Genomic DNA, 57,671 nt, shown 5'->3' on the forward strand with positions numbered 1-57,671 from the left:
TGGCGGATAAGGGATGACAAAACTTGCCGATACAACATCGCGTCCAGCACGCATTTGCGACTGTAACTTGCCATTATCGAAGCGTAAGTACTCAGTATTCTCTTCATCGTAACTCAGAAAGTAAGCACAACGAATATCACCCTGGGGCGTATCAGGATTCGGCCGGAAGGCGTCGTGGAAACGACTGAAGTCAGGTAGTGGCGGCAAATCATGATTCAGCGAATGCACCTGATTCTCGATGATTTTGCGCTCAGGGCGGCTACTGTCTTCCAAGCGATATTCGAACTCTTTCGCCAACTTGATCAGCACATCCAACAAGTAGGCAATAGAGCCCCGTGTCGTGCCGATATTGGTCATAAACAGTACGGTGTTGCGGGATGTCTTGTTGATCTGAACCCCGTACTTATTCATCAGGTATTCATTTTTAAAGGTATCGCCGTCAACGCCCGTGTTACCGATGGCAATCGTGACACGGGTAGGGTCAACAACAAACTCGTCTCGCGCCCAGGCTTCCTCCATCTTATTCCACCCAGTCACCGGATCGTAATAGGACTCTACACCCGACTCGCGGTAGGCTTCAGGCACCATGTCGCTATTTTTTAATACGCGGAAATATTTCTGCAGTAATGGGTGGGTGTAGAGCTGTTCGCGAAGCGAAAGCGCTGTCTCTACCTGGGCATGTACCAGTTCGAAACCTTCCATTTCCGCCTGCATCCTTCCCACATCCAGCGATGCCACAATCTGATAGTTGGGCGAGGTAGAGGTGTGAGTCATGTAGGCTTCATGGAAAGAAGCCTCCACTTTCTGGCGAAAATCCTGATCCCACACGTGAATCATTGAGCCTTGGCGTAACGAGGTCAGCGTTTTGTGGGTTGAATGGGTTGCATAGGTGCGAATGCGCACCTCGTCTGGGTCGGGCATCAGTCGCTGGTCAAGCCATGTAGCGTCATCTTCTGGATCAAGCTTATCGAACTCGGCTTTCCAAGCCGCATACTCTTCCCGATAACTCTCACTGCGGTAACGATCCCGCAACGTACGTGCCGTATTCATAGCGGTACGTGGCCGATACGTCGGGTTAAAACCAGCGAAGGCAAACCATGCTTCATCCCAAAGAAAAACCAGATCTGGTTTAATCGCCAAACACTCTTCCATCACCCGGCGCACGTTATAGACGATGCCATCGAAGGTGCAGTTGGTCAGCAACAACATCTTAACTTTGTGCAATTGTCCGGAACGCTTGTAGGACAGCAGCGTTTTCTTGATTTCATGCAGCGGCACCGCACCGTACATGGAATAATCGTCAAGCGGATAGGAGTCTAAATAACTGACATGTGCACCGGCTAGCACCATGCCGTAATGATGCGACTTGTGACAGTCACGATCGATCAGCACAATGTCTCGCGGCTTAATCAGCGCCTGCACCACAATCTTATTGGCAGTGGACGTACCATTAGTCACAAAGAAGCTACGACGAGCTCCAAAGGCGCGGGCAGCGTACTCTTGTGCCTTTTTGATTGGCCCAAACGGTTGCAACAGCGAGTCTAGTCCCCCCGATGTTGCGGATGTTTCGGCCAGAAAAATATTAATGCCGTAGAAGTCGATCATGTGCCCTGCCCAGTGGGATCGAGTCACCGACTTGCCCCTGGAAATGGGCATGGCATGAAACACCCCTGTGGGCTTCCTACTATATTCACGCAGAGCATCAAAAAACGGTGTGCGATAGCGATTATCAATGGCGCGTAGAATCGTATGATGCTGCTCGATGTAATCCGTTTCGCGGTAGAAGATACGGTTGAAGTGCTTAATATCTCGACTTGCCGTAGCTTCAACATCACCGCTCGTCACCAGAAATTGATCAATTTCTGGGCGTAATTCATGAATCATCGAACTCAGCAGGATACTGCGATCAGCTTCGCTATGGTGCTCCAGCTCATTTTCTGAGAGACCTTCCAGATAATTACGCAAAGCACTGAGGTTATACTTGGACTTATACGGAAACTCGTAGCGAATCAGACAGGCTTGTATATTAGGATTCACCAATATGGCAATCAACGCATCTTCAAAGCTTTTTACCGTTACAACATCGTAAACAAAGCGATCTTCAGGTCGGCGCATGTTATGAAATGCTTCACGCACCACATCTTCTTCCTGGTTAGAAAGATTATCTACGATCAGCAGTTCAAAGTAAGGTTGCGCCGAGCTATTGGAAGCCGGGTGTCCGCGGCGAAGTTGATTAAGGGCGTCCAAAGCCTCCATGTCTTCAGCACCCGCATCCGTCTCAGAAAGATCTACATGCCGTCGACGATAGGACTCACTGATCAACGCCCTTACCAAACGCTTAACGACTTTATCCAACAGCGCATATTCACCGCGATTAAATAGCGTCCAAAGGTGGCGAAAATCCTCTTTAGATGGAAATGCGTGGTAGTCCTCAATGATCTCTAAGCGTGTCAACTTGATGTCGATAGCTTTAATCAAGTTTTTGGCGCGATCCTCTTCTTTAAGGCGCGTCAAAATACCCAAATCACGTTTAAGCTCATTCCAGGTATCAGCACGAAGTTGGGAAATTTTGTGATAAAAACCCAGGGCGGTGTAGGAAGTTTCGGTTGGATTATTCTCTTGCATGACGACACCCATCCTTTTTAGGTATTTATCTGGACAAGACACTTGCCTCAGCAACAGTACTAAATCAGCCGGACAGCCCGCGGGAGCCATAGCGCACGGTAATTTGCTCTTCAGGAAACACATCGAAGCTCAAATCTAATACTCTACCGGGCCAGCGAAACTGGGTAAGCCTTTCCTTAGTGCGATATACCGCGGTATACACTGTGCCCAGGCCACGCCGATAGTCATGGCGAAACAAAGGGGGAGCGGAAAAAGCCGAAATTAGTCGCTCTTCAGTGGTGGCGTCATCGTCCACCAGAATCGAGAGCTGACGCTCGCGAATCAAGGTTTCAGAGGCCAGCGCATGGGCATACCATTCGATTTTCTTTTGATGATTGGTAGCCACCGCCACCCGCCGAATGCTGGCGCGGCGATCCGGTGCAATCATCGCCGTGACATAACGCCCTGAAGCATCTGCCACGGTAATGTTGTAGGCCATATGGGTAGGCACTCTCGCAAGTACCGCAGCAGCTTCGGGCACGGTATCGCAGAATTCGAGAATGTAGCGAAGAATAACCGGCGCACCAAAGCCATCCCCCACCACCTTGCGCCCACCAAAGGCCAGAGAAACAGCAAGCCCAGAATCGTTCATCCCGTCTAGCACGCCCCACAGGCAATCAGACATGGCGATAACACGCCGTTGATTCCAGCGGGTGTAGAGAATGGAGCCCTCGCACAACTCCGGTGGGTAATCATAGTTGCGTGCCAGCACAGTTGACGTCGGCCTTGCTAGTACCGCCTGTGAGCAACCGGTAATATACGGCGGCGGACGATACAAGCTCAGTAGCCGTGACGAAAGATCCCCGCCACCGGCTACTTCACACAGCGTGCGGTAAGTCGCCAGCAATTCGGGCATGTGCTTGCGTAAGGCGTTATGACACTCCAGATAAGAGGGACGCTCACGCTCACCTTCGGCCAGATACCAGGGCTCATAGGCAGGCCAGTGGTAATGGAACAACGACTGCCATTTTGGCCCCGCCACCTCTTCATGCACGGTGCGAAACGTCAAGGCTTTGTCCAGCTCCACACCAGGCGCTCGGCCTGCAACAAAGTTGCTGTCCATGGTTAAAGAATTTTGAAGTTGCCACCGCCGATAGCATGGCTGACGGCAACTTCCTCCACCACTGGGTCTTGCAACGCCTGTCCGGTGTACTGACCACGGATGCCGTCTATCCAAGCCTTGGCACGCTCATTCAGTTGGAAGTCATCATCCATTAACCGCCCCCGGGTGATCAAAATACCCAGGTCGGCCCCTTCATAGCGGAAGTCTCCTGCGCCACTAATGCGCAGAAAAAAGGCTTCATGCTCGTTCTCTGCCGCGTGGGGGTGATAGCTATAATGATCATAAGCAATTTCGCCCTGAGCATTCATGCGCCATACGCCGGTAGTAGGCGCTTCCGTTAACAGGTCAACGCTTTCATCGGTATGCTTGATAACCAGCTGGCTCCAGCTGTCGACACTTTCAGGGTGCGCCCAACGCTCATTGATATCATTGATGTCCAGGTCAAAATCGACATCCGAAAATTCAAGCAGGTGAAACAGGAACAGTGGAATATCAGAATGAGCAAAAGCCGCCACATTCGTCAGAGAGCTTGCTCCTGTCACACGGGGGTTAAGTTCACCCAGATACACTTCATGGGTATCCATATCAATCAGGAAATCGAGTTCAAAATAGCCTCGATAACCCTCTTCGCGCAGTGCCTCACCAAACTTAAAGGTGTACTCGCGCGCTAAATCACGCACTTCCTGACTAAAGGCGCCGGCGAACATTTCGTTGCCACACCAACCGCCCTTATAAGGAGTCAAGGACTTGAAGCCTACAAGCTCTGTCATCAACGGGCCAACGACCGTACCGCAACGCGTGGCACAAGCTTCTATCGCCGAGCCGCGACAGTTGATGCGCTTCATGATCTTGACCTCGGGTTCGGCTTCGATCTCTTCAGCATGCTTGTAATAGTCTTCTTCACTGGCAATAAAGAAGGTGGTATGACCAGAATCGCCAAACGCGGTCTGTACCACTAAATCGTTACCGAGCGACTCGCTGACCTCTAGAAGCTCCTGATAACTGCCTACCCTGGCCAACACGTTGGGCACGCTGGGCACACCCGCTTTATTGCCAATACGCACCGTCTCAATTTTATTATCCATCCGCTTGCGCAGTTCGGCGGGAGGGAAGGCAACCCGCAGGCCCAACTGCTCACAAATTTCTTCGGTGTGCTCATCGAACATTAAAAACGATGCTACCCCAGCGCTTTCGCCATTGGCTCGTGATTGAATGAAATCAATGACTTCTTTGTGCTCAAGCAGATAGTTATTAATATCTTCAATGCTCTCGAAGTCGCGGGGAAACTTCTGTTTAGGCACGAAGACATTACGCTGCTTGCCTTCAAAGCAGTCAATATAGTTAATGTGACGGAAGCTACCTACCCAATCACCGATACCCAGAAGATTGAAGTTCGTCGCAGAAATAAAGTAAACCGGCTCTTTATTGTTTAGAAAATATCTACGGACATCTGCAATGGACGTTATTTTATTCATTGTTTTCGCTCCTTGTATGACACGTACTGAAGGCCGTGTTGAACTAGTGCTGCCTAGGAGTTTCGCTAAATATCGCGATATTCGCCTAAATTGATCATCCAGCTTGGCGCGAAATCCATTCTTCTTGTGATGATGGGTCAAGCCAAATAGGCTCCTAAAAAATGTCTTGGTCGGTACGTACTGGTTTAGCAAGTGGTCCTAAGGTGTCAAGGAAAGGGGAAGATCCGTTTTCGCTACGGTATAGCGAAAAATCGACTTCACGGTCACGGAAACTTTTCAGTGGCTGGCCCAAACCGCGCAACCCTGTTTCGCGCTCGCGGCGGACGCGGTTGAGGTCAATTTCGATGGGTATGACTTCTTCACCAATACCCGCTTGATGGATCACGTCGCCAGAGGGGCCAACGACGATAGAGCGGCCATTCCCCAACGCGCCAGCGCCATTGATATCGAAGAAGTAACACTGGTTGATCGCCGCATTGGTGCGGGCAATTGACAGCTCAATATCTCGGTCAATGGTATCCGTCATCGTGGGGTGGAGAATGACTTCGGCCCCCATTGAAGCCAGGGTACGAGTTGTTTCGGGAAACCACATGTCATAACAAATAGAAACGCCAAAGCGGCCTATCGTTGGCACATCGAAGACCACAAATTCACTGCCGCCCTCGACGCCAGCTTCGTAAGGTCGGAACGGAAACATCTTACGATAACGCGTTACAACTTGGCCCAGAGGGTTAATCACTACCAAGGTATTGTAAGTATGCTCGCCGACTTGCTCGAACATTGAGCCCGGAATTAACCAGATGCGATGCTGCGCAGCCAGTTGGCAAAAAAATGCTTCGGTATCGCTGGGCAACGTTTGAGCGTGGAGCGGTGAAGCTCCCATCGGCATTAATTCGCTGAACAGCACCATTTGAACCTGAGGAAAACGATTCATTAGCGCATCGATCCGATGGCGCATAGCCTCGGTATTGTCGCCATGGTGCAGGGCATGCATTTGAACACCGGCAATGGTGAAATATGACATTAGCTTCTCTCTGCGTCAGGCGATCTGACTGTTTCCGCTTAGTAAATTAACTTCTATGGATGTCTTTTACTAAGCTAGTGGTGAGTGGCATTAATTTTCATGTTAAGCCAACAAAACGCTGAAATAGCGTTGATCAAATATCTGGATAAATTGTTAAATTCGATTTGGATAGATCGTTTTACACAGACCAGCATTACAAAAAGTCCTTTGACCCAATACCTGGTTCGGTCCGTTTGACCGATTTGGTCACGATATAGGTGAAATAACGCTCTATTCCCACGTCCGAGACTAACCAACTATCGATCAAGCGTTGATAGCTGTCGATGGAAAACACTTCAAACTTCACCAGATAATCCACACCGCCACCTACCGCCACGCACTCTGTGGCGTCTGGCGTTTGCATGACTAATGCTTCAAAGCGGGAAAAGCTTTCAGCATTGTGCTGTTTGAGCTCGATCTGCACCCATACGGCGTTGCGCGGCACTAATACATCGGCATTAATGCGCGCGGTATATCCTTCGATAACGCCCGCATTTTCCAGACGTTTAACTCGCTCCCAGCAGGGACTCACCGAGAGGTTGATGGCTTCCGCCAGCTTCGACTTAGTGATTCGTCCATCCCGAGAGAGAATATCGAGAATTTTTAAATCATAACGGTCCAATTTCATCATGCGGGTTGTCACGCCTCCAGGCGTTCAACAACATCGGCAATCACCGCCAGGGTGTCCCCCATATTGATTAACGATGGCGCACGGCGAGCCATTAAGATGCCGTCACGTTCCGCTTTGTAAGCCACAGGAGCGGTACCGCTGCGGGTCATATCGTAAACATAGGCAATGGTTTGGCCTTTTTTCACCTCATCACCCAACGCCACTAGCAGCTCTAACACCCCAGAATGCTGGCTTTGCACGTAACAGCTGGCATCTGGCATATCGAGGTACATTTGCCCACCCTCGGGCATTTCTACTGTGCCTTGCACCAAACCGTAATGGATCAAAAAATTGCGCACACCGCGCTCAGCAATCGCAATGCTTTGCGGCGTGGACGTACCGCCGCCGCCAAGCTCAGTGGCCACAAACACTTTGCCCTGGCGCTCACAGGCCGTATCGAACAGTTTTTCTGCATCTAGCTCAAACATCACCATCGCATAGGGAGCGCCGAACGCTTTAGCGCCTTCCAACGCCGCCTGCTGTTGGGACTTATCGTCTAAAACGTGAGAAGCGCCGAACGGCAAAATATCCAGCGTACGGCCACCAGAGTGCAAATCGAGCACTACATCGCTAATAGGAACCAGCGCGCGGGTAAAATAATCAGCGATTTGCGACGTTACGGTGCCGTTTGGGTCCCCTGGAAAACTACGATTCAAGTTGCCTTTATCCATCGGCGACGTGCGCTTTCCAGCCATGACTGCTGGCGTGTTCATACACGGTACGATAATGACTCGCCCGCTCACCTCTTCCGCTTTCAACGTGGAAGAAAGCTTCAACAACGACGTTATGCCTTCGTATTCATCGCCATGATTCCCACCCGTTAATAACGCCGTGGGGCCTTCGCCATTTTTAACCACGGTAATAGGTATCATTACCGCGCCCCAGGCAGACTCATCGGTGGAAATCGGCAGTTTTAAAAAGCCGTGCTGTACGCCATCGGCGTCGAAATCAACGGTGGCGGAAATAGGGCTAGGCCGCAGTTGGTTCGGTTGAAGCGTCATTGTATGTCCCTTGTATTGTATAGACAGCTACTTAACAAACAGCTGGCGCGGAAAATTGGCCAGGGTTTCACAGCCATTTTCAGTAATCAGAATGCTTTCGGTAATTTCCAGTCCCCAGTCTTCTACCCAGAGGCCAGGCATGAAGTGAAATGTCATTCCGGGCTGAAGAATAGTTTCGTCAGAGGGGCGCAAGCTCATCGTGCGCTCGCCCCAGTCCGGCGGGTACGAGATACCAATCGGATAACCACAGCGCGCGCCGCCACGGTCAAAACCGTATTTATCCATCGCTGCACCCAGCGCCATGGCAATATCCGCCGTACGATTGCCCGGCTTAGCTACGGCCAACCCACTCTCAATGCCTTCCAACAAAGCAGATTCAGCACGAATAAAGTCGGTTGGCGGCGTACCTAAAAATACGGTGCGCGACATCGGCGCGTGGTAGCGCTTGAAGACACCAGCAATTTCGAAGAACGTGCCTTCACCTTTACGAAATGGCGTGTCGTCCCAGGTAAGGTGCGGCGCAGCAGCGTCTTTACCGGTTGGCAACATCGGCACAATGGCGGGGTAATCGCCGCCAAACACTTTGCCATTCTCGTCAATAAATCCTTCGATGCCGACGCGGTAAATTTCCGACACCAGCTTACTTTTGGGCAGCCCGGGCTCAATAACCTCCAAAATACGCGTGTGCATCCCTTCAACAATTTTTGCCGCCACACGCATATAAGCTATTTCTTGCGGCGACTTAATCGCTCGGCACCAATTCACAAGTGCGTTGGCATCCATAAAGCGCGCATGGGGAAGCTCACGCAAAAGGCTTTGATAGGCTTTAGCAGAGAAGTAGTAATTATCCATCTCCATGCCCACCACACCGGTATGCCAACCACGGTCAGGCATGATCGATTGGGCAAGATACTCCATTGGATGCATATCCGGATTTTGAACATAGTAATCCGGATAGTAGGTAATATTATCGGGGTCTATCCAGCAGGTGCGCAGCGCGCCGTTGGCATCCATACGGCGGCCAAACCATACAGGTTCGCCTTCAAGGCCCACCAATACGCATTGATGAACATAAAATGACCAGCCGTCGTAGCCAGTCAACCACGCCATATTGGAAGGATCACTGACGATCAGAACGTCAATACCACGGCCCGCCATCTCAGCGCGCACTTTCCAAAGCCGATTAGCGTACTCTTCACGTGTGAAGGGCAGGGAAACCTCAGTCATCGGGCAACTCGCCATCAAAGATCACTAAGAACCAGCGCTATCTATTGTAAGTTAGGCGCGCTGGGCCACAGGATCGACCTGGCCACCCCCGCAGTAGGCCTGCCAATGTCGTCTTAGGGCGATACTAGCACCGACCCTTGGTTGCCGGTCAAAGCCTTTATGACAAAAATTGTGGTAAGCCGTGGTAGCGTAACCATAGTTAACATGTAGTCAGGAGGAAAAATGAAAGTAGTCATCCATATTGATGATTCAGCCCAATGGCAAGCCGCTCTAGAAAAAGCGTTGCCCCAGGCCACTGTATTGACAAGTGACGCACCTGAAGATGAACGCAAAAACGCCGACTACCTTGCCGTTTGGAAAGCTCCAGAGCATTTACTGCAGGAACAAGACCAGCTCAAAGGCATTATCAACCTGGGAGCAGGTGTTGATTACTTACTGAAAACACCCGGCCTTCCAAGCGATGTTCCTATCGTGAAATTACGTGATGCTGGCATGGGCGAACTCATGGCAGATTACGTGCTATATGGCGTACTGCACTTCTACCGCAGCATGGATCGCTACGCCACTCAACAGCAGAGCGCTACCTGGAAGCCCCAAGCCGTGCCTGAAAAAACACAGTGGCCAGTTGGCGTATTAGGCCTTGGCGCAATCGGCAGTTACGTAGCCACTCACTTGTCGCAAGCAGGGTTCCCCGTACTTGGCTGGAGCCGCTCAGCTAAACAGATTAGCGGCGTACGCTGCCTGCATGGCGATGAAGGGCTTGATGAACTGCTTGGCCAAGTGCAGAGCTTAGTCACTATTTTGCCAGATACCGCGGCTACGGAAGGTATTCTTAACGCCGAACGGCTAGCAAAATTACCCGAAGGTGCCAGTGTTATTAACCCCGGTCGCGGCAGCCTAATCGATGAACAGGCGTTGCTCGATGCGCTCGGTGAAACGAATAAGCCAGGACATCTGCGTGGTGCCCTGCTAGACGTTTTCTGTGAAGAGCCTCTTCCAACCAACCACCCCCTTTGGCAGCATCCAAGCGTGGTAGTAACGCCTCATATGGCAGCGCCTACACCACTTAATGACGCCATTGATCAAGTCATTGCGTATATTAAGGCATTTGAAGCGGGTGAATCGTTAGCAACGATTAGCCCAGCAGCAGGCTACTGACGCTTAGCCATACGCACGCTATACTGCACGGGGAACCAAGCGCTAGCTAAAGGCTCTTAGGAAAACACTCGAGAAGGAGGAAGGGCCTTTGCGTTATGTTACAAGAGGCATCAGACACCCTAAGTCTGCGAGCGCAATGTTGGGCGCTTGCCTGTTTTCCCTGTGCGGCTTAGCAACAGCAGATACTCCACAAGGTGAGCAAACTCTGCAAGCCCCACACCCCTTCCAGGCCCAATACCGTTTAGAAATACGCGGCTGGCCCGGCGCAACCATTACCCATACGCTCAGCAATGAGGGGCTCCACTGGTTAAGCAATATGAATTTTGCTGTCGCGATTGCCCGAGGTGAGGAGCGTAGTCGCTTTTCGATAGACGATACCTCGACTCGCTCTTTGCTCTATAACAGCAGTTATTCGCTACTGGGTGTCGGCGACAGTTACCAGCTCAACGAAAGTGATATTAGCTCGCTTGATCGCCAGGCCGCTCTATTCGACCTTTCCCGACGAGCAGGTCATGAAGGCTGCATGGTAAGCACTCCCTGTGATATCGAGTTTGTTGATCACCGCGGACGCGACGAACACTTCCAGTACTATGTCGATCAACAGAATATCAACGAGCCCAACACCATTTCCGTTCCCGCCGGTGAGTTCGAAACCACGCGCGTCACGCTGATTGATAAAGAAAAGCCCGACCGATATCTACACATTAATTTCCACCCAGGTTGGCCAGGACTAATCCTCTCGGCAGAATATCGAAAAGAGGGGCGTCGGCAGACGTATCTCACCATGACTCAATTCAACCCCGCTGGGGGTAACGCACCTTAAATGCTTTCTGGATTACTGATTGTTTTATTGCCTCTCTTGTTAGGCTACTTAGTACGCGTTCGTTCTACCCGCTTACTGAACCTCATCAACCGAGCCGTTAATGGCTCGGTTTATTTGATTCTATTATTGATGGGGGTAAGTCTTGCGGGCCTTGAAAACCTGGGCAGCCAGCTTTCAAGGTTAGGCGGTAACGCGCTGCTGCTGTTTAGCATTACTACCGTGCTCAACTTGGGTGCACTGTGGTGGCTATCACGCCAAGTGGCTTTGAAAGCCGGTAATTCACCAGTGGTGAAGAACGCTCCTACTAGCAAACTGGCGGCTATGCAGGGTTCACTCATGTTGGTAGGTGTGGTGGCCGCTGGCGTGGCATTTGGTTTGCTGATTGGCCCGATGATTGGGGAAACGCTGTTTACCACCGCCGACTGGCTGGCAGAATGGGTGCTATACGCACTATTGATGCTGGTTGGCTGCCAGCTACGCAATTCCGGCATGCCACTTAAACAAATTTTGCTGAATCGCCTGGGACTTGCCATCGCGGTTACCCTTGCGCTGAGCTCGCTACTCGCTGGCTTGTTAGCCGCCCCGCTTCTCTCGCTTAGTTGGAATGAAGGCTTAGCCATGGCATCTGGCTTTGGCTGGTATTCGCTTTCGGCTATTTTGATTGGCGACCAACTTGGTCCGTTAATGGGCGGCGTGGCGTTTTTCAACGACCTTACGCGCGAACTGCTGGCCTTTATTCTGATTCCTCTCGTTATCCACCGCCACACCGCGCTAGCCATTGGCTATGGCGGCGCAACGTCGATGGACTTCACCCTGCCGGTGATCCAGCAGCACGGCGGAGTGGCCTGTGTCCCTATTGCCGTGGTCAGCGGATTTATCCTGTCACTACTCTCTCCACCACTGATTCTGTTTTTTCTTTCGCTTTCGGGTTAGCGATTGCAGGCAATCATTGGGTAGGATAAGCAGCGTTATAAACATACAACTGCCTCACTGCCCAGGATGCCTGCCCACCATGCTAAACGGAATTTGGTTAAGCTTTTTCATTGCTGCGTTTGCAGCCTCGTTGTGGCAGTGGTTAGTCGGTGGCGATAGCGAGGTTTTTGCTCGCTTAGTGCAGTCGCTGTTCGATATGGCAAGCGTCAGCGTGGATATTATTTTAGTGCTACTAGGCACGATGACGCTTTGGTTGGGCTTTCTTTCGATTGCCGAAAAGGCCGGCATGATTCGCTTACTAGGCCGCGTGCTTGACCCACTGTTTTCCCGCCTAATGCCAGAAGTGCCCCGGGGCCACCCTGCCATGGGGCTAATTAGCATGAACTTTGCGGCTAACATTCTAGGCTTAGATAACGCTGCCACACCGATTGGCATTAAAGCCATGCAATCGCTGCAGAGTCTCAATCCGAGCCGCGATACCGCCAGCAACGCACAAATTCTGTTTTTAGTGCTCAACACATCATCACTGACGCTGCTACCTGTCACGATCTTCATTTATCGTGCTCAGCAAGGCGCGGCTGAGCCCACCCTGGTCTTTCTGCCGATTCTGCTGGCTACCAGCGCCTCCAGCCTGGCAGGGCTACTCGCGGTTGCACTCGTACAGCGCTTAAAACTTTGGCAACCCGTGGTGCTGGCTTATTTGGTCGCTGCAGCGCTTGCCTTGGGGTTATTAATTACCACGCTGGCGGGCATGTCGGCCCAAGCATTGGCGGCTGCTTCAACACTGGTGGGTAACCTAACGTTATTCACTATTGTCATGATGTTTTTAGTGGTTGGCGCACTGCGTGGTGTCAGGGTGTATGACGCCTTTATTGAAGGGGCAAAGGAAGGTGTCAGCTTTACCGTCACCCTGCTGCCGTATCTTATTGCCATGCTGGTGGCGGTTGGCGTACTGCGTGCCAGCGGCGTTCTGGACGCAGGACTAAGTGGCATCCGTTGGTTAGTGGAAGGGGTTGGCTGGGACACTCGCTTTGTCGATGCGCTGCCTACCGCCTTTGTAAAGCCCCTTTCTGGTAGCGGCTCGCGGGCCATGATGATCGAGACGATGAACACCTTTGGTGTCGACAGCTTTCCTGGCCTGCTAGCCGCTACCCTGCAAGGCAGCACCGAAACGACCTTCTACGTGCTAGCGGTCTATTTTGGCGCGGTCGGCGTTACCCGTATTCGCCATGGCCTGGGCTGCGCGCTCATCGCCGACGCCGCGGGCATCATCACTGCCATTGCCGTCTGCTACTGGTTCTTTGGCTAACGCCGCTTGGCAACTAGGTTAGCCATCAAGCTGGCTATTCGTAACAACATTCGCCACAACGCTCTTAACAACACTCTTTACAACACTCTTTACAACACTCGTAACAACAATAGATCAGGTAATTTGTTTCATGCATGCTCAACACACGGCATTACATAACGAGCTTCACGCGCGGCCTCCCATCTATTTTGAGGGGCCTGCTTGCCTTCATCACTACGCTTTTACGCTTGAAGGCGATGACGTTACTAGGTTGCTTAATCGCCTAGCAGAACTGACAGAGGTCACTGTCACGCCCGATCAGGTGCAACAAATAGTCAGTTGCCAGGGTTGCTTAGTAAAGTGGGAGCGGCACACCGAATTTTTTACGCTGACCATTAAGCACGACAACAACAGCAACCCTCGCATATGGCCAACACCACCTACGTTTTTAGCCCGTTTACTCGCGGATGTTGCCGATAAAATAATCAGTGCCAGCGTCTTGCGCGTGGAAACGGCCAATCGATGGGCAGGTAGCGTGGAGGCCTATGGATTAGATCAGCCAGCGGGCTCAAAGGTAGGCGGCGGAGATGCCACGGTTTGGAGCGACTTCAACCTGGATGATCAGCAAAGAAACCGATTGCTAATGGTTAACGATAATCTGGATAGCTATCGACTGGGCAGGATGGCGAGACGCTTATTTGATATTGAGACTTACCGCATAATGGCGATGCTGGCGCTACCGGAAGCCAAAGCACTCAGCCGTGAGCTACAACACTATGAAACGGAGCTGTCTGCACTCTCTCATCAACACGCCGAACAGCACACCTCCCCTGCCGAGCCGTTGCTCAACGCCTTGACACTGCTCTCGGCAAAACTCGAACGCTGCGGTGTACAAACACGCCAACGCTTTAGCGCGACCGATGCCTATGCCAACATCGTGTTGGCACGCATCAATGAACTGCGCGAGGAGCGTATCGGTAATTATCCTCGGCTTGGCATGTTTATTTTGCGACGATTTGAACCGGCCGTGCGTTACTGCGATGCCATGAACCGTCGCGTTGAGACGCTGGCCACCAGCGCCACACGCTTAAACGACTTGTTGCGTACCCGCACCCAGGTCGAAATCGAGAGGCAAAACTACAAAATTTTGCAGAGCTTAGATGCCCGCGCAAGCAGCCAGCTAAAAATCCAAAAGGCCGTTGAAGGCCTCTCGATCATCGTCATCAGCTACTACATTTTCAGCTTAATGAAACTGGGGCTGGAAAGCTTAAGAGCGCTAGGTGTCGATATCGAACCCAATGTTGCCGCTTCCGTCATAGCGCCACTGAGTGCGCTTATTATCGCGATCTTAACGTGGCGAATTTGGAAGGTTAAAAAGCACTAGAGGGTAAGATGTTAGCTACACTCGCCTCGTAGTGAGCCGCTAAGTGCCCTGCGCAGTGCAGGGCCGCTCATTCCACGACCTAGCAGCACCGTAAGCTTTGCAACGGCGGCTTCTAGGGTGATATCACCTCCTGCAATCACACCGGCTTGGTTCAGCGCCGCGCCGGTGGCGTAGGCTCCCTGTACGACTTCCCCTTGGGCGCACTGAGTCACGTTAAGCAGTGCGACCCCTCGTTCACTTGCAGCCGTTAACGCCGTTAACAGCTCGCCTTCAAAACTAGGCGGGTTACCGACGCCGTAGCTATGCAGAATCAAGCCTTTTAAGCGTTCATCGGCCAGCAGCGCCTTAGCGCGGCGCAGCGACATACCAGGATAGAGTGGCAATATCGCAACCGTCTCATCATCTACCTCAATGGGGGCAAAGTCAGGCCGTCCGCTCAGCAACGCAGAAGGCTGCGGGTAAGATATGGCAATGCCAAGCTCGGCAAGCCAGGGGAAATTGGGAGAGTCAAAGGCATCTAAGCCCTGAGTGCGTACCTTGCGCGCACGATTACCGCGCAGAAGTCGATCGTGAAAGACCAGACTCACTTCACAAGGTGTCGCGGAGTGATCCACCAGTTGCAATGCACTGACGAGATTATTCAGTGCATCGCTACGGGGCTCCCCCAAAGGAATTTGAGCGCCGGTGAAGATCACCGGCTTGTTGAGCGCGCCGAGCATAAACGACAACGCAGCGGCGCAATACGCCATGGTGTCGGTACCGTGTAGCACCACAAACCCATCGTATGCTTGCCAGTGGCTTTCTAACTGTGCCACTAAACGGTTCCAGGCGTCTGGCATTAGCTCAGCGCTATCAATCAGCGGCTGCATTTCTAGCACATCAAACGACGGCAACCTGTCGGCGGCCAGCGCCAAGTGTGCGGCTAAACGATCGGCCAGCCCCGCGCAAGGCACATACCCGTGTGGCGATGGTTGCATACCGATGGTACCGCCGGTGTAGAGCATGAGTACGCGGGACATAGTCTCTCCTAATCGAATAGCGTTAGTGCCTGTGAGGGCTTACTTAGCAGGCGCACTTGCCAGGCGCTGTTTTAGCGCTTCGGCCTCTTCAGGCTCCAGTTCCCACGCCTTGGGGTCTAGCTCAAGATCCGGGTGCTGGTTGGCATCGAAGATCGGCTGTTTAATGCCCTGGCGGCGCTGGCTATCGTAATCGTTCAGAATGCGTAGGCCACACTTGAACAACAGAATCAGCGCCACGAGGTTGACCACTGCCAATAGCCCCATGGTGACATCGGCAAAGCCGAACACAGTGCCAAGATCTGTGGTCGCGCCCCAGCACACCAGCAACACAATGGCGACCCGGAAAGCGTTAAACAGGTTCTGGTTGTCGCGGCTAAAGAAGTTGAGGCTGTTCTCGCCGAGGTAGTAGTTGTACAAAATAGTACTGAACGCAAACAGCAGCAGCGCGAGGCTAACAAAGGTGCGACCCCATTCGCCTACATGGTCGGCTAGCGCCGCCTGGGTCAGGGCGATCCCTTCAACGCCAGCGCCAGCTGTCGGGTCGTACACACCGCTGAGCAGAATCAAAAATGCCGTGGCCGAGCAGATAATCACGGTATCGATAAACACCGAAAACGCCTGCACAATACCTTGGTTGGCCGGGTGCGGTACGTAAGCAACCGCTGCCACATTAGGCGCACTGCCCAGACCCGCTTCGTTAGAAAACAGACCACGCTTCAAACCCATCATAATGGCCGCACCAATACCGCCACCAATCAGCGGTTCAAGGCCGAAAGCACTTTTTACGATTAGCATGATAACGCCGGGAATTTCACCAATGTTCATGGCGATGACCAGCAGCGCAATAGCGATATAGCTGACCGCCATAAAAGGCACCAGAAACTCTGAGATGCGCGCAATACGTTTGATACCACCAAAAATAATCAGCCCTACCAGCATGGCCAGGGCAATGCCACTGTAAAGCACCGGCACACCAAAGGCGTCGCCAAACGAGGTCGCTACCGCATAAGATTGCAGTGCGGTAAAGGCAAAACCAAAGGTTAACAGCAATAGCACCGAGTAAAACGCTGCCAGCCAACGCCACTGTTTACCTAACCCTTTAACAATGTAGTACGCCGGACCACCGCGATAAGTGCCATCGCCTTCCGCTTCTTTGTAGGTCTGCGCGAGGGTACATTCTAAAAAGCTAGTTGCCATCCCCATCAGGCCCACCAGCCACATCCAGAAAATAGCCCCTGGGCCACCTAGCGTAATCGCGACCGCCACGCCGGCAATATTACCGCCACCCACGCGCCCTGCCACTGACAGGACAAGTGCCTGAAACGAACTTAAGTGGCCGTGTTTATTACGCTTAAAGGCCTGACCCGACCCCAGGATGCGAAACATTTGGCCGAAATAACGAAACTGCACAAAGCGGGAAGCAACGGTAAAACCGATGCCAACGCCTACTAGCAGCACTAGCAGTACCTTTCCCCAGAGGAGCTCATTGAGCATATCAAGCATGTGATTTTCTCCGCGTTCTTGTATTAGCGTTATGTTGGAATTCGCGTCGTTTTATTTCGCGCTTCTTAAAACCGCGCCGCGGAGAACGTTTTACCAAGCATGGGGAAGAATTAAATTTGGCGCAGCGGTGCAGTTGTGCGCACTCACTGCATCATCGGGTGCACCAGAGTGCATCAGGCAAGCCGTCAGACTTTCTCGGCAATGCGGTGGGCTAATTTATGCATAAAGGGGCCACAGATAAATGCAATGATCCCAGCAGCTGGCCAAGCAAGCAGCCAAGCGTGCATCCAGATGCCAACAAAATCAGCATGAGTTCCGATATTCACGTACGTTACCCAGGCAGACATAATCAGCGATAGCGTAAACGACATGAGAATAGCGAAGATAATTCTGTGTTTCATGGCAGTACCTGAGAGTGATGTTTGAGTGCGGACAGATTAACAAACACCTATAACGGTAATATATGCCAATATATGAGAATCAATTTTACAGAATTGCAAAATGCGAAAACCCTCTCTTGATGACCTAAACATCTTTATCGTGGCCGCCAACCAACGCAGCCTCACAGCTACGGCGGCAACGCTGAAGATGACCATTGCCACCGTGTCGCGGCGCATAAGCGCACTGGAAGCCACACTAGGCGTAGAGTTGCTCCACCGCTCAACCAAGGGGTTAACGTTGACGCCTCAGGGTGAGTCCTACTTCCGCGAGTGTGAGGAGCTAGTACTCGCACTGGATCAGCGAATTTCAGACCTGGATCAAACACTGTATAGCCTAAGCGGGCCATTGAAGGTTATGGCACCTGTCAACCTGGGCAGCGGGCCACTGGATGCGTTTTGGCGTCACTTTATTGATCGCTACCCTGAGATTGCGCTGACGATCGAACTCGATAACAACGTGGTTGATATTCGCGACCACCAGGCTGATATTGCGCTTCGCTCTGGACCACAAAAAGACTCGACGTTGATCCAAAAACACCTGGGCTATATAGAGCCGATTTTGGTGGCATCACCGACGATGAAACACCCTATTCCCAGCACGATAGAAGAGCTACAAGCATGCCCCAGCGTGGCAGCAAAAATGTTTAGCGATTGGTTGCTGTTCCATCAAGACGGTAGTCAGCACGCTTGTCACAAGAGCCATTTCCATATCAGTAACGATATGAATATTGTGCTGAACCTCACAACGTCGGGAGCAGGCGTCTCGTTGATGCCCGCCAGTATGGTGGCGAACAGCTTACAAGCGGGAGAGTTAATACAAGTGCTCCCTGAGTGGCGGGGACGCCACCGTGAGATCTTCTTGGTATGGCCCTACCGGCGCAGCCTTTCAGCAAGGGCCAAGCTGTTTCGCCACGAGTTAATCGAATTCCTCAGCCGCCAATCTTGGTTCCACTCTGCTGATTAGACCGTCTGTTCGGGCAAAGTGGCGACCTGTTCTGCTGGCGCCGTAACACCAGCAAAACAGTTAACTAGCAGCGCGTTTGGAGAATGCTTAAATGCCCGCTTTCGCCGCCCGTGCCGCATGAAGCTTCTTATAGCTTTCGATCAAGCGCTGGTGGCGCTCCAGGCCTTCTAACTGCATGTTAGTCGGCGTTAGGCCGTGGAAGCGTACTTCGCCACTTACCGACCCCACGACAGCCGCCATGGTCGCTTCGCCGAACATGCGCTGGAAGTTATGCAGATAGTCTTCAAGCTCCAGTTCATCATCCAGCACAATTTCCAGCACCGCGTTTACCGCCTGATAGAACAGACCGCGCTCAACGGTATTATCGTTGTACTGCAGGAACATCTGCACACAGTCCAGCGCTTCTTCATGGCGTTGCAGCGCGAGGTAAACCAGCAGCTTGAGCTCTAGAATCGTTAGCTGCCCCCACACAGTGTTCTCATCAAACTCGATACCGATCAGCGTGATGATATCGGCGTGGTCATCCATCTGGCTCTCTTCCAACCGCTCGACCAGATCGGTGAGCTGAGCGTCATCCAAGCGGTGCAGATTGAGAATATCTTCGCGGTAGTCCAACGCTTTATTGGTGTTATCCCAGATTAAATCTTCAATGGGGTACACCTCGGAGTAACCCGGCACCAGAATGCGACAGACTGGTGCGCCTAGGTCTTCGTGGACCGCCATGTACACTTCAGCGCCCAGCTCCTCAAAAATGCCAAACAGCGTCGCGGCCTCTTCCTCATTGCTGCCAGAGAAATCCCATTCACTGAATTCAAAATCGGGCTTGGCACTAAAGAAGCGCCAGGAAACCACGCCAAAAGAGTCAATAAAGTGCTCAACAAAATTGTTGGGTTCAGAAACGGTTTGCGAGTTAAACGTCGGCAGTGGCAGATCGTTTAATCCTTCGAAACTGCGCCCCTGCAGAAGCTCAGTTAGGCTGCGCTCCAGCGCCACTTCAAAGCTCGGGTGCGCGCCAAATGAAGCAAATACGCCGCCGGTACGCGGGTTCATTAAGGTGACGCACATTACTGGGAACTGCCCGCCCATGGAGGCATCTTTGACCAACACCGGGAACCCTTGGGCTTCCAGGGCGTTAATGCCTTCTACGATACTTGGATACTTGGCTAGCACGTCCTGCGGTACATCCGGCAGAGCTAACTCCTGTTCGAGGATTTCGCGCTTCACCGCCCGTTCGAAAATTTCCGACAGGCACTGCACCTGGGCTTCTACCAGGGTATTGCCCGCGCTCATACCGTTACTGAGGAACAGGTTTTCGATCAGATTGGAGGGGAAGTAGACCGTTTCGCCGTCGGACTGGCGCACAAAGGGCAACGAGACGATACCGCGGTCTTCACGTCCCGAGTTAGTATCGATCAGATGTGAGCCACGCAACTCGCCTTCTGGGTTGTAAATGTCGCGGCAGTGTTCGTCGAGGATTTCAGCGGGGAGCTCATCGTTCGGCCCCGGCTGAAACCACTTTTCATTGGGATAGTGAACAAAATCGCTGTTGGCAATCTCTTCGCCAAAGTACTGATCGTTATAGAAAAAGTTACAGCTTAAGCGCTCAATAAACTCGCCCAGCGCCGAACACAGGGCGCTCTCTTTGGTAGCCCCTTTGCCATTGGTGAAACACATCGGTGAAGCCGCATCGCGAATATGCAGTGACCAGACGTGGGGCACGATATTGCGCCAGGAGGCGATCTCGATCTTCATGCCCAGGTCAGCCAGCATCGCGCTCATATTGGCGATGGTTTGTTCTAATGGCAGGTCTTTGCCTGGAATATAAGTAGCACTGCCCTCCGGCGCTCCCATCAGCAGTGCCTGGGCGTCCTCGTCGATGTTTTCTACCGTCTCGATCTGGAAATCAGGGCCGGTTTGAACCACCTTCTTAACCGTGCAGCGATCGATGGAACGCAGAATGCCCTGGCGATCTTTTTCAGAAATATCTTCCGGCAACTCGACCTGGATTTTGAAGATCTGCTTATAGCGGTCTTCCGGGTCGACGATGTTGTTCTGTGACAGGCGAATATTTTCGGTAGGAATATCGCGGGCGTTGCAGTAAACCTTTACAAAGTAGGCCGCACACATGGCAGACGACGCCAGAAAGTAGTCAAACGGCCCAGGTGCCGAGCCGTCGCCTTTGTAGCGAATCGGCTGGTCGGAGATAACCGTAAAATCGTCGAACTTGGCCTCTAAGCGGAGGTTGTCGAGATAGTTAACTTTGATTTCCATGAGCGGGCATCCGGATAGATAAATGTGCTGAAGGTCTTGGGGCCATAGGCTGATGGCGGCCATTATCCAGTTTTTTACCCGCTTCGTCTTGGGCAGTCTGCCGAATCACTCATTCAACGTCGCGTAAGAGCGGTAACGCTCCAACAACACATCGAGACTCTCTTCAGTAGATGGCCGAACTACTGTGCTTGCATCATACGCTCCACCTCAGCTTCGCTGACCCCGAGCATCAGTAAAATCTGGCGTTGTGTGGCTAACAACACCTGCTTTCGTTCCACCTCCCCCGGCAAACTTTTGGCAATCGCGACGGCCCCTACCAGAGAGGCCAATATGACCCGGGACTTATCAGCAATCGCTTTGCGGTCATTGGCAAAGGGAAGTTGTTTCAGCTTACTCAGCGCGATCAAGCGCGTTTCAAGCATCTTTTTCATACTCATATAGGACGCTTCAAACATAGTGCGAATTTCTGCTTTTTCACTGCCTATTTCATTGAACAGTACCGCTTCAGGCCCCGGCCTATGCTTAGCTTCCAGCTCTTGGAGATTGCAGTAGTTAGCGACTAACTCGGTTAAGTGCTGCAACGAAAGCGGGCCTTTTACCAGCCTAGCCGCCCGACTGTTATCAATGGTCAGGCGAACAGACTCATTGTATAGGGCCTCTTTTGAAGCAAAATGCGCATAAAAGGCGCCATGCGTCATCTTGGCTAGCTTCATGATCTGGCCAATCGAGACCTTTTGAAACCCATTGCGACTGAATAGCTCCGTCGCCGAAGCCAAAATGCGCTCTTTGGTTTTCGATTTATGGCTCTTGGGATAAGGCATAGCTACCTCGTCAGCTAAATATTATCTTGATCATATACTGCCCATTGCTAGGGTGACCCTATCAATAAATTAGGAGTCACTATGCACTCACCTATCGTGATTACCGGCATGGGTATGGTCAGCCCGCTAGGCAACAGCGTCAACACAAGTTGGCAGCGACTGGTTAACGGCCAGTCTGGCATCAGCACCATTGACCGCTTTGACACAAGTCATATCCCGATCAAAATTGCCGGGGTGGTGCCGAGTATTGACCGAGACCCCACCGGCGGTATTGACCTGAATGAGATAGCCGATCCCAAAGAGCAGCGCAAAATGGACTTGTTCAGCCTCTACGCATTGGCGGCAGCCAAAGAGGCGCTATCACAGGCCAACTGGTTTCCCGTTGAGCAAGCCCAAAAACGCAGAACGGCCACCATTATTGGCTCTGGCATTGGCGGCTTCCCGACTATTACACAAGCTCAAAAAACCCTTGCTGAGCGCGGCTATCGCAAACTCTCCCCCTTCACGGTGCCCGCCTTTCTAGCCAATTTGGCTGCTGGTAACCTGTCCATTCATTATGGCTTTCAAGGCCCTCTCGGTTGCCCGGTGACGGCTTGCGCGGCTGGCCTACAGGCGATTGGCGACGGTATGCGCATAATACGCAACGGAGAAGCTGATGTTGCCCTCGTCGGCGGCGCCGAGGCGTGTATTGATCCGCTTTCACTCGCCAGCTTTAACGCCCTAAAGGCCGTTTCCACAGAAGCCGACAACCCTGAGCGCGCGTCCAGGCCCTTTGATAAAGCCCGTAACGGATTTGTGATGGGAGAAGGCGCTGGCGTTATGGTGATCGAAACGCTTGAGCATGCGGTCGCGCGGGGCGCAACGCCGTTAGCGATCATTAGCGGCTACGGCACCAGCGCGGATGCCTACCACCTGACGGCAGGCCCGAAGGATGGGGCCGGCGCTGCAGCTGCGATTCAAGCGGCGCTAGGCATGGCGAACCTTACCACGGATGCTATTGATCATATCAATGCCCACGCCACCTCGACGCCCGTTGGCGACCGGGCTGAAGTTGCCTCATTGCGTAACGTATTCGGTGAGCGTTTGCCGGCCATCCCTATTTCTGCAACAAAAGCCGCCACAGGACACCTATTAGGCGCAGCAGGGGGCATTGAGAGTATTTTTTCTGTATTGGCAGTCAATAATCAGCAGCTTCCGCCCACCATTAATCTTGAGCACTGCGATGATGATATGCAGGATTTAACCTTCGTCACGGCGACTCATCAGAAGCACGTCACGAAGCATGTATTGTGCAACGGATTCGGTTTCGGTGGCGTCAATGCAGCGCTGATTATCAGCACTGTCTAGACGGTTTTAAGAGCCATTGTTAAGGCCGAGCGAAGCTTCATATTTAAGCTTTCGCCGATGTGGGAGCGGCGCTGCGGGTATCCATCATCTGGCCTCGCAAGATTCTAATTAAAATCAGGCCTGATTGACGCAACGGCTCTGTTACGTGGCTATTGCACTATGAAGAGCGAAGCGTCACATTAGCCGCACCGTCGCCGACTGAGAACGCTGAAACCGCTCCCATGCATGATGATTTTGTGGCCAATTTACGCCTGCTATGCAGCTACTACCCGTCTATTGCGGACGTTTGCCGCCGCTTATCCATTAACCGTGCTCAATTCAACCGCTACCTCAGCGGTCGCTATTACCCAAGCCACGCCGCGCTGCAGCGTATTTGCCACTTTTTTGGGGTAACCCCAGAAGATATTGCGCTGCCTCACCACGACTTCCGTGCGCTGGTGCAAACCGGACAGCTCAACGCAGATAGCTCACCGAACACACTACCCTGGCCTAATGCGTTGATTCAGCGGGGTAGCGAAGGCATGGAGCGTTATCTAGGTCGCTACTTCGAGCTTTACCACTCAATGTCCCGCCCTGGGCATTTGATGCGCACGTTGGTGTGCTTAGAAGCCAGAGAAGGAGGTGTGGTGTACCAGCGTACCGAACGTATGCAAGTCGCTCTGGGAAAGCGGCCCTGTCATAACCGGTACGTAGGAACTGCCGTTAAACTTGCAGACCGGCTATTTTTGGTTGACCACGAAACCCTCAATGGCCATGAAATCACCCAAACTATTCTGTTTCCCAGCTACCAAAGCCAAGTCACACGCTTAACCGGATTAAAAATGGGGGTGGCTGATAACAGTGAGCGTATGCCCTGTTGTGTGCGAGTGGTCTATCAGCGCTTAGATGAACAGATAAGTTTGCGCTCTGCGTTGGCTCAGTGCGGACTGCTGTCATTGGACGACCCGTCGCTAGATGAGTCGCTGCTGGCAGCCGTGTGTAATGATGTGGCTAGCGGAGAGCACCATTTTCGCGCACGTCACTAGCGGCTTGCTTCGCAGGACGCTGATGGCGCCAGCACATGGGCAAATAAAATCGACTCAAAGTGCTCCATAGGAGCGACTGACTTAAGCGTTTTAGCGCGCAATATAGCGCCTTCCCAGCCCGACAATATAAAACTAGCCAGGGCTTCTGGAACAATTGTTTTATCGATATCATCTTGATTTTGCGCTTCTTTCAGGCAAGCGGCTAAACGCTTCTCCCAGCGCTGGAACACCAAGTTAAGTGCATCACGGAAGGTGTCACTCTGGCCCGAAAGCTCCTGCCCCAGGTTACCAATCAAGCAGCCAGTGGTGTGGTCGCAGTCCAACATATGCTCACGCCCTGTGGCGAAGTAACGCCGTATGCGCTCTAACGGCGGCAACGAAACATCTTCAAACAGTGTTGCCAAGCGTTCATCATACTGACTGGCGAAGCGCTCGATCACCGCCAGCCCAAAATCTTCTTTGCTGGAAAAGTAGTGGTAAAACGATCCTTTAGGCACACCACAGGTTTTTAAGACGGCATTAATACCCGTCGCATTGTAGCCCTGCTGGGCAATCAGCTCGGCACCGGTTTCAATTAACTTATCGCGAGTGGCGGTGTTTTTCATGACGTCACATTAACCAGTGAATTTAGTGCTTTGCAAAATAATAATGACAGGTATTGTGAGGCCCGTCAGCGGTTAAACCGCACGATGCAGCGATGCTTAATGGGTTGCACGCTATTTGCACATTGCTTACCTAATCATTGCTTGCGTATCGGTGATGCTAGCATGATACGCCATTTTCTCTGGAATTTTCGCCCTCAGCCAACGGATGCCGCGCGGTAATGACCTCCTCTCACTTTCACGCACCTTCTCAACAAGGCCGTATCGGTTTCGGAGCCTTGGCAGCACTACTGGTTTTCGTTGGCGGCTTAACCTTGGCTTGGTGGATTATCAGCCAGCCGCCTCGCGTTGAACGCCGCCCGCCACCGCCCGCCGCACCACCCTTAGTGGATATCATGACGACTGAAGAGCGCCTGCAAGCGCCTATGCTTAACGGTTTTGGTCGAGTAGAAGCAGAGAAATCCACCATGTTAGCCAGTCGGGTGGCTGGTCAGCTAGAACGCTTTGGCGAAGGCGTTCTTCCAGGCCAGGTCGTCGAACAAGGAGCGCCAGTTGCTTATATCGATCAGGCCGATTTACGTCTGGTTCTCGAAGATGCCGAAGCGCAGTTGGCCAACGCGCAGGCGCAGTTAGCACTAGAACAAGCGGAGCAACAGCGCGCCCGAAGTGAGTATGAATCTTTTGGCCGCCAACTCAGTGCTGAGCGCCGTGCATTGGTGCTCCGTGAACCACAGCTACGCCAAGCTCAAGCGCAATTAACGCAAGCACGCGTGGTGCGAGACCAAGCGGCGCTTAATCTTGAGCGTGCCACGTTAGCTGCCCCTTGGCGAGCCATGGTGCAAGACCGCTTGGTTGGCGCAGGGACCCTGTTAAGCCAGGGTACTGAAGTACTCAGTTTGGTTGGTGTCGAACAGTTTTGGGTTCGCGCTTCGTTGCCAGGGGATATTTTGGGTTGGCTAACGCCGGGCAGCCGCGTCACACTTACCAGCCAAGGCTGGCCGGAAGGAGCAAGCAGAGAAGGTAACTTAATTTCTATTCTGCCAAACCTGGAAGAGAACGGCTTACAGGCGCAGCTTTTGATCGCCGTGAATGACCCGCTGTCGCTAGAGCAAGATGGCCCTGCGCTGCGTCTTGGCGATGTGCTGCGTGTTGCCTTTCATAGCACAACCCAGGAGCCGCTCATCGCCTTGCCTTCTGCAGCATTGCGTCCCGGCGAGCAGGTATGGTGGGTGGATGATGAAGATCGCCTACACAGCACCCATGTCACCCTGGCCTATCGCGGGCAGGAAACGGCGCTAATACGCAGCGGTTTAGTACCCGGACAGCGGGTGGTTATTGCCGGCTTGGCTCAGCCTCGTGAAGGCCAACAAGTCCGTATTCGCCAGCGGGGAGACACCCCAGCAAGTGATGAGGAAAGCCCATGATTCGCCGTGGCCCACTCGCCTGGATGGTCGACCATGGCGTTGCCCCTAACCTGATGATGGTGCTATTTATCGTCGGCGGTTTAATGGCATCCCTGGCCATCAAGAAAGAGGTTTTCCCGGAATTTGAAACGGAAATCATCCAAGTTAGCATCAGCTATCCTGGTGCCACGCCGGAAGATGTTGAGCAAAGTTTGCTGCTACCAGTTGAAGCTGCCATTGCCGACGTGGAAGGCATCGATGAATTAACCGCCAGCGCTGGCGAAGGTAGCGGCGTAGTCAGCGCCACGCTGATCGATGGTGTTGATGTGATGCGGGCCTATCAGGATATCCAGCAAGCCGTGAATGCCATCACCACCTTGCCTAACGCTGCGGATCCACCGCGCTTTACCCTAGCTGGGCGTTCTCGCAGCGTGGTGAGCCTACAAGTATATGGCTCAGTTAGCTTAGCCGCCCTCCATGACGCCGCGGAGGATGTACGCGCAGAACTACAGGCTACTAGCGGTATTTCCCGAGCAGAACTCTCCGGCAACCGGGAACGTGAAATCCAGGTGCTTTTGGATGAAGAAGCCATTGAGCGCTTTGGGTTAGACCATCAACAGCTTGCCAGCCGAATTGCTGAAGAAGCGCTCGATCTCGCCAGTGGCCAGCTCACTACCGCCGAAGGCGAGTGGTTGATTCGCTATCAGGGACGCCGCAACAGTGCGGACGAGTTTGCCGCGCTCCCTATTCTCACCACTGCCCAAGGTTCTCCTGTTGTGTTGGGTGATATTGCTCGCGTAAGAGAAGGGTTTGCTGAAACCGACCGTGAGGAGTTCTACAACGGCGAGCAGGGCTTATCAGTGGATATCTATCAGATTGGTGATCAAACCCCGACCAGTATCTCACAAGCCGTCTATGGTGAGTTGGAGCGGCTGCGCGCCAACCTGCCCAACGGGGTACGCCTGGATGTTTCCAGAGACAGCTCAGAAATCTATGAAGACCGCCTGAATCTGCTGCTAAAAAACGCTTGGATGGGCTTGGCACTGGTGCTAATTCTTATGGCACTGTTTCTTGAGGCACGATTGGCCTTCTGGGTAACGCTGGGCATACCCACCGCTTTCTTGGGCGCAATGCTATTTCTGCCTTGGATTGGCGTCTCACTCAATATGATGTCGATGTTCGCCTTTATTATCGCCCTTGGCATCGTCGTGGACGATGCCATTATGGTCGGTGAGAATATTTACAGCTACCGAGAACAGGGCTATTCCCTTCGTGATGCCGCGGTGAAAGGTGCTCAAGAAATCGCCACACCGCTTACCTTTGCGATTCTGTCTAATATTGTTGCGTTCCTGCCACTACTGTTTTTACCCGGCTTTTTAGGGCTTATTTTTGCTACCGTGCCAGTGGTTGTTATCACGGTATTTATTATTTCCCTGGTGGAAGCTCTGTTTATACTGCCTGCCCACCTCGCCCACGCCAGCAAACCCCGCAAAACACCCGTATGGCAGCGCCCTATAGAAGCTGTTCGACTGCGTATGCAAAAGGGCTTGCATCACTTTACTTACCAGCAGTTTGAACCGTTTTTACAGCGCGCGCTTACCCAACGCCTGCTAACAGTATCCCTAGGCGTCGCCTTACTATGTGTCGCGCTTGCCTGGGCCATGAGCGGCCGGCTTGGCTTTTCACTCATGCCCAGAGTGGAATCGGACCAAGTTCAAGCCAGCGTTACCCTACCAATTGGCAGCAACATTAGCGTTAGCCGCGAACTGAGCCAGCAATTGCTCAACGCCGCCGAACAACTTAGCGAACGCGAAGCAACACTTAGCTTTAGCAGCACCCGCAGCCGTTTGGATGGTGAAAGCCTGCAAGTACGTCTTGATATCGCCAGAGAAAGTTTAGATGCCTGGCCTCCATCTCGAATTGCCCAGGAGTGGCGCGACTTAACGGGCGACTTAGTCGGCGCGCAATCAGTTCGCTTTGAGTCAGACTTCGGAGGCCCCGGTAGTGGTGCAGCGCTGAGCCTGCGTTTATCCCACCCAAACACCCAAGTGTTAGAGGCGGCCGCTGCGCAGTTGGCTGAACAACTGGCTGAATATGGGTTAACCGATATCGACAGCGGACTGGGAGACGGCAAACCGCAGCTTGAAATGCGCCTATCTGCCGAAGGGCGCGCGTTAGGGCTAACGGGGAGCGACCTAGCCCAGGCGCTACGCGGCCCGCTACAGGGTGCCACAGCCATAGAACAATTTATTGGCCGCCGAGAAGTCAGCGTTGAAGTACGCCTGCCAGAACAAGATCGCGATAGCCTCAATGAGCTTTATCGGCTGCCGATCCAGACGCCCGACGGTCTAAGCGTCCCGTTGTCACGCGTTGCAGATATTACGTTAAGCCAAGCCTCTAGCAGTCTTCAACGTATCGATGGTCGGCGAATCATTACAGTGACCGCTGACTCAGAAGGAGATCAAGCGATTAACCAAGTGTTAGCCACGCTGCAAGAGGATGTTTTCCCCACCCTTAGCAATACCTGGGCAGGGCTTGAAGTGAGCATGGGTGGGCGGCAGCAAGATACCGCCGACAATTTAGCCACGTTGCGCAACGCCATGTGGCTAATGCTGGCCGCGCTATATGCATTGTTGGCCATTCCTTTCCGGAGTTACTTTCAGCCACTGCTGGTACTGGCCGCTATTCCGTTTGGTATTGTCGGGGCCGTCGCAGGCCATATGCTAATGGGGTTCGGACTATCGATTATCAGCCTACTTGGTATGCTGGCACTTTCGGGCGTGGTAATTAACGATGCCCTGGTACTGATTGATTATGCTAACCGTAAGCGTCGTGAGGGCATGGATGCCCGTGAAGCGATCGTCGCCGCGGCGACTCGCCGCCTACGGCCAATTATGATGACCACACTCACCACGTTTTTAGGCTTGGCACCAATGATTCTAGAAACCTCTCGCCAAGCGCGCTTTATGATACCCATGGCCATTTCGCTAGGGTTTGGAATGCTATTCGCCACGGTTATCTTGTTACTGGTTGTGCCCTGCCTCTACCTGGGTTTAGAAAACCTGCGCGAACGACTCAGCAAACCACCCCAACCAAGCCATGAGGGAGTCAGCTAATGAAATTGCTCGCTTCGCTACGCCAGTGGCGCCCCTCTCGACTGGGCCTAAAGCTTTTTGTGGCTATTTTAAGTGTCAACGTAGCCATTGCAGCAAGCGTGTTTCTAGCAGTGACTTACAGCATCGATCGCGGCTTTTTAGAATATCTAAATCAAGCCCAAGAGCGGCGCGCTAAACTTCTGGCTGATGGGCTAATTACTCGCTGGGAAACCCAGGGTAGTTGGGAGTGGTTGGAGCAATCGCCAGCACGATGGCCCTATATTGTGCGCTTTGAGCTTGGTCAGGAACACCGTGACCGCCCTTCCCCCTTGGGCGAAGCTCAGGACTTCGCTTTACGCAATAGCGATGGCCGCTTCGTCGTCCCGCCTGTTGAGAGCGCACGCGGCTCAAACGGTTGGCGGTGGCTCACCCTGTATAGCGACGTGACCTCAAGTGGAAACAATGAAGCGATTGGAGAACTGGGGTTTCGTCCTCCGCAAGATATGATGGAGCGCATGGAAAGTCGCTTTCTAGAGCGCCAGCAGCGCAATTTGGTGCTTATTGTTGTTTCTCTTGGATTAGCATCGCTGTTACTGGCAGGGGGGCTTTCCTGGTGGCTAGGCCGACGCACCCGAGCATTGGCGGGCGCAACATTGCGCTTAACCGAAGGTGATTATCACACTCGGTTACCAGAACGCGGCCGAGATGAACTTTCCAGTTTGGCACGCGATTTCAACGTCCTGGCGGCCACCTTAGAAGCTAGCCGTGACGCCAGAGCACGATGGGTATCAGACACAGCGCACGAGCTACGTACCCCGTTGGCAGTGCTCCGCGGTGAAATCGAAGCGATGCAGGATGGGATTCGTCCGCTAAACCAGGAAAATCTTAGCTCACTGGCTCAAGAAGTGGCTCAACTGGAACGGTTAGTCACTGACTTGAGGCTGCTTTCGCAAAGTGATGCAGGCGCATTAGATATTCAGCTAGCGCCGATGAACCTTAGCGAAAGCTTGAAAGGCCGTTTATCCGATGCCGACCGCTGGCTAGAAGAGAGCGGCCTGACCCTGTCAAGCCAGCTTACCCCCGATATCATGATACAAGGGGATGCCCAACGCTTACGCCAGCTCTGGAATAACCTGCTGGATAACAGCTGCGCCTATACACAACCACCAGGAGAGTTACGGGTTTCATTAACCTGCGAAGCTAGCCATGCTGTGATTACTTGGGAAGACAGTTCCCCAGGCGTGCCTGAAAGCGAGCTTTCACGCTTAACTGAACGCCTATACCGCGTGGAAGGCTCACGTAACCGCGCAAGTGGCGGCAGCGGGCTGGGGCTCTCTATTGCTAGCGCGTTAGTCAATGCCCATGGCGGAACACTTTCGCCTGGTGCTTCTGAGTTAGGCGGCCTGAAATGGACGCTGCGCTTTCCGCTATTTATTGCCTCTTAATCTAAGCGAGCTGACTATGTCTGAGAATATTTCACCCCAAGACGCCTCACTGCTCATTGTTGAAGACGAGCCTAAAATTGCCCGCTTAATGGCGGACTATCTGGAAAACAATAATTTTGCTCCGACAATAATTGCCAACGGCAACGACGTTATGCCCTGGCTAACCCAGCACGTCCCTGCATTAGTACTGCTAGATGTGATGCTTCCTGGTAAAGATGGACTAACGCTGTGTCGAGAAATCCGTCAACACTGGCCCAACTTACCCATTATTATGGTGACCGCGAAAGTCGAGGAAGTTGATCGTTTACTGGGCTTGGAGCTAGGGGCAGACGACTATGTTTGCAAACCCTTTAGCCCCCGCGAAGTGGTTGCCCGCGTAAAAGCCGTATTACGCCGCAGCCAAGCCGCGGCGCAAGTCGATGACGCCTCCGACACCACCCCACAAGCACCAGTGACACTCGATGAAGAGGGCTGGCAGGCGCTTGCTAATGGGCACGACCTTGGCCTCACTGCCGTAGAATTCCAACTATTGCGCGTCATGATGCAGTCCCCAGGACGTATCTTCAGTCGCGAGCAGCTAATGGATCACATGTATAGGGATAACCGCATTGTCTCCGAGCGTACCGTGGACAGCCACATTAAGAAGCTACGCAAAAAAATCCATGAAGCACTACCCGAGCTAGAGATTATTCGCTCCGTTTACGGGGTTGGATATAAATATCAGCCTGAGGGCTAAACCCGTCTATTTGCTCTCTACTATCGGTGGCTGAACTTGGCGGTTTAAAAAGGCGATTCCCGCGTCAATAGCGCTCCCACGCAGCAGAAAGCTGGCAAAATGCCCATAGCCACGCTGTAAGTAAAGCTCGCTTTCAGTGCCCTGGGCCTGGAGTGCTTGATAGAAGTCAGTTGCGTGATCAACGGGCACTAGTTGATCCCAACTGCCATGAAACAGAAAAAACGGTGGCGCCTGAGGAGTGATTTGCCGCGCAGGTGAAGCCAGTGCATAGGCCTCTGTTTTTTCGGCGCGGGTGCCGCCAATAAAGTCGACCACCAAACGGCCGTCATCAAACTTCAACAGGTCACTGGGTAGACCGCCGACCAACACCGCTGCTAGCTTTGTGTGCTCGCCACCATAAGGATCGCCAAGCGGGCCTTCATCGTCAGCCAAGGCAAGCAGGCTTATCAAATGTGCGCCAGAAGAAAAGCCAACGCCCACGATACGGTCAGTATCCACTTGCCAACGCTCAGCGTTACTGTGAATCCAGCTCATCGCCTGTTGCAAATCATGTAGCTGTTCAGGGAATCGGTACTCGGGAGCAAAGCGGTGCTCAATATTCACTGTCACATATCCCTGCTCTGCTAACTGCTCCGCAATCGCCTCCATGTCGTCAGGTCCACGGTTGCGCCAGCCACCGCCATGCACAATGAGTGCAGCTGGTCGACGCTCTGCGTCTGATGCGTTCGGCAATAGTACCTGGGCGCTCAATGTTTGCGCCCAATCATCTGGTGTATAACGTTGGGCGGGTAGTCGAGTAAAGGTCTGCGGAGTGTTCAGCATCCCCTGCTCAATGGCAGGTAGGCCCTGGCTGGCTTGATGCGTTGCACCGCAGCCACTCATCAAGAGAGTCAGCGCGCTTACGCCCAGGTATCGACGCATAATACGTAAATCCAGCATGTGAAATTCCTCAATACGCCCCCTCAATACAGTTTTTAATCACAGGTCTTAAATCCAGGTCTTAAATCCAGGTCTTAAATCCAGTTCTTTTAAGTCCAGTTGTTAAATCCAGTGAGCCCCACCCAAGTGATTGTGACCGTGTAAGCTAAAATAAGGTCACGGTTGTTGCACACTTTGTGCAAGCGTTTTACACCAAGCCCCTAGATACTGACATCGATAAACTGCCACTTTTTAAAACGTTTCGAGGTCTGTTATGAACATGTCACTTCGCCAACTATTTGCTCCTGCACTACTTGCCGTTGCCCTTATGCCTTTAGCCTTCAGTGCCAATGCCGGCCACCACAACAGTACAGGTATTGACCGCGAAGCAATGCAGGAACGCATGGAAGAGTACCGCCAAGAAGCTTATCAACGCGCCGGTTTAAGTGAAGAGCAGCAAACTGCCTTAAACGAAGCACACGCTGAACACCGAGATGCCATGCTGTCGCTACGCGAAGAGCACCAGTCCCAGGTGGCTGAGATCCTAACCGAAGAAGAGCAACAAGCGCTGCGCGATGCCATGCGCGAGATGCATGCTGAGAAACATGGCGAGCATCGCCAGGGTGAAAGAGCTCATGGCAAGCGTGATCATGAGCGTCGTGGACACCACAGCGAACCTGCAGAGGAAAGTGCGGCAGAGTAAGCGTTTATTAAACGTCAAACCCTGTTCTAACGCCCGGCCTAGCCGGGCATTTTTGTTTCTATACTCCTGAAAAGCGCTTTATCCGAGGGTCTGAAAGCTTCCCGTCGACTTGAAGTGAGTACTTAAACCGCGTATTTTATTTGAACGTTCATTCAAAAATAACGCTATTTTTAATTCTTGTCTTAACAACAGGAGTCCGCCTCCATGGCGAAAGACAACCCAAACCTCCCCTCACGCGACCGCCTCAATCCCGTGGTTTTCCACGGGAGTGTGGCGGGCATTCTTATTTTCTTGGTTCTTACCATGCTGTTCACCGAACAGGCCGGCGCTTTCTTCGATGCAGGGCTTGCCTGGGTAAGTAAAACATTCGGCTGGTACTACATGCTGGCGATTGTGGCTTATCTGGTATTTGTGGTGATTATTGGTATGTCGCGCTTTGGTAGCATTCGCCTTGGCCCAGATCACTCACGGCCTGAGTTTTCGCTGCTATCGTGGTCAGCTATGCTGTTTGCCGCAGGTATCGGTATTGACCTGCTGTTTTTCAGCGTTGCTGAACCGGTCGCCCACTATCTGGCACCCCCTGATCTAGCGCCTGAAAGCCAAGAGGCCATGCGTCAGGCCGTCGTTCAAACCTATCTGCACTGGGGGCTTTCCGGCTGGGGGCTGTACGTGCTGATGGGTATGGCGCTGGCCTACTTTAGTTACCGCCATCGCTTGCCACTGGCGATTCGTAGCGCGCTCTACCCAATTTTGGGCAAGCGTATCCACGGTCCGATTGGTAACGCAGTGGACATCACCGCCGTAATCTCCACCGTGTTCGGTATCGCCACTAGTCTGGGTATTGGGGTAATGCAGCTCAATTACGGCCTTACCTATATGTTCGGCGTGCCTGAAACCCTCACCGTGCAGGTGATTTTGATTGTCCTGGTCGTGGTATTGGCAACCATTTCCGTGGTGACTGGCGTCGAGAAAGGCATTCGCCGCCTTTCTGAGTTCAACATGCTGCTCGCGCTAGCCCTGATGCTATTTGTACTCTTTTCAGGCGACACCCTGGTCCTACTGGATAAAGTGGTCAATAACGCCGGTGACTACCTTTCTGGGTTTGTGGGTGCTAGTTTTGATACCTACGCGTTTGCCGATGAAGGCGCCCAAGAGTGGAAAATGTGGTGGACGATCTTCTTCTGGGGCTGGTGGATTGCCTGGACACCGTTTGTCGGCCTTTTCTTGGCACGTATTTCACGTGGCCGTACTATCCGCGAATTTGTCGCTGGAGCGTTGTTTATTCCGCTGGCCTTTATGATGGTCTGGATGTCGGTGTTCGGTAACAGCGGCATTGAGCTGGTGGCCAACCAAGGTGTGGTCGAGCTGGGTGAGCAGGCACTCAACACTCCGCAAACCACGCTTTATACACTGCTTGAGTACTACCCTTACGCAGGCCTTACTGCAGCCGTAGTAACGGTACTAGGGATTGTGTTCTTTATTACCTCTGCGGACTCCGGTGCGCTGGTACTGGCCAACTTCACTTCTATTTTGAGTGACGTTAACCACGATGCTCCGATCCGTCTGCGTATTTTCTGGTCGGCAGTGATTGGCTTGATCACCATCGCCCTGTTAATGGCTGGCGGCTTAAACGCTCTGCAAAGTGCCGTGGTGATTACCGCCCTGCCTTTCTCATTGGTGATTTTCGCAGTCATGGTGGGAATGTATAAAGCCCTGAAACTGGAAGGCAGCAAGGCCGACGCACGTCGCATGATTGCCGGTGGCGCACCCGGCGGCGACTGGCGCGAGCGTTTGGATCGTGCGCTGGATACCTCTAACCGTGCGGGTGCCGCAGCAACCATTCAGCACTCTATTCGCCCAGCGATGACGCAATTTGCCCAAGAACTTGAAAGCCGCGGCCAAACCGCCAACGTTACCGAAGAGCATCTTGATGGCGAGTCGCTTCCCAATCTGACGCTGCAGGTTGACCTGGGCGATGCCACTAGTTTTGTCTACCAGGTATGTCCGCACCGTATGCGTACCCCCAGCTTTATACCTGCGGATGACGACTTCTATGTCCGTTTGGACGTGTACTTAGCTGAAGGCGGTCAAGATAAAGACCTGAACGGCTATACCCGTGGTCAAGTGATTGGTGATCTCGTGGCAGAGTACGAACGCCACCTACACTTCCTTACTCTGGCAGGCCAACAGATGGGCCATGTGCAGGCAATGCCAGGCACCATCGGCGAACCGCCGGAAGACTCCCAGATGTAACGGCGTCAGTCTTCAAGTGAAAAGAGAAATCCCAGCCTACGTGCTGGGGTTTTTTTATGCCCGAAAAACGCCCTGATGACGCTTCTCACAACTAACGCCATATTGTGAGAATCACTGAGCAGGCGTAACGTAAAACCTTGTTTTCCCACTTGCTTGTTTTTCAACTTTATTAGGAGACTTGCCTGATGGCCCGCGCTCATCGACCTTCGGGGTACGCCTTTCCAGTGCCGGGCAGTGCACTACTCAGCGCTTGGCGCGAGGGGTACACGCTTGCCAAATTGAAGCGTGATGTCATGGCGGGGCTGACGATTGGTGTGGTAGCCGTCCCACTTTCTATGGCGTTGGCGATTGCCACTGGCGTGCCACCCCAACACGGGCTTTATACTGCGATTGTCGCGGGTGCAGTGATCGCTTTGACGGGTGGCTCGCGTTTTAACATTTCCGGCCCCACTGCCGCCTTTGTGGTAATTCTATTTCCTATTGTCGCCAACCATGGCCTGGGCGGACTGCTGATCGCCACACTGATGGCGGGCGCTATTTTGGTCGCACTGGGGCTTTCTCGCTTAGGCAGCCTGATTCAGTACGTGCCCTACCCGGTTATCCTCGGCTTTACGGCGGGCATCGGGGTAGTCATTGCGCTCCTACAACTACCTGACTTTCTTGGCTTGGCCGGAGTAGAGCTAGGCGATAGCACCCTGCATAACCTAGTGCTGATTGGCCAAGCGCTACCCACTCTTTCCCCCGCAGAAATCAGCGTGGGAGTTGTTACCTTGGCAACGCTGTTAATCTGGCCCAGATTGAATACCCCGATACCTGCGCCACTAGTTGGCTTGGCGGTAGGTACCCTAGCTGCCGCACTACTAGTAATGAGTGGCGTTGAGGTCGACACGATCGCCTCACGGTTTAGCTGGGAGTTCCAAGGTGAAAGCGGTAGCGGCATTCCACCCTTTGCACCTAGCGTGGCTGCACCCTGGCACTTTCCTGGCGCTGACGGCGCACCGCTTGAGATTAACTTCGCGCTAATTCAAGCGCTGCTTGGCCCAGCGCTAGCCATCGCGTTACTGGCGGCCATTGAATCACTGCTCTGCGCCGTCGTGGCAGATGGCCTAACCCGCACTCGACATGATCCTAATGCTGAACTGATTGGTCAGGGGCTGGGCAACTTAATCGTGCCCTTCTTTGGCGGCATTACCGCCACAGCAGCGCTTGCCCGCACGGCGACCAACATCAAAAGCGGCGCCTTCTCACCTATCGCCGCAGTAGTTCATTCGCTGGTAGTGCTACTCGCGGTAGTCGCGCTGGCAGGCGTTCTGGGACATGTGCCTATGGCGGCCCTGGCTGCGCTACTATTTATCATCGCCTGGAATATGAGCGAGGCACGACACTTTGTGCATACACTGAAAAGTGCCCCCGCTAGCGATGTGTGGGTGCTGGTGATCTGCTTTGGGCTAACGGTACTTTTTGACATGGTGATTGCGGTGGCTGTCGGTATTGGCTTGGCCGCCGCGTTGTTTATTCGCCGCATGGCACAGTTGACCCACACTCAACGCTTAGACACACCCGATAAAGACGCGCACTTCCCACCGGAAGTCGCCCTTTACAAAATTCACGGCCCACTATTTTTCGGTGCCGCTGAAAAGGCGATTGCCACGCTACGAGTGATTGATCACAGCGTACGAATTATCGTTCTGGATATGCGCGAAGTTCCCAGTCTGGATACCACGGCCATGGTGGCGTTAGATACGTTGCGCCGTGAGCTGAGCGAACAAGGCGTAGGAGTGATGTTTGTTGGGCTGCAGCCGCGCCTGGCACTCAAAATTAAACGCGCGGGCATTAAGCGTGAAGTGGGCAAATTAGCGGTCGTGAGCAATCTTGCCCACGCCGAGCGTATGGCACAACGCTGGTTAGAAAAGAAAGATTCAGTGGGTATTGAATAGACGGCAGGGAATAAAAGGGGGGAGCTATCGTCTCCCCCACTTGCTCGTTCAGCTCGCCATATCCAGCACAATACGGCCTTCTATCTTGCCGTCGATCATACGTTGGAAGACATCGTTGATATTGTCTAGCGTGTCGGTCACCACAGTCGCTTTGACTTTGCCTTCGGCGGCGAAATCCAGCGCTTCTTGAAGGTCACTGCGCGTCCCCACGATAGAGCCACGAATGGTAATACCGTTAAGCACCGTGCTGAAAATCGGCAGTGGGAAGTCACCCGGCGGCAAGCCATTGAGCACCAGAGTGCCACCACGGCGCAGCATGTTTTGCGCTTGATCAAACGCCTTCGGCGATACCGCTGTGACCAGTGCCCCATGGGCACCACCAATGGTTTTCTTCAGATACGCCGCAGGGTCGGTTTTCATCGCGTTAACCGTCACTGTGGCACCTAACCGTTCGGCTAGGGCTAATTTACCGTCGTCAATATCAACAGCCGCGACGTTCAGCCCCATCGCTTTCGCGTACTGCACTGCCATATGCCCCAAGCCGCCGACGCCTGAAATAACCACCCACTGGCCGGGGCGGGTATCGGTCATTTTCAAGCCTTTATAAACCGTCACTCCCGCACACAGAACCGGGGCTATTTCGATGAAATCAACGGCGTCCGGCAGACGCCCTACATAGCCCGCATCCGCCAAGGTATAGTCGGCAAACCCGCCATTGACCGAGTAACCGGTATTTTGCTGGGATTCACACAGGGTTTCCCAGCCGCCTAAACAGTGTTCACAGTAACCACAGGCTGAGTACAGCCAGGGCACGCCGATACGATCGCCCTCTTTGACATGGGTAACGCCGTCACCCACCGCCACAATATGCCCAACGCCTTCGTGCCCTGGAATAAACGGTGGCGAGGGTTTTACCGGCCAATCGCCGTGTGCTGCATGTAAATCGGTGTGGCAAACGCCAGAGGCCGCCACCTTCATCAGCACCTCTCCCCGCTTGGGACGAGGCACGTTTACTTCTTCTATCGCTAGTGGCTGACCGAACTCACGTACGACTGCCGCTCGCATTGTGTTATCCATGATGCAACTCCTGATGGTTGTCGATGTGGCAACTTGTGGTTGCTCTTATCGTTACAGTAAGCGTCAGGGGAGTAGCAAAACGCCCGGCAATAGCCGGGCGGTATCACTGCAGAATAGCGTATTAGAAGAAACCTAGCGGGTTAATATCGTAACTCACTAGCAGGTTCTTAGTTTGCTGATAGTGCTCAAGCGCTACTTTATGGTTTTCGCGACCTACGCCTGATTTCTTATAACCGCCGAACGCAGCATGGGCAGGGTACTGGTGATAGCAGTTGGTCCATACGCGACCTGCTTGAATGCCACGCCCCATACGGAAGGCGACGTTGATGTCACGACTCCATACACCGGCACCCAGGCCGAACTCGGTATCGTTGGCAATGGCGAGCGCTTCTTCTTCATCTTTGAAGGTGGTCACCGCGACCACAGGTCCAAAAATCTCTTCCTGGAAGACGCGCATCTTGTTGTTGCCTTTGAGCAGTGTCGGCTGGATGTAGTAGCCGCCATTGATGCTGTCATCCAGGCTCTCTTTATCACCGCCAGCAAGGAACTCGGCGCCTTCGTCGCGCGCGATGTCCATGTACGACATGATTTTATCGAACTGCTCTTGGGAGGCTTGAGCACCAACCTGCACGTCGGTATCCAGCGGGTTGCCGCGCTTGATTGTTTTAGTCCGCTCAACCACCTTGGCCATAAACTCGTCGTACATGCTCTCTTGAATCAACGCACGAGAAGGACAGGTACATACTTCGCCTTGGTTGAAGAAGGCCAGCACTAAGCCTTCGACGGCTTTATCAATAAACGTCGGCTCGGCGTTCATGATGTCAGCGAAATAGATATTGGGTGATTTACCACCCAGCTCCACTGTCGAGGGGATAATATTTTCTGCGGCACATTTAAGAATATGCGAGCCAACCGGCGTCGAACCGGTAAAGGCAATTTTGGCAATACGCTTGCTGGTGGCGAGTGCTTGGCCTGCTTCTGCGCCGAATCCATTAACGACGTTTAGCACGCCCGGGGGCAGCAGGTCGCCAATAACCTCCATAACTTTCAATATCGAGGCCGGAGTTTGCTCAGCTGGCTTCAGTATGACGCAGTTACCCGCGGCAAGGGCAGGGCCAAGTTTCCAAGCAGCCATTAGAATCGGGAAGTTCCAGGGAATAATTTGACCAACAACGCCCAGCGGCTCATGGAAATGGTAGGCAACGGTGTTAGCATCGATATCCGCAGCCGTACCTTCTTGTGAACGCAAGCAGCCAGCAAAGTAACGGAAGTGGTCAACAGCCAGCGGAATATCCGCATTCAGGGTTTCACGAACCGCTTTTCCGTTATCCCACGTTTCTGCGACAGCCAGCATTTCAAGGTTTTGCTCGAGGCGGTCGGCAATCTTAAGTAGGATGTTACTGCGCTCTTGAACGGAGGTTTTACCCCAGGCAGGCGCTGCTTTGTGAGCTGCATCTAGCGCTTTCTCAATGTCTTCAGCGCTAGAGCGGGGAATTTCGCAGAATACTTGGCCGTTAACAGGACTGATATTATCAAAGTACTGGCCGTTGACCGGGGGAACAAACTCACCGCCGATATAGTTGCCAAAGCGTTTCTCAAAGGACACAACGGAACCAGCATCACCCGGGTTGGCGTAGATCATGGTAAAGCTCCTGAGTATTATGATTATTAAATAAGGTGCCTACCCAGTGTTAGCCACACACGCCATTTACGATATAGCCCGATGGCAGGACGCACCCTCATCCCTTGGTAGGAGACGCCATGTACTCGTTGCTAGTGGCAGATGACCATCCGCTGTTTCGCGAAGCATTACACGCGGTGATTAGCGCTGGTTTAACAGATACTCAACTGCTGGAGTCGGACAGTTTGGCGGCGGCTATTCACACGATAGGCACCCACGATGAGCTTGATCTGCTGTTGCTCGATTTAAGCCTGCCCGATGCCGATGGGCTAGAGGGTCTGACAATACTTCGAGAAAGATTTCCATGGCTTCCCGTCGCCATTGTCTCGGCACATCAGGAGCGCCAGTTGGTGTTAGATGCCATTACCCAAGGTGCCGTGGGCTATATTCCGAAATCAACCCCCCGAGAGCAGCTGTTAGCAGCACTCAGCCAAATTCTTCAGGGGCAACTTTATCTGCCTGCAGATATTATGCGCCAGCCGCCCCCACGCATGGAGTCATCAGCATTGACGCCTTCGTCGGAGGTGTCCCGCGAACGGCTAATACGCTTAACCGACAAGCAGTTAGATGTATTGGGTTGCATGGCTCAGGGGATGTCCAATAAACAGATCGCACGAGAACTGTTTATCGCTGAAACTACCGTTAAAACGCATGTCTCGGCTATTTTACGCAAGCTAGGTGCAACAAGTAGAGTGCATGCTATCGTCATCGCAGGTGAAGAGGAGCTAGGCGCTTATCTTGCCAAACGAACCTCCTCCACCTAGCCGCCGACTTCCCGTTAAGCAGAAGTCTCTAAGAGCGTTCCCAGTAGCATCTTTAAGCGAAGAGGCTTAAGCGGTTTTAACAAACAGTGCATACCCGCTTCCCGGGTGGCCCGTTTCAAGGCTGCCTCATGGTTGGCAGTGATGACCACAGTGGCTAACCCTGGATAGCGTCGACGCAATCTTGCCGCCAGATCAATCCCATTTTCACGGTGGTCACCCAGGTGATAATCCACCAACAGTACGGCCGGGCGCTCACCGTCACTCGCTGCTTCCAGCGCACTCACCGTAGCGGCTGCCCTCACCCGACACCCCCAACTGCCCAGCAACGCCTGCATCCCTTCTATAATCGCGGGATCATCATCAATCACCCATATGACACAGCCTTGTAGCGGATCGTGCTGCCAACGATCAGACCCAGACAACGCTTTTGGTGCATACGCAACGGGCGATGCGCCTGCGCTTGGGGCTGCATTAGGTACTGGCACAGAGAAAGGGACCAGCACAGAAAACAGCGAGCCACGCCCAAGCTGTGAAGTAAGCGACACCGGGTGCTCTAACATAGTGCTGATACGATCGACGATTGCCAGTCCTAATCCAAGCCCTCGGCTGTGGCCACTTTGGGACTGGTTGGCGCGGCGAAATTCTAGAAAAATCGCCTTACGCTGTGGCTCTGGTATCCCCGGCCCAGTATCGCCCACCATAATTTCAAGACCGTTGGCGCGTCGTCGACAGCCAAGCAGTAAGTGACCATGTTCGGTATAGCGCACAGCATTGCTGAGGAAGTTGCGCACGACACGCGCCAGCAGCGCTAGATCAGATTCGACCACCACACTCGACGGCACATAGTGAAGCGTCAGCCCACGTACGGCGGCCACTTGCCGATACTCTTCGGCCAAGGCATCTAGCAGTGTGCTTACCGCAAACGGTGCTTTATCCGCGTGAAGTACGCCAGCATCCAGGCGGGAAATATCCACCAATGTACCTAAAAGCCCTTCGACATCTTTTAACGAACGCCCTATGTGCCCTACTAAAGCCTGGGAGGCCTCGGGAAGCGCATGCGTTTCTAAGGCACTGGCGAATAACCGTGCGGAGTTTAACGGCTGAAGTAGGTCATGACTAACCGCCGCTAAAAATTTCGTTTTGGAAAGATTGGCCGCCTCTGCTTCGGCATTCGCCGCCAGAAGTCGTGCATTTACTTGGCTAAGTTCATCTAATGTGCGATGAAGTGCGTCTGTGCGTTCGCGTACTTGCTCTGCCAGCAGCACCGAGCGCTCAAACGCTGCATAAGGGGCGCTGTTAGGGCTTGCTCCGGACTCCACACGCTCCATCAGCGCCTGGCAAACCTTACGCAAACGGCGGTTTTCCTCGCGCAGGGTGGCATTATCCGCCGCAGTATCGCTATCCGCCGCTAGTTGGAAGAGCGCCAAAAGCCACCCCCGTAAAGGTTTGATTTACGTGCATGCCATGATGATGTTCGCCGTAGGTATTAAACCCCACTACTCGTGCCTGACGAAGCAGCGCTGACGCCTGATCCAGCTGTTGCAAAGACTCAAGCGCCATACGCCTTAAGAAACAATCACAGCCTATAATCGAAGGTGTTGCACCCAGGCGTTGTTGAACGCGCTGTAGCATCACCTCTAGATCTAAGAGTAACGGCGCAGGCCGCATCGCGGTGAGCACAATGCCCGTTTCTACCGCACAGTAAAACGTTAGGCTAGCATCTTCATTCACGCGTTGTATTGAACGAATATAGTGTTGGCCGCCGATATAAACTGCCAGCGGGTGCTGGGCAAAAATGGATGGCGATAGCGCATCAACAGAACAGCCGACTAACGCTGCATACACGTCAGCAGCAGGTAACCCGTTAAGCTCTAGCACTCGACGCTGCTCCCGGTCAGCCTCTGTTACCACCAATTTATGGGCAAGCGGCTCAAGATGATGGGTAGAAAACACCTCAAACGGGAGCCGCGTGTTAAGCATTACCACCACGGCGGCGCGGGTATGAAAATGCCCATTCGCATAAACATGGGTATGGGTAAGGTGATTATCATCACCGGCCGAGCCGCCAAAGCTGGGAATACGGCCAAGAGCAGCATCTAAGGTTGCTAATACCTGTTCTTCACGGCTGGACAAACCATCTAGTAACGTGAGGGCAAAGCTATGCTCGTTCACCGGTGCAACCGCCTGCTGTCGACAACGCTCCAGCAAGGTATCGACGAGCGGTTGTGCGCGGCTAAGGTCAAAGTGTTCAAGGTCGTCTACCAGTGAGGTTTCAATTGCAAACACGCGACTATCAAAACCTATCGCAACCACAGAACCTCGGTCATAGCCTTGCGGTGTAATCTCGCCAGCCGTCGTGCAACCACTCATCGGCACCTTATCAAACGCACCACCAAGGGCAGTTGCTAGTTCCTCTAACGGATACTCTGCACTGCAAAAAAACAGCACAAAACCTAAGTGCTCATGGCCTAGCTGCTGAGCCAGTTCATCGGCGGCTTGGAAGGGATTAAGCTGGTTGCTGGCAGCGATCTGAATACCGCTATTCTTCGGTGCTATCGTCACGGCGCCATTTCTCCAACGCTGCATGAGTTCGCGAAGCGGTTTGCCTCAACAGACTCATGGTTTCAGTAAAATCTTGCGGTGAAGACGCACTGTTACTGGCGATTATTTCGAGCCGTTTAGCCTCAGCGGCCAAACGCTCTGCCCCAACACCGAGCGATTCGCCGCGCAGCTGATGTGCTAAGCGCGCCACTTGCTTGGCTTGCTCCGTTGTCAGAAATTCCGCGTTGCTTAGGTAAGCAGCCAACTGTGCAGAGTAATCACTCACTTGCTGGTAATAAAGCATGATGACCTGTTCAACACTTTCAGCTCCCAATGACATAACCAGGGACTCTAGTGTTGCACGGTTAAGGAGTGGCTGTAACTCTTGCTGCTCCTGATCTAAAGGCAACGCCGATAAGGCGTCTGGGCGCGAAGCCGTAAACAGCTGCAGTGACAGCACATGGCTAAGGGCAAGTAAGGATAACGGTTTGGTAATGTAATCGTTCATTCCCGCTGCTAGGCAGCGTTGGCGAACATCTTCCACGCCGCCAGCCGTCATGGCCACAATCGGCACGTTAGCCAGCCAGCCACCTTGAGAGCGAAGCCTTTTGGTCACGGTGATGCCATCGATATCCGGTAGCTGGATATCCATAAAGATAAGGTGCACCTGCTGAGCCTGTACCATGTCCAGAGCATCTTGGCCATTCTCAGCACAGACGACATCACATCCAAGGCGCGACAGTAGCCCAATGGCAACTTTACGATTGACGGCATTGTCTTCCACAAGTAGTAAGGATGTGCCTGTAAAATCCTGCGTTGGTTCGGGCGGCAATGGAGCGGTGACTGGGCTGGCTTCTATAAGGGGCAACTCGCACCAAAATATGCTGCCCTGCCCAGGAGTGCTACGAACCCCTAGTCGTCCTTGCATGGCTTCGCTTAAGCGTTTACAAATCGCCAAACCTAACCCAGTACCGCCAAACCGACGAGCAACTGACTCATCCGCTTGTTGAAATGGCTCAAACAGTGACGCCTGTTGCTCCTCATTTAAGCCACAACCGGTATCACAAACTTCAAATAACAGGCTATTTACCGTGGAATAAATACGTATATTAACTTTACCATGGTCAGTAAACTTAATAGCGTTTGTGATGAGGTTAAGCAAAATCTGGCGCAATCGGCTGGCATCGATCATTACCCATGCCGGGACGAGAGGATCAACATATAACGTTAACTGCAGGCCTTTTTCCTTAGCGCGAGGCTCAAAAAGCGATATAACGCTGTCGACTAGTGGTTTAAGGGCGGTGGGCGCAGTTTCAAGCGTTAGGTGCCCCGCTTCAATCTTTGAAAAATCAAGAATCTCATTGATCATCGCTAGCAACTGGTTAGCGCTGTCATGAATCGTACGAGCATAGTCTTCTACTTGCGCAAGGCTAGATGGTTCACGCAGCAACTCACTCATACCAATAACACCGTTGAGCGGCGTGCGAATTTCATGGCTAACCATGGCTAAAAAGTCAGATTTAGCGTGATTAGCAGCTTGCGCCTGTGTGGCAGTGACTTCAAGTTGACGACTCAGTTGCTCCTGCTCACGCCGAGCAGCGGCGCTTTCTCGCATTTCACGCACCAGAAACACAATTACCAGCAATACAGCGAAACTCATTCCCACCAATAGCGACATTAAAAGCTTGTATAAAATATTTAATAGCACGCGCTCTTCAGTAGCAGACTCTGCTAGATAACCATTAATAGCAATAACAAATCGCTCTGTCAGTCGAGTTAGTACCAACAGCTCTTCCTCTAGCTCAGCAATCGGCAACTGAGGTAAAGATACATGAGGTTCAAACATGGGATCTAGCGTATCTAGCTGCTGCTGAATTTGAACTAATAACGCTTTTGCCATACTGATATTATCTAACAGCAGGCTCACTTCGCCCTCTTGCAACAGCGTCATTCGACTATAGAGTAGTTCGAAGTGCAGGTTTAAATTGTCCTGATCGGAAGGTGAAATCGGACCACGGGTGACCGCAAGTAAGTGGTTGAATAGCTGAATCGCATCGCGATCAAGCTTATATACCACCCAGGCCGTATCTTCTCTCAAACTTTGTGTCAAATTATCCTGTCGCCAAGCCGCTAAGGCTGCCACTACCAGAGCTGCCGCGAACAGCAGGACGGTAATCATAGCAACCACTTTAAAGCGACGCGGATAACGCAGCAGGCGGGGAGCCCGAGAAATAGACTGACTAACGGACATTTATCTGCATAACTTGCCAAACAGCTCTAAAACGCATTTTTTCACTTAAAAGAGCCTCATCTTGGCTGAAAGGATAAAGTACCCACAAAGGGCCGTACTCACGGATGGGAATGCTTTGCCCGTCCCGCTCTAATGCTAGGATCACATCATACTTATAAAAATCACTGATCGGTATTTCCGCTTCGAACCCGTTTAAAGCGGAGACGTAAACGCTATTTCCAGAACTATTTCCAGAACTATTTCCAGAGCTATTTTCAGAACCAGACAACCCAACATGCTCTAGTAATGTGCGCATCAGCGGTCCGCTATAAGTACTACTGCCCTCAGTCCACGGCGTGCCCGTTTCAAAGGAGTGCTGTGGCAAAGCTTGTAACATATCACGATCAAAGAGTGCGCCCTGGGCTGCGTTGAAATGTGTTATGTCACCGTTGACTGTGAGAATAACAGGCCCTTCGGGCATATCGAGGGAGGCCTCTGTCCGCATATGACCCGTCACGGGAATGCTGAGCAACAGCATAATCCCTCCCAGTAAAAACGCTTTCACAACGCTTACCTCACGACACAATATCTTGAAAACAGGCCCGTTTCTGTCAACTATCAAGACAGGCAGGACTCTGGATAAAAAAGAGATAGCGCAAAGGTTACGCTATCTCTTTCACATAGTCAGGTTAAGTATGTTTTTACTTAGCAACGCGTTTGAGGCTCAACATTTCAAGACTTTCTGACCGTTAGGTCTCAAGCTTTTCGACTGGTTCAAAGCGCACCAATTCTTCATAAGCATGCCATGTTGCATGGCCTAAAACGGGTAAAATGAGTGCCAAGCCAATGTAAAACGTAAGCACACCAATCAAGACGCAGCCTGTCAAAATAGCAGCCCACAACAGCATCGGACGGAAGTTTTTGGCAACACAGCGCACGCTAGCTTCGATACCCTCCATAAAAGTAAGATCTTGATCCATTAGCGTTGGGATAGCCACTGAGCTAATCGCAAACGCACCGAAAGCGAGAATACCGCCTGCCACTGAACCTACTGCAATCATGCCCAAGCCTTCAGGCGTGGTAAGGAGTGATGTGTAAAGGGTTGCTGGACTAGGTACTTCAAAGCCAAAGAACAACGCGAACAGCAGCGTTGCAAGACGAATCCAGGCGAGGAAGAAAATCATCATCATCACGCCCATCATCGCCAACTGGCCTGCGTGCGGACGCCAACTGCCGAAGGCATCGCCAAGGTTAGGAACCCTTCCCCGCTCAAGAGCAAGACTAATGCCATAGGAGCCTACCGCCACCAGTGGCCCAACAAACATAAACCCAGCGATCATAGGTAATAACCAGTACCAATAGCCGAGTGTTATTGCACCCGCTGTAATGGCTATGCTTAATCCCACCCAAAACATACCGTAGGTTAAACTGATAGCAGTTGCACGACGAAAGTCCTCAAACCCCGCGGCAAGCCATGCACGCGGCCGATCCATTCCCACCTTATTAATAGTGATTTTTACATTAGGCATATCTGCTCGGCCGTGCGTTTTTGTTGTAGCTGCATTCATAGCATGACTCCTTAGATTTACCCCAATACAGCGGTGGCCTTTAAAACCCCATTCAGGTTGAGATCGAACTTGCCCAATACCCTGAAAAGTTGCCACATGCATGAGTTCGTTAACCATGGGTTAATGGCTTAACGTACCTTTAATGTAGCTGAGCAATGACAAGGTGGGGCTATCTGGCGACATCGCGTACAAAAAATCCTGCTTTCATGCTATTAACGCCAATTTATTCGATGCGTTAGCCAGCGTTAATATAACCTCACAAACAAAAACTCCAGGCCAAATGGCCTGGAGTTCGCTTAACAAACAACTCGGTATTGAAACGTCAGCGCACAATCATTACCGACACCTTGGCATGGTGAACCACGTGTTCCGCATTGGGGCCCAGAACGTAGTCGACAAATTTACGCTTGGTGTGAGATGCCATGACAATCAGGTCGGCATCTAGTTTTTTACTTACCTTAATGATGGCCTCCCATGGCGAGCCGTCGACAATCACACTCTGAGTCTTAATCTCCTCAGGCACATGTTCCTGAATAAACTTATGCTGCGCCTCTTTCAACGCAGCATGTGCTTTTTCAGAAAAGTTCTTCGGAAAGTAGGCCCCTACCATGGGCATCGTGAACTCCGGGAGCACTGTTACCACATGCAGTGAAGCTCCAAAAGTTTGACACAGAGTAATGGCCGTAGGCAGCGCCTTTGACCAAGAGGCTTCCTCGTTCAGGTCCACCGGCAATACGATCTTGCTGTACATGGCATCCTCCTTTATGCAGCAGCCGTGGCTGACGTATTATTACGACGACGACGCTGCATAACCACGATCAAACCGAACACCAGGAACGCCGGAATCCACATCAACTCCTTGATCCAACGATCCACAGGTGCCAGCACCTCGATGATTTCCTGGTCGAAATCCAGGCCAAGATCGGCCGCTGTGCTGCCGAAGGCCACCATATCGACCACGGCCCGCTCATCCTCGATCAGTAGCTCAAGCCCCAAGTTCTCCAGGCGCTCCTGACCCGTCTGCCCTTCAGGTACGGGCAGAATCATGTAGGTGGTAAGCGGGTCACCAAAGTCATCTTCACCGCGGATCTGCAGCCGTAGCGTGCTCTCCTCGTCGACATCACCCAGCGTTTGGACGAATTGTGACGGCGGCACCGATTCATAGGGGTCATGGATCATGTCCATCCAGAACCCCGGGCGGAACAACGTGAAGGCGACCAGCAGCATGAGGATCGATTCGTACCAGCGGTTACGCACGATCATGAAGCCCTGGGAGCCGGCAGCAAAGATCAGCATCGCGATCGTCGATATGATGAAGATAACGACACCCTGCAGGAAGCTCACGTCGATCAGCAGCAGGTCAGTGTTGAAGATGAACAGAAACGGTAACGCCGCGGTCCGCAAGCTGTAATAGAAGGCCTGGAAACCGGTCCGTATCGGGTCTCCCCCTGAGACCGCCGCTGCCGCGAAGGAGGCGAGCCCCACCGGGGGTGTCACATCGGCCATAATGCCGAAATAGAACACGAACAGGTGAACGGCGATCAACGGCACCAGCAAACCGTTCTGCTCACCGAGCTGCACGATCACCGGGGCGAGAAGAGCCGACACCACAATGTAGTTGGCGGTGGTGGGCAGCCCCATGCCGAGGATCAGACTGAGCACCGCGGTGAGCAGCAGGATCAGCATCAGGTTCCCCATAGAGAGGATTTCCACCACATCGGCCAGCACCAAGCCCACGCCGGTCTGGGAAACCGCGCCAACGATGATGCCGGCTGTCGCGGTGGCGATGCCGATGCCGATCATGTTGCGGGCACCAGTCACCAGACCACTCCACAGATCCAGGACACCCGCCCGAATATCCTCGGCCATCTCACTCTGCCCGCGAAAGATTGCCGTGATGGGCCGCTGGGTCAGAATGATGAACACCATGAGCACCGTGGCCCAGAATGCCGACAGCCCAGGTGACAAGCGCTCCACCATCAGGCACCACACCAATACGATCACTGGCAGAATGAACTGCAGCCCAACCATCACTGTCGGCCGAGTCTGGGGCAGCTTGTAGATCGGCTCATTCGGATCATCGAGTTCGAGCTCCGGATAGCCTGCAGCCACCTTAAGCAGTGCGATGTAGATCACCACCAGGCCCACACTCACCGCCCAAGGCGTAGCGGAGCCCAGAACGGGTTTTAACCACCCCAAGCCATAATAGACCACCAGCGCCGTTACCATCATCAACAATAAACCGCCCAAAAAGCCGATCACCTTGCGCACCAGCGGCTTGGGAGGATTGCTGGTCGGCAGGCCCTGCAGGTTAGCCTTCATGGCCTCGAGATGGACGATATAGATTAAGGCGATGTAGGAAATTAGTGCAGGTAGGAACGCATGCTTGATGACCTCCACATAGGAGATACCGACATATTCGACCATCAGGAAGGCCGCAGCGCCCATCACGGGCGGCATGATCTGCCCGTTAACAGAGGAGGCGACTTCGACAGCACCCGCCTTTTCGGCGGAAAAACCGACGCGTTTCATCATCGGTACGGTGAAGGTACCCGTAGTTACCACGTTGGCGATCGAGGAGCCCGAGATCAGACCAGTCATGCCCGATGCCACTACCGCAGCCTTGGCCGGCCCACCCTTGTAGTGACCCAGCAACGAGAACGCCACTTTGATGAAATAGTTGCCGGCACCCGCCTTATCGAGTAAGGCTCCGAACAGCACAAATAGGAATACGAAACTAGTCGATACCCCAAGGGCGATACCGAATACCCCCTGGGTAGTCAGCCACTGGTGGTTGACCAGACCGAAGAGACTTACACCCCGGTGGGAAAGAATGCCTGGCATGTAGGGCCCGGCAAGGGAATAGATAATGAAGATCGTGGCAATGATCATCAGCGGTGGCCCAAGCGCTCGACGTGTTGCCTCAAGCAGCAACAGGAGCCCCGCCACCCCAATGATCACATCCTGTAGAATCGGTGCCCCCGGTCGTTGCGACAACTGTTCATAAAACATGAACATATAGGCACCACAGAAGGCCGCCGCCGAGGCCAATACCCAATCCTGAATGGGAATGCGGTCGCGCGGTGAGCGCTTTAGCGCCGGATAGGCCATATAGGCTAAAAATAGCGCGAATGCCAAGTGAATGGAACGAGCCTCGGTGGCATTGAAGACACCGAAGCCGACCACGAAAGGCAATGGGGAGGCGACCCACAATTGGAACAGCGACCATGCCGCGGCGATGCTAACCAATAGTTTTCCCGGCGTGCCCGCTGGCTTGCGAGCCCCAGTATCACTCGAAGCCACCATATCCTCGAGGTCAACCGCGGATTCCGCGCTCCTGTTCTTGTCCTCAGTCATAAGCTAACCCTGCCTGGTATGTAGTGACGAAAGATTCCATTGGCATTACGCCATACAGCATCTCAAACAGAATGCGCGGCCACTCTAAGTGGCCGCGCATTCCCTCATCGAGGCGAAATCACCTCAGCTTGGCCAACTTACTCGATCCAGCCCTGCTCTCGGTAGTAACGAGCGGCACCTTCATGCAGTGGCGCCGATAGACCAGAGGTCACCATGTCTTGGGGATCGAGGTTCTCGAAGGCCGGGTGCAGGCGCTTAAAGCGATCGAAGTTATCGAATACCGCCTTAACGGTCTGGTAGATGATGTCTTCGTCGGTTTCCGCAGTGGTCACGAAGGTTGCTGCGACGCCGAAAGTTTCGACGTCTTCGTCATTACCTTTGTACAATCCACCTGGAATGACCGACATGGAGTAGTACGGGAACTCGTCAACAATGCCCTGAACTGTCTCATCGTTGAGAGGCACCAGACGCGAATCAACGGTGGTGGTCGCTTCCTGGATGGCTCCATTGGGGTGACCCACGACATAGGCCATCGCGTCGATGTTGTTGTCAGCAAGCGCGGCAGCCATTTCGGCGGCATCGAGTTGAGACGCTAACGAGAAAGAGTCCTCGGTCCAGCCTTTGGCGCCCATCACCACTTCCATGGTGTTGCGCTGCCCAGAGCCTGGGTTGCCGATATTGACGCGCTTACCTTCCAAGTCATCAAGGGAATTAATGTCAGCATCAGCGCGAGCCAGGATAGTCAGCGGCTCACCGTGAACGCGGAACACCGCGCGCAGGTCTTCATAGGCCTCACCTTCAAAATTCCCAGTACCATTGTAAGCTTGATACTGAACATCCGACTGAGCGACACCCATGTCCAATTCGCCGGACTTGATACCGTTGATGTTGGCCACGGAGCCACCAGTGGAAGGTGCATTACATTTGATATCTGCGTCTTCCAAACGGTTCACCAATCGACAAATCGACTGACCAACTACGTAGTACACACCTGTTTGGCCACCGGTACCGATAGTGATGAAGCGTTCCTGTGCAACCGCCGGTGATGCAAACGTAGCGGCCGCAATCAGCGCGCCAGAGAAGGCGGCAGTGGAAAATACATGGCGTTTCATGGACACACCTCTTTATCTTGATGTTGTGAGCGTTATACGCTTTAACTCCACCTGCTGAACGGTTCCCTCAGGTGTTTTTCTGCCAAAACGTTTTCAAGACAATCTGTTATCAACGCCGACTAATACAGCCGACCCTTACTACTTTAGCGAAAAAAAACATACTTGGCGAAATACACGGCAAGTCATTACCGATATAACGCCCATACACATCCCAGTGCTTGCAATTAAGTCCTACTGTTTAACAGATAAACTTAATGCTTAGAGGCAATGCACTGACTATAGACGACATTGCCTACCACAAGCAGCTCAGACAACAAACTTAGATTACCGATGAATTACGTTTAGTTACCGTTAATAGCCATGCCGTATTCGCATAGCGTATAGCGGATTGAACATCTTATGACGAATGACGTCAGGCATAGGTGTGTTAGACGTTATAACCAAGTACAGATGGCAACCACAGCGCAATACTTGGAAAAATGGCCACAAGAGCAAGCGCACATCCCATCGCCACAACAAATAGCAACGCCCACCCCAAAGTCTCTTCCAAACGGATTTTGGCAACCTCTGTGGTTACCATTAAATTCACCGCAACCGGCGGGGTAAATTGACCAATAGCAATGTTCATGGCTAGCAGAATGCCGAACCAAACGGGGTTCCATTCAAAGTGCTGCATAACGGGTATCAGCACCGGCATCATGATGAGATAGATAGAAATAGCGTCAAGCAGCATACCAGCGACCAATACCGCTAGCATGACCAGCACCAACAGCAAAATACCGTTGTCTGTTAAGCCAATAATCCACTCTGCCAAATGGCGGAAAGTCCCCAGCATTGTTCCGGCCCAAGCAAAAATACCCGCTAGAGCGATAATCAACATCACCACTCCAGAAATAATCGCAGCCTCTCCTAGCAATTCCCATAAGTCACGTAACGAAAGCTCTTTCGTCAAAAACAGCCCCACAATGGTGCCATAGGCAACCGCTACGACGGCGGCTTCTGTCGGGGTAAATAAGCCTGAGCGCAGCCCCCCTAAAATGAGCACTGGAGCAAATAAAGCAGGCAACGCCTGCCTAAACGTCGTACGCACGGTCAGGGTTTCAGCGCCTGCTGCCGGTGCTCCTTCCCAGCCGTAACGCTTAGCAACGATCATCGCAGGCACCAGCAGCGCTAGCCCTGCCAAAATGCCGGGAAAAAGTCCTGCGGCAAATAGCGCGCGCAGATCAACACCGGGCACAACAATCGAGTAAAGAATTAGCGCCACGGAAGGAGGGATTAAGATAGCGGTGGATGCCGATGCTGCAATAAGGGTTGCGGAAAATGGCTTTGGATAGCCCGCTTTTGTCATGCTTGGCAGCATTACCATGGCCACTGCCGCCGCATCCGCCGGGCCCGAGCCACTCATGCCACCCATAATCATGCACACCAGCACCGCGACCAACGCCAGGCCGCCATGACGAGGCCCAATAAGTGCCTGAGCAAAGCGCACCAAGCGTAACGCCACACCAGAGCGCTCAAAAATCAGCCCTGTCAGTATGAATAGCGGTATCGCGATTAAAGGATACTTGGCAATGCTGTTATAGGTATTGGTACCCAGCGTTGCCAACATATCTGGCGAAAGCCCAGCCACAATACCCACCGAGCCAGCTAGCGCGAGCGAAAATGCCACGGGCACACCCGCTATCAAAAATCCGGCAAAGGCAAGAATCATCCAAATATCAGGCGTCATTATCCAGCCCTCCGTTTAATCGATCTCGGGTTTGCTGAACGAGACGCCATACCATGGCAAAGGATAATATCGGAAGCCACACTAAGTACCACCACTGGGGCAGCCCTAACCCCGGCGATAGCGATTCCCATTGGTACTCTTGCCAGGCTAGCTTTCCACCATACCAAGTGATCAAGCCCAGAACGACTAACCCGCACAAAGCTTGAAATAGAATAAGGGCGCTGCGCCAGCGCCCTGGTAACGCCCGTTCTAAAAAACCAATACGAATATGGCGGTTTCGCCTAAGCGCCACCGATGCCCCTGCGAAAGTAAGCACCACCAGTAAAAATACGGAAAATTCTTCGGTAAACGAGAATGAGCCGCCAGTCAGGTAACGTGTGACCACATTTCCCAGACTAATCAACGAAATAATAATAAGTGACAGCGCGCCCAACCAGCGTTCAGGGCGTGCATCGGGAAAGCCTTTCATGGCAGCCTCATAACAGAAAAAACTACCGGCCCTGTAGGCCGGCAGTTATAACACCAAAGGAGTCATTAACGTGCGTCGATAGCCGACCGAGCCGCGTTAACCACGTCTTCACCAATGCGCGGCGCCCATTTTTCGTAAACGGACTGCGTGGCTTCAACAAAGGCTTGGTACTGTTCATCGGTTAACTCAGTAACCGTAACACCACGCTCTTGAATAGCCGCCAGACGCTCGCTTTCTTCCTCACGCGTCATAGCGATTTCCCACTCCCCCGCTTCAATGGCAGTTTCACGCAACAGCACTTGCTGTTCTTCATCAAGCGATTGCCATACCTGCTGGTTAACCGCAAAAATTAGCGGGTCATTCATGTAGTTCCAGAGCGTTAAGTGCTCCTGGCCCACCTGATCAATACGCGCGACATCAAATACTGAAAGCGGATTTTCCTGCCCGTCAACCGCGCCAGTGGTTAACGCTGGCTGAGCATCTGTCCAACTCATTTGCGTCGGATCTGCGTTAAGGGCAGAGAAGGTATCCTGGAACAGCGGTGAGCCAACCACGCGGATTTTCAGACCATCCAAATCCTCTGGCTGGCTAATCGGCCCACGGGAGTTTGACACTTGGCGGAAGCCATTTTCGCCCCAGGCCAGCGGCATAACACCGCGAGACTCAATCGCTGCAAAGACCAGCTCACCGGCTTCGCCGCCAGTAACCGCATCCACAGCAGCCTCATCGGGAATAAAGAATGGTAAAGAGAATAAATTCAGTTCAGGAACCTGAGGCGACCAGTTAATCGTCGAGCCTACCGCAGCATCAATTAGCCCCGAACGCATGGCCGAAAACTCACGAGTTTGGTCACCGGAAACCAACTGAGAGTTCGGGTAAACCCGCAGCGTTAGTTCTCCACCACTGCGCTCTTCCACCAACTCCGCCCACTTTTCCGCCGCTTGCCCCCACGGGAAAGCATCAGATAAAACAGTGGAAACAGAGAGTTCACGTGCTTGTGCAGAGAAAGAAGCCGAGAGTAAGGCCGCACCAGCTAAACCTACCGTTAAACGAGCCATAGAGCGTGTCAGCGTCATTATTGTCGATCCTTTTTTAACTATTTTTATGGTGTGCGTGTTTTAGAGCCTGCGTTTATACCCATTATGAGGCCCATCAAAGAGCCTAACTTATTGTATGCACTTAAGGCGCGAAAGAAAGATGTCTAAGGTAAGCATTCTGCCGTACTTTTCCTTGATACCAGGGTGTAGGGCAAAACTAAATTGTCTACCTGCCTCCCTTCCAGCACCTCGATCAACATTGCAACTGCTTCACGTCCGAACGCTTCCGCTGGTTGGGCAATCGTGGTCAAGGGAGGATCGCTATAGGAAGCAAACGCAATATCATCAAAACCTGTCACCGAAATATCCTTTGGAATCTGTAGGCCCGCTTCTTTGATACGGCTTATAGCACCTATGGCCATTTCATCGCTTTCACAAAAAATGGCGGAGGGGCGCTCCGCTAAAGCAATAAGCGTTTCAGCCGCCTGATAGCCAGAAAGTGGCGTGAAATCGCCAGGACAAAGTAGGCTCTCATCTAACGGAATGCCCGCCGCGATCAACGCATCCTGGTAGCCTTGTTGACGGTCACGGGTCAAGGGGCTGCGCCGAGGCCCTTTAATCATGCCGATTCGACGATGCCCCAGGGAGATCAAGTGCTCGGTGGCCTCACGGGCTGCCGCTCGGTTATCGAGTTTGACGGTGGGACAGGGAGCATCGTCCAGCACCTCGCAGGCATTGATCATGGGCAATACCGCACCAGCGGGAAACGCCTTTTCAGAAAAAGGGTTAAAAGCACGCAGTTGAATCACGCCATCTGCCTGGCGGGTACTGACTAAACTGGCGTATTGGATTTCCATCGCCTCATTACCGAGTGTATTACACAGCAGAACGCCGTAGCCGCGTTCCTGGGCCGCTTCCTGAATGCCGCTGATTACCCGCGCAAAGAAGGTATTTGCGATAGTGGGTACTAAAACCACCAAGTTATAAGTGCGCTGTGAGCGAAACTGAACCGCCATCAAATTGGGTTTGTAGCCCGCTTGATCAACGGCCTTCAGCACTTTTTCTCGGGTGGTAGGCGAGACGATATCTGGCGACTTTAACGCGCGTGATACGGTCGCGACCGACACCCCCGCCAACTCGGCGACCTTACGTATATTGGTCATGGCCTCCCTTATCACTAGGTAATCGCCGTAAGCAGATAGCTGCGCGGCATTATTCATGGTCAGCTTAACGTATTCCAGCGTTAAACTCAGCGCGCTATTTTCCACCCCTTCTCAAGCACCGATAGACCTTTGTCGCATTGACGCTTATGGCGTGAAGCCCTAACTTCAAATCAAATGTAACCGGTTACATTGTCGACTGCACTAGCGCAACCTGAACAAGCGCCACCTGAACAAGCGCCACCTGAAAAATCAAAAGCTTTATTAAAGCAGGAGCCTCTCTATGCCGCGACCCAATCAACCCCGCATCCGCTTAGGCATGATCGGCGGCGGACAAGGGGCGTTTATCGGTCAAGTTCACCGCCTAGCTGCTCGCCTCGACGACACCTGCGAGCTGGTATGTGGTGCCTTTAGCCGCTCGGCGGATAACAACCAGATGACCGGCGAAGCGTGCCACCTACCCGAAGAACGTGTTTACGCTGACTGGCAGCAATTACTGGAAAGCGAGCAGCAACTTCCCGCCGAACAGCGCATGCAGTTATTGGTGATCGTAACGCCTAACCATCTTCACGTACCGATCGCGGAAGCGGCCATGCAGGCAGGCTTTCATGTGTTCTGTGAAAAACCGGCAGCAGTATCGCTCCAAGAAGCCCAGCGCTTAGCAGAAAGCTGGCATGCCAGCGGCTGCCTGTATGGCTTGGCGCATACCTACTTAGGCTACCCCATGGTATGGCAAGCCCGGGAAATGGTGAGCGAGGGCCAAATAGGTAGCATTCGCAAAATTCATGTGGAGTATCCCCAGGGCTGGCTAGGCGAGTGTTTAGAGCAGCAGGGTAATAAGCAGGCCGCGTGGCGCACCGACCCTTCCCTAGCAGGTATCAGCGGCTGCATGGCCGACATTGGCACCCACGCTTTCGGCCTCGCCGAGTTTATTTCCGGGCATCGTGTTAGCCAGCTATGCGCCTCACTTGCCAGCCACGCCGATGGCCGCCAACTGGACGATGACGGCGATGTGCTGCTGCGCACCGATCAAGGCGCCAGCGGCACCCTCATCGCCAGCCAAGTCTGCAGCGGGGAAGAAAACGCGCTCAAAATTCGTATTTACGGTGATAAAGGGGCGCTTGAGTGGCACCAAATGGAGCCCAACAGCCTGCTCTACCGCCCACTTCAAGCACCGATGCGCACCCTCCGTGCGGGCATCGACCAACCCGACCTTTCCCCCAGCGCGCTGCAGCGCTTGCGCCTGCCCGGCGGTCACCCTGAGGGGTATCTGGAAGCACTCGGCAACCTTTACCGCGACTTTGCCCACGCCATTCATCAAGGCGAGCAAGGCGACGTTGAGGGCGTTCCCGGCATGGCCTCCGGGCTACGTGGCATGGCGTTTATCGAGGCCGTCACCACCAGCGCCAAAAGCGAACAAAAATGGACGCCACTGCCTGCTACTCAGCTACCAGGAGCCTAATCATGCCAAACACTCACAAAGGCATCCGCGGGCCCGCCATTTTCCTGGCCCAGTTTATCGGCGACGAGGCGCCTTTCGATAGCCTCGACGCAATCGCTCGCTGGGCAGCCGAACAGGGCTATCAAGCCATTCAGCTACCCACTGTAGATAGTCGTTTTATCGACTTGCACAAGGCCGCTGAAAGCCAAGCTTACTGCGATGAGCTAAACGCCCGCTGTGAAAAGGCTGGCGTTGTGATCGGCGAACTCTCTAC

The 57,671-nt window shown here is 53.0% G+C and carries 46 protein-coding genes (2 of these 46 only partly in view); 18 read left to right on the top strand and 28 right to left on the bottom strand.

Annotation, left to right across the window (positions count from 1 at the left end):
* From INT19_RS18305 to doeA, 7 genes are all read right to left on the bottom strand, one after another.
* Nucleotides 1–2,625, bottom strand: the 5' portion of a protein-coding gene (locus INT19_RS18305; RefSeq protein WP_193061781.1) for an aminotransferase class I/II-fold pyridoxal phosphate-dependent enzyme. 153 nt of this gene lie to the left of the window's left edge; 2,625 of the gene's 2,778 nt are visible here — the first part of the coding sequence; it begins with the start codon at nucleotides 2,623–2,625; its stop codon lies off the left edge, out of view.
* A 64-nt stretch (nucleotides 2,626–2,689) separates the two neighbouring features.
* Nucleotides 2,690–3,727: a C45 family autoproteolytic acyltransferase/hydolase gene (locus INT19_RS18310; protein WP_193061782.1), complete on the bottom strand. Its 1,038-nt coding sequence runs from the start codon at nucleotides 3,725–3,727 to the stop codon at nucleotides 2,690–2,692.
* 2 nt (nucleotides 3,728–3,729) lie between these two features.
* Entirely contained in the window at nucleotides 3,730–5,202 is a 1,473-nt protein-coding gene (locus tag INT19_RS18315) for a biotin carboxylase (RefSeq protein WP_193061783.1), read from the bottom strand.
* Nucleotides 5,203–5,356: 154 nt separating this feature from the next.
* The gene (locus tag INT19_RS18320; protein WP_038477761.1) at nucleotides 5,357–6,226 is read right to left on the bottom strand and encodes a carbon-nitrogen hydrolase family protein; all 870 of its coding nucleotides are present in this window, start codon (nucleotides 6,224–6,226) and stop codon (nucleotides 5,357–5,359) included.
* A 193-nt stretch (nucleotides 6,227–6,419) separates the two neighbouring features.
* The gene (locus tag INT19_RS18325; protein WP_193061784.1) at nucleotides 6,420–6,896 is read right to left on the bottom strand and encodes an Lrp/AsnC family transcriptional regulator; all 477 of its coding nucleotides are present in this window, start codon (nucleotides 6,894–6,896) and stop codon (nucleotides 6,420–6,422) included.
* Nucleotides 6,897–6,904: 8 nt separating this feature from the next.
* Entirely contained in the window at nucleotides 6,905–7,936 is a 1,032-nt protein-coding gene (gene doeB / locus INT19_RS18330; RefSeq protein ID WP_089039666.1) for a N(2)-acetyl-L-2,4-diaminobutanoate deacetylase DoeB, read from the bottom strand.
* A 27-nt stretch (nucleotides 7,937–7,963) separates the two neighbouring features.
* Nucleotides 7,964–9,163, bottom strand: coding sequence for an ectoine hydrolase DoeA (gene doeA, locus INT19_RS18335; RefSeq protein WP_089039667.1), 1,200 nt, complete (start codon nucleotides 9,161–9,163; stop codon nucleotides 7,964–7,966).
* 222 nt (nucleotides 9,164–9,385) lie between these two features.
* On the opposite strand from doeA, the gene INT19_RS18340 reads away from it, so the two are divergent.
* The 5 genes from INT19_RS18340 to INT19_RS18360 all read left to right on the top strand — a co-directional run bounded on the left by INT19_RS18340 (nucleotide 9,386) and on the right by INT19_RS18360 (nucleotide 14,749).
* Nucleotides 9,386–10,321: a 2-hydroxyacid dehydrogenase gene (locus INT19_RS18340; RefSeq protein WP_193061785.1), complete on the top strand. Its 936-nt coding sequence runs from the start codon at nucleotides 9,386–9,388 to the stop codon at nucleotides 10,319–10,321.
* 88 nt (nucleotides 10,322–10,409) lie between these two features.
* Nucleotides 10,410–11,144: a hypothetical protein gene (locus INT19_RS18345; RefSeq protein ID WP_193061786.1), complete on the top strand. Its 735-nt coding sequence runs from the start codon at nucleotides 10,410–10,412 to the stop codon at nucleotides 11,142–11,144.
* Nucleotides 11,145–12,077 (top strand): lysine exporter LysO family protein, encoded by a 933-nt coding sequence (locus INT19_RS18350; protein ID WP_193061787.1) that lies wholly within the window; start codon nucleotides 11,145–11,147, stop codon nucleotides 12,075–12,077. It abuts the gene before it with no gap.
* A 79-nt stretch (nucleotides 12,078–12,156) separates the two neighbouring features.
* On the top strand, nucleotides 12,157–13,386 hold the full coding sequence (locus INT19_RS18355) for a nucleoside recognition domain-containing protein (protein WP_193061788.1): 1,230 nt from the start codon (nucleotides 12,157–12,159) through the stop codon (nucleotides 13,384–13,386).
* Between the two features lie 130 nt (nucleotides 13,387–13,516).
* Nucleotides 13,517–14,749, top strand: coding sequence for a DUF3422 domain-containing protein (locus tag INT19_RS18360; protein ID WP_120386423.1), 1,233 nt, complete (start codon nucleotides 13,517–13,519; stop codon nucleotides 14,747–14,749).
* An 11-nt stretch (nucleotides 14,750–14,760) separates the two neighbouring features.
* Here the strand turns inward: INT19_RS18360 and INT19_RS18365 are convergent, their stop codons facing one another.
* The 3 genes from INT19_RS18365 to INT19_RS18375 form a co-directional block, all read right to left on the bottom strand.
* Entirely contained in the window at nucleotides 14,761–15,768 is a 1,008-nt protein-coding gene (locus INT19_RS18365) for an asparaginase domain-containing protein (RefSeq protein WP_193061789.1), read from the bottom strand.
* 39 nt (nucleotides 15,769–15,807) lie between these two features.
* Nucleotides 15,808–17,271, bottom strand: coding sequence for an alanine/glycine:cation symporter family protein (locus tag INT19_RS18370; protein WP_193061790.1), 1,464 nt, complete (start codon nucleotides 17,269–17,271; stop codon nucleotides 15,808–15,810).
* A gap of 185 nt (nucleotides 17,272–17,456) precedes the next feature.
* Complete coding sequence (locus INT19_RS18375) at nucleotides 17,457–17,672, bottom strand: DUF2798 domain-containing protein (RefSeq protein ID WP_089039675.1); 216 nt, start codon at nucleotides 17,670–17,672, stop codon at nucleotides 17,457–17,459.
* A gap of 100 nt (nucleotides 17,673–17,772) precedes the next feature.
* Here INT19_RS18375 and INT19_RS18380 point away from each other — a divergent pair, with 100 nt between their 5' ends.
* Nucleotides 17,773–18,675 carry a LysR family transcriptional regulator gene (locus INT19_RS18380; protein WP_193061791.1) on the top strand — a complete coding sequence of 301 codons (903 nt, stop codon included), beginning with the start codon at nucleotides 17,773–17,775 and terminating at the stop codon, nucleotides 18,673–18,675.
* A gap of 87 nt (nucleotides 18,676–18,762) precedes the next feature.
* Here the strand turns inward: INT19_RS18380 and INT19_RS18385 are convergent, their stop codons facing one another.
* Nucleotides 18,763–20,946 (bottom strand): OsmC domain/YcaO domain-containing protein, encoded by a 2,184-nt coding sequence (locus tag INT19_RS18385; protein WP_193061792.1) that lies wholly within the window; start codon nucleotides 20,944–20,946, stop codon nucleotides 18,763–18,765.
* Nucleotides 20,947–21,125: 179 nt separating this feature from the next.
* A complete protein-coding gene (locus tag INT19_RS18390) occupies nucleotides 21,126–21,767 on the bottom strand; it encodes a TetR/AcrR family transcriptional regulator (protein WP_193061793.1) in 642 nt (213 codons plus the stop codon).
* 81 nt (nucleotides 21,768–21,848) lie between these two features.
* Here INT19_RS18390 and fabF point away from each other — a divergent pair, with 81 nt between their 5' ends.
* Nucleotides 21,849–23,114, top strand: coding sequence for a beta-ketoacyl-ACP synthase II (fabF, locus tag INT19_RS18395; protein ID WP_193061794.1), 1,266 nt, complete (start codon nucleotides 21,849–21,851; stop codon nucleotides 23,112–23,114).
* 221 nt (nucleotides 23,115–23,335) lie between these two features.
* Nucleotides 23,336–24,139 carry a helix-turn-helix domain-containing protein gene (locus tag INT19_RS18400; RefSeq protein WP_193061795.1) on the top strand — a complete coding sequence of 268 codons (804 nt, stop codon included), beginning with the start codon at nucleotides 23,336–23,338 and terminating at the stop codon, nucleotides 24,137–24,139.
* Here INT19_RS18400 and INT19_RS18405 read toward each other — a convergent pair.
* Entirely contained in the window at nucleotides 24,136–24,744 is a 609-nt protein-coding gene (locus INT19_RS18405; protein ID WP_193061796.1) for a TetR/AcrR family transcriptional regulator, read from the bottom strand. The two genes, INT19_RS18400 and INT19_RS18405, sit on opposite strands and share 4 nt — an antisense overlap.
* 218 nt (nucleotides 24,745–24,962) lie before the next feature.
* On the opposite strand from INT19_RS18405, the gene INT19_RS18410 reads away from it, so the two are divergent.
* The 4 genes from INT19_RS18410 to INT19_RS18425 are packed head-to-tail and all read left to right on the top strand — an operon-like array spanning nucleotide 24,963 to nucleotide 31,420.
* Entirely contained in the window at nucleotides 24,963–26,165 is a 1,203-nt protein-coding gene (locus INT19_RS18410; RefSeq protein WP_193061797.1) for an efflux RND transporter periplasmic adaptor subunit, read from the top strand.
* Nucleotides 26,162–29,260, top strand: a complete 3,099-nt coding sequence (locus tag INT19_RS18415) for an efflux RND transporter permease subunit (protein ID WP_193061798.1) — start codon at nucleotides 26,162–26,164, stop codon at nucleotides 29,258–29,260. Before INT19_RS18410 ends, INT19_RS18415 begins: the two co-directional genes overlap by 4 nt.
* Complete coding sequence (locus INT19_RS18420) at nucleotides 29,260–30,684, top strand: ATP-binding protein (protein WP_193061799.1); 1,425 nt, start codon at nucleotides 29,260–29,262, stop codon at nucleotides 30,682–30,684. Before INT19_RS18415 ends, INT19_RS18420 begins: the two co-directional genes overlap by 1 nt.
* Before the next feature lie 16 nt (nucleotides 30,685–30,700).
* Complete coding sequence (locus tag INT19_RS18425) at nucleotides 30,701–31,420, top strand: response regulator (RefSeq protein ID WP_193061800.1); 720 nt, start codon at nucleotides 30,701–30,703, stop codon at nucleotides 31,418–31,420.
* A 6-nt stretch (nucleotides 31,421–31,426) separates the two neighbouring features.
* Here the strand turns inward: INT19_RS18425 and INT19_RS18430 are convergent, their stop codons facing one another.
* Entirely contained in the window at nucleotides 31,427–32,359 is a 933-nt protein-coding gene (locus tag INT19_RS18430; RefSeq protein WP_193061801.1) for an alpha/beta hydrolase fold domain-containing protein, read from the bottom strand.
* 253 nt (nucleotides 32,360–32,612) lie between these two features.
* On the opposite strand from INT19_RS18430, the gene INT19_RS18435 reads away from it, so the two are divergent.
* The 3 genes from INT19_RS18435 (at nucleotide 32,613) to dauA (ending at nucleotide 37,231) form a co-directional block, all read left to right on the top strand.
* Nucleotides 32,613–33,041, top strand: a complete 429-nt coding sequence (locus INT19_RS18435) for a hypothetical protein (RefSeq protein WP_319022205.1) — start codon at nucleotides 32,613–32,615, stop codon at nucleotides 33,039–33,041.
* 204 nt (nucleotides 33,042–33,245) lie between these two features.
* Entirely contained in the window at nucleotides 33,246–35,294 is a 2,049-nt protein-coding gene (gene betT / locus INT19_RS18440; protein ID WP_120386414.1) for a choline BCCT transporter BetT, read from the top strand.
* A gap of 185 nt (nucleotides 35,295–35,479) precedes the next feature.
* Nucleotides 35,480–37,231: a C4-dicarboxylic acid transporter DauA gene (gene dauA / locus INT19_RS18445; protein WP_193061802.1), complete on the top strand. Its 1,752-nt coding sequence runs from the start codon at nucleotides 35,480–35,482 to the stop codon at nucleotides 37,229–37,231.
* A 48-nt stretch (nucleotides 37,232–37,279) separates the two neighbouring features.
* Here the strand turns inward: dauA and adhP are convergent, their stop codons facing one another.
* Entirely contained in the window at nucleotides 37,280–38,308 is a 1,029-nt protein-coding gene (gene adhP / locus INT19_RS18450) for an alcohol dehydrogenase AdhP (protein ID WP_193061803.1), read from the bottom strand.
* Nucleotides 38,309–38,429: 121 nt separating this feature from the next.
* Nucleotides 38,430–39,950, bottom strand: coding sequence for an acetaldehyde dehydrogenase ExaC (exaC, locus tag INT19_RS18455; RefSeq protein ID WP_193061804.1), 1,521 nt, complete (start codon nucleotides 39,948–39,950; stop codon nucleotides 38,430–38,432).
* Nucleotides 39,951–40,069: 119 nt separating this feature from the next.
* On the opposite strand from exaC, the gene INT19_RS18460 reads away from it, so the two are divergent.
* Nucleotides 40,070–40,753, top strand: coding sequence for a LuxR C-terminal-related transcriptional regulator (locus tag INT19_RS18460; protein WP_193061805.1), 684 nt, complete (start codon nucleotides 40,070–40,072; stop codon nucleotides 40,751–40,753).
* 14 nt (nucleotides 40,754–40,767) lie between these two features.
* Here INT19_RS18460 and INT19_RS18465 read toward each other — a convergent pair whose 3' ends face one another.
* From INT19_RS18465 to INT19_RS18520, 12 genes are all read right to left on the bottom strand, one after another.
* Nucleotides 40,768–42,180 carry an ATP-binding response regulator gene (locus tag INT19_RS18465; RefSeq protein WP_193061806.1) on the bottom strand — a complete coding sequence of 471 codons (1,413 nt, stop codon included), beginning with the start codon at nucleotides 42,178–42,180 and terminating at the stop codon, nucleotides 40,768–40,770.
* Complete coding sequence (nosP, locus tag INT19_RS18470) at nucleotides 42,152–43,339, bottom strand: nitric oxide-sensing protein NosP (protein WP_193061807.1); 1,188 nt, start codon at nucleotides 43,337–43,339, stop codon at nucleotides 42,152–42,154. Before nosP ends, INT19_RS18465 begins: the two co-directional genes overlap by 29 nt.
* The gene (locus tag INT19_RS18475) at nucleotides 43,293–45,545 is read right to left on the bottom strand and encodes an ATP-binding protein (protein ID WP_193061808.1); all 2,253 of its coding nucleotides are present in this window, start codon (nucleotides 45,543–45,545) and stop codon (nucleotides 43,293–43,295) included. The genes nosP and INT19_RS18475 overlap by 47 nt, the downstream gene beginning before the upstream one ends.
* Nucleotides 45,535–46,089, bottom strand: coding sequence for a molybdopterin-dependent oxidoreductase (locus INT19_RS18480; RefSeq protein WP_301396400.1), 555 nt, complete (start codon nucleotides 46,087–46,089; stop codon nucleotides 45,535–45,537). The genes INT19_RS18475 and INT19_RS18480 overlap by 11 nt, the downstream gene beginning before the upstream one ends.
* 184 nt (nucleotides 46,090–46,273) lie before the next feature.
* Nucleotides 46,274–47,092 (bottom strand): DUF2189 domain-containing protein, encoded by an 819-nt coding sequence (locus INT19_RS18485; protein ID WP_125751113.1) that lies wholly within the window; start codon nucleotides 47,090–47,092, stop codon nucleotides 46,274–46,276.
* A 322-nt stretch (nucleotides 47,093–47,414) separates the two neighbouring features.
* The gene (locus tag INT19_RS18490) at nucleotides 47,415–47,843 is read right to left on the bottom strand and encodes a universal stress protein (protein WP_193061809.1); all 429 of its coding nucleotides are present in this window, start codon (nucleotides 47,841–47,843) and stop codon (nucleotides 47,415–47,417) included.
* Nucleotides 47,844–47,854: 11 nt separating this feature from the next.
* The gene (locus INT19_RS18495; protein WP_193061810.1) at nucleotides 47,855–50,449 is read right to left on the bottom strand and encodes a TRAP transporter permease; all 2,595 of its coding nucleotides are present in this window, start codon (nucleotides 50,447–50,449) and stop codon (nucleotides 47,855–47,857) included.
* Between the two features lie 137 nt (nucleotides 50,450–50,586).
* Nucleotides 50,587–51,561, bottom strand: coding sequence for a TAXI family TRAP transporter solute-binding subunit (locus tag INT19_RS18500; RefSeq protein ID WP_089039703.1), 975 nt, complete (start codon nucleotides 51,559–51,561; stop codon nucleotides 50,587–50,589).
* Between the two features lie 427 nt (nucleotides 51,562–51,988).
* A complete protein-coding gene (locus INT19_RS18505; RefSeq protein WP_193061811.1) occupies nucleotides 51,989–53,290 on the bottom strand; it encodes a TRAP transporter large permease in 1,302 nt (433 codons plus the stop codon).
* On the bottom strand, nucleotides 53,280–53,759 hold the full coding sequence (locus INT19_RS18510; RefSeq protein WP_089039705.1) for a TRAP transporter small permease: 480 nt from the start codon (nucleotides 53,757–53,759) through the stop codon (nucleotides 53,280–53,282). Before INT19_RS18510 ends, INT19_RS18505 begins: the two co-directional genes overlap by 11 nt.
* Before the next feature lie 65 nt (nucleotides 53,760–53,824).
* Entirely contained in the window at nucleotides 53,825–54,835 is a 1,011-nt protein-coding gene (locus INT19_RS18515) for a DctP family TRAP transporter solute-binding subunit (RefSeq protein ID WP_038477858.1), read from the bottom strand.
* A 125-nt stretch (nucleotides 54,836–54,960) separates the two neighbouring features.
* A complete protein-coding gene (locus tag INT19_RS18520; protein WP_319022207.1) occupies nucleotides 54,961–56,064 on the bottom strand; it encodes a LacI family DNA-binding transcriptional regulator in 1,104 nt (367 codons plus the stop codon).
* A gap of 175 nt (nucleotides 56,065–56,239) precedes the next feature.
* Here INT19_RS18520 and INT19_RS18525 point away from each other — a divergent pair, with 175 nt between their 5' ends.
* Both INT19_RS18525 and INT19_RS18530 read left to right on the top strand, forming a co-directional pair.
* A complete protein-coding gene (locus INT19_RS18525; protein WP_193061812.1) occupies nucleotides 56,240–57,418 on the top strand; it encodes a Gfo/Idh/MocA family protein in 1,179 nt (392 codons plus the stop codon).
* Between the two features lie 2 nt (nucleotides 57,419–57,420).
* On the top strand, nucleotides 57,421–57,671 hold the start of the coding sequence (locus INT19_RS18530) for a sugar phosphate isomerase/epimerase family protein (RefSeq protein WP_193061813.1). It continues 826 nt past the right edge of the window; 251 of the gene's 1,077 nt are visible here — the first part of the coding sequence; the start codon lies at nucleotides 57,421–57,423; its stop codon lies off the right edge, out of view.

Source organism: Halomonas sp. 3A7M, assembly GCF_014897875.1.
In the GTDB taxonomy this organism is placed as follows: domain Bacteria; phylum Pseudomonadota; class Gammaproteobacteria; order Pseudomonadales; family Halomonadaceae; genus Vreelandella.

Bases quoted from the DNA above. Each gene is read 5' to 3' on its own strand.
- INT19_RS18310 (WP_193061782.1), bottom strand. From the start codon at position 3,727: ATGGACAGCAACTTTGTTGCAGGCCGAGCGCCTGGTGTGGAGCTGGAC.
- INT19_RS18375 (WP_089039675.1), bottom strand. From the start codon at position 17,672: ATGAAACACAGAATTATCTTCGCTATTCTCATGTCGTTTACGCTATCG.
- exaC (WP_193061804.1), bottom strand. From the start codon at position 39,950: ATGATCTACGCCAACCCGGGTGATGCTGGTTCCGTTGTGTCCTTTGAG.
- INT19_RS18385 (WP_193061792.1), bottom strand. From the start codon at position 20,946: ATGGAAATCAAAGTTAACTATCTCGACAACCTCCGCTTAGAGGCCAAG.
- INT19_RS18435 (WP_319022205.1), top strand. From the start codon at position 32,613: ATGAACATGTCACTTCGCCAACTATTTGCTCCTGCACTACTTGCCGTT.
- INT19_RS18475 (WP_193061808.1), bottom strand. From the start codon at position 45,545: ATGTCCGTTAGTCAGTCTATTTCTCGGGCTCCCCGCCTGCTGCGTTAT.
- INT19_RS18430 (WP_193061801.1), bottom strand. From the start codon at position 32,359: ATGCTGGATTTACGTATTATGCGTCGATACCTGGGCGTAAGCGCGCTG.
- INT19_RS18350 (WP_193061787.1), top strand. From the start codon at position 11,145: ATGCTTTCTGGATTACTGATTGTTTTATTGCCTCTCTTGTTAGGCTAC.
- INT19_RS18410 (WP_193061797.1), top strand. From the start codon at position 24,963: ATGACCTCCTCTCACTTTCACGCACCTTCTCAACAAGGCCGTATCGGT.
- INT19_RS18500 (WP_089039703.1), bottom strand. From the start codon at position 51,561: ATGAAACGCCATGTATTTTCCACTGCCGCCTTCTCTGGCGCGCTGATT.
- INT19_RS18405 (WP_193061796.1), bottom strand. From the start codon at position 24,744: ATGAAAAACACCGCCACTCGCGATAAGTTAATTGAAACCGGTGCCGAG.
- doeA (WP_089039667.1), bottom strand. From the start codon at position 9,163: ATGACTGAGGTTTCCCTGCCCTTCACACGTGAAGAGTACGCTAATCGG.
- INT19_RS18370 (WP_193061790.1), bottom strand. From the start codon at position 17,271: ATGCTTGATATGCTCAATGAGCTCCTCTGGGGAAAGGTACTGCTAGTG.
- doeB (WP_089039666.1), bottom strand. From the start codon at position 7,936: ATGACGCTTCAACCGAACCAACTGCGGCCTAGCCCTATTTCCGCCACC.
- INT19_RS18525 (WP_193061812.1), top strand. From the start codon at position 56,240: ATGCCGCGACCCAATCAACCCCGCATCCGCTTAGGCATGATCGGCGGC.
- INT19_RS18400 (WP_193061795.1), top strand. From the start codon at position 23,336: ATGCATGATGATTTTGTGGCCAATTTACGCCTGCTATGCAGCTACTAC.
- INT19_RS18425 (WP_193061800.1), top strand. From the start codon at position 30,701: ATGTCTGAGAATATTTCACCCCAAGACGCCTCACTGCTCATTGTTGAA.
- betT (WP_120386414.1), top strand. From the start codon at position 33,246: ATGGCGAAAGACAACCCAAACCTCCCCTCACGCGACCGCCTCAATCCC.
- INT19_RS18495 (WP_193061810.1), bottom strand. From the start codon at position 50,449: ATGACTGAGGACAAGAACAGGAGCGCGGAATCCGCGGTTGACCTCGAG.
- adhP (WP_193061803.1), bottom strand. From the start codon at position 38,308: ATGGATAACACAATGCGAGCGGCAGTCGTACGTGAGTTCGGTCAGCCA.
- INT19_RS18505 (WP_193061811.1), bottom strand. From the start codon at position 53,290: ATGACGCCTGATATTTGGATGATTCTTGCCTTTGCCGGATTTTTGATA.
- nosP (WP_193061807.1), bottom strand. From the start codon at position 43,339: ATGCAGCGTTGGAGAAATGGCGCCGTGACGATAGCACCGAAGAATAGC.
- INT19_RS18365 (WP_193061789.1), bottom strand. From the start codon at position 15,768: ATGTCCCGCGTACTCATGCTCTACACCGGCGGTACCATCGGTATGCAA.
- INT19_RS18320 (WP_038477761.1), bottom strand. From the start codon at position 6,226: ATGTCATATTTCACCATTGCCGGTGTTCAAATGCATGCCCTGCACCAT.
- INT19_RS18460 (WP_193061805.1), top strand. From the start codon at position 40,070: ATGTACTCGTTGCTAGTGGCAGATGACCATCCGCTGTTTCGCGAAGCA.
- INT19_RS18315 (WP_193061783.1), bottom strand. From the start codon at position 5,202: ATGAATAAAATAACGTCCATTGCAGATGTCCGTAGATATTTTCTAAAC.
- INT19_RS18325 (WP_193061784.1), bottom strand. From the start codon at position 6,896: ATGATGAAATTGGACCGTTATGATTTAAAAATTCTCGATATTCTCTCT.
- INT19_RS18490 (WP_193061809.1), bottom strand. From the start codon at position 47,843: ATGTACAGCAAGATCGTATTGCCGGTGGACCTGAACGAGGAAGCCTCT.
- INT19_RS18340 (WP_193061785.1), top strand. From the start codon at position 9,386: ATGAAAGTAGTCATCCATATTGATGATTCAGCCCAATGGCAAGCCGCT.
- INT19_RS18510 (WP_089039705.1), bottom strand. From the start codon at position 53,759: ATGAAAGGCTTTCCCGATGCACGCCCTGAACGCTGGTTGGGCGCGCTG.
- INT19_RS18355 (WP_193061788.1), top strand. From the start codon at position 12,157: ATGCTAAACGGAATTTGGTTAAGCTTTTTCATTGCTGCGTTTGCAGCC.
- INT19_RS18415 (WP_193061798.1), top strand. From the start codon at position 26,162: ATGATTCGCCGTGGCCCACTCGCCTGGATGGTCGACCATGGCGTTGCC.
- INT19_RS18380 (WP_193061791.1), top strand. From the start codon at position 17,773: ATGCGAAAACCCTCTCTTGATGACCTAAACATCTTTATCGTGGCCGCC.
- INT19_RS18360 (WP_120386423.1), top strand. From the start codon at position 13,517: ATGCATGCTCAACACACGGCATTACATAACGAGCTTCACGCGCGGCCT.
- INT19_RS18390 (WP_193061793.1), bottom strand. From the start codon at position 21,767: ATGCCTTATCCCAAGAGCCATAAATCGAAAACCAAAGAGCGCATTTTG.
- dauA (WP_193061802.1), top strand. From the start codon at position 35,480: ATGGCCCGCGCTCATCGACCTTCGGGGTACGCCTTTCCAGTGCCGGGC.
- INT19_RS18420 (WP_193061799.1), top strand. From the start codon at position 29,260: ATGAAATTGCTCGCTTCGCTACGCCAGTGGCGCCCCTCTCGACTGGGC.
- fabF (WP_193061794.1), top strand. From the start codon at position 21,849: ATGCACTCACCTATCGTGATTACCGGCATGGGTATGGTCAGCCCGCTA.
- INT19_RS18515 (WP_038477858.1), bottom strand. From the start codon at position 54,835: ATGACGCTGACACGCTCTATGGCTCGTTTAACGGTAGGTTTAGCTGGT.
- INT19_RS18485 (WP_125751113.1), bottom strand. From the start codon at position 47,092: ATGAATGCAGCTACAACAAAAACGCACGGCCGAGCAGATATGCCTAAT.